The 54429-nt window shown below is 70.8% G+C and carries 52 protein-coding genes, 2 tRNA genes, 1 pseudogene and 1 riboswitch (2 of these 56 running past the window's edge); of the genes and pseudogenes, 21 read left to right on the forward strand and 34 right to left on the reverse strand.

Going from position 1 to position 54429, the window contains the following annotated elements:
• Nucleotides 1-98: the 3' end of a bifunctional enoyl-CoA hydratase/phosphate acetyltransferase gene (locus tag RBXJA2T_RS18205; protein ID WP_009858899.1), read on the forward strand. 1324 nt of this gene lie to the left of the window's left edge; only the last 98 of its 1422 coding nucleotides appear in the window; the start codon falls outside the window, past its left edge; its stop codon occupies nt 96-98.
• 72 nt (nt 99-170) lie between these two features.
• Complete coding sequence (katG, locus tag RBXJA2T_RS18210) at nt 171-2381, forward strand: catalase/peroxidase HPI (RefSeq protein ID WP_009858900.1); 2211 nt, start codon at nt 171-173, stop codon at nt 2379-2381.
• 58 nt (nt 2382-2439) lie between these two features.
• Here katG and RBXJA2T_RS18215 read toward each other — a convergent pair whose 3' ends face one another.
• The 5 genes from RBXJA2T_RS18215 to RBXJA2T_RS18235 form a co-directional block, all read right to left on the reverse strand.
• The gene (locus RBXJA2T_RS18215) at nt 2440-3381 is read right to left on the reverse strand and encodes a bestrophin family protein (RefSeq protein ID WP_009858901.1); all 942 of its coding nucleotides are present in this window, start codon (nt 3379-3381) and stop codon (nt 2440-2442) included.
• 56 nt (nt 3382-3437) lie between these two features.
• Nucleotides 3438-3529: transfer RNA gene (locus RBXJA2T_RS18220), tRNA-Ser, on the reverse strand.
• A gap of 43 nt (nt 3530-3572) precedes the next feature.
• On the reverse strand, nt 3573-4865 hold the full coding sequence (gene serS / locus RBXJA2T_RS18225) for a serine--tRNA ligase (protein WP_009858902.1): 1293 nt from the start codon (nt 4863-4865) through the stop codon (nt 3573-3575).
• A gap of 77 nt (nt 4866-4942) precedes the next feature.
• On the reverse strand, nt 4943-5914 hold the full coding sequence (ispH, locus tag RBXJA2T_RS18230) for a 4-hydroxy-3-methylbut-2-enyl diphosphate reductase (RefSeq protein ID WP_009858903.1): 972 nt from the start codon (nt 5912-5914) through the stop codon (nt 4943-4945).
• Nucleotides 5914-6357, reverse strand: coding sequence for an FKBP-type peptidyl-prolyl cis-trans isomerase (locus RBXJA2T_RS18235; protein WP_009858904.1), 444 nt, complete (start codon nt 6355-6357; stop codon nt 5914-5916). The genes ispH and RBXJA2T_RS18235 overlap by 1 nt, the downstream gene beginning before the upstream one ends.
• A 53-nt stretch (nt 6358-6410) precedes the next feature.
• Between RBXJA2T_RS18235 and radC the strand changes: the two genes are divergently transcribed.
• Together radC and RBXJA2T_RS18245 are read left to right on the forward strand one after the other, a co-directional pair.
• Entirely contained in the window at nt 6411-7088 is a 678-nt protein-coding gene (gene radC, locus RBXJA2T_RS18240; RefSeq protein ID WP_009858905.1) for a RadC family protein, read from the forward strand.
• Nucleotides 7085-7714 carry a Smr/MutS family protein gene (locus RBXJA2T_RS18245; protein ID WP_009858906.1) on the forward strand — a complete coding sequence of 210 codons (630 nt, stop codon included), beginning with the start codon at nt 7085-7087 and terminating at the stop codon, nt 7712-7714. The genes radC and RBXJA2T_RS18245 overlap by 4 nt, the downstream gene beginning before the upstream one ends.
• Nucleotides 7715-7902: 188 nt before the next feature.
• On the opposite strand, the gene RBXJA2T_RS18250 is transcribed toward RBXJA2T_RS18245, so the two are convergent.
• The 3 genes from RBXJA2T_RS18250 to RBXJA2T_RS18260 are packed head-to-tail and all read right to left on the reverse strand — an operon-like array spanning nt 7903 to nt 9865.
• Nucleotides 7903-8301: a group II truncated hemoglobin gene (locus tag RBXJA2T_RS18250; RefSeq protein WP_009858907.1), complete on the reverse strand. Its 399-nt coding sequence runs from the start codon at nt 8299-8301 to the stop codon at nt 7903-7905.
• Nucleotides 8298-9134 carry a MinD/ParA family protein gene (locus RBXJA2T_RS18255; RefSeq protein ID WP_009858908.1) on the reverse strand — a complete coding sequence of 279 codons (837 nt, stop codon included), beginning with the start codon at nt 9132-9134 and terminating at the stop codon, nt 8298-8300. Before RBXJA2T_RS18255 ends, RBXJA2T_RS18250 begins: the two co-directional genes overlap by 4 nt.
• Nucleotides 9131-9865 carry a GGDEF domain-containing protein gene (locus RBXJA2T_RS18260; RefSeq protein WP_029718640.1) on the reverse strand — a complete coding sequence of 245 codons (735 nt, stop codon included), beginning with the start codon at nt 9863-9865 and terminating at the stop codon, nt 9131-9133. The genes RBXJA2T_RS18255 and RBXJA2T_RS18260 overlap by 4 nt, the downstream gene beginning before the upstream one ends.
• A 185-nt stretch (nt 9866-10050) precedes the next feature.
• Between RBXJA2T_RS18260 and RBXJA2T_RS18265 the strand changes: the two are divergent.
• The 4 genes and pseudogenes from RBXJA2T_RS18265 to RBXJA2T_RS18280 all read left to right on the forward strand — a co-directional run bounded on the left by RBXJA2T_RS18265 (nt 10051) and on the right by RBXJA2T_RS18280 (nt 13648).
• A pseudogene (locus RBXJA2T_RS18265) lies at nt 10051-10891 on the forward strand (CheR family methyltransferase).
• A 56-nt stretch (nt 10892-10947) separates the two neighbouring features.
• The gene (cheD, locus tag RBXJA2T_RS18270; protein ID WP_009858911.1) at nt 10948-11616 is read left to right on the forward strand and encodes a chemoreceptor glutamine deamidase CheD; all 669 of its coding nucleotides are present in this window, start codon (nt 10948-10950) and stop codon (nt 11614-11616) included.
• Nucleotides 11617-11648: 32 nt separating this feature from the next.
• Nucleotides 11649-12737, forward strand: a complete 1089-nt coding sequence (locus RBXJA2T_RS18275; protein ID WP_009858912.1) for a protein-glutamate methylesterase/protein-glutamine glutaminase — start codon at nt 11649-11651, stop codon at nt 12735-12737.
• 137 nt (nt 12738-12874) lie between these two features.
• Nucleotides 12875-13648: a sulfite exporter TauE/SafE family protein gene (locus RBXJA2T_RS18280; RefSeq protein ID WP_009858913.1), complete on the forward strand. Its 774-nt coding sequence runs from the start codon at nt 12875-12877 to the stop codon at nt 13646-13648.
• A 9-nt stretch (nt 13649-13657) separates the two neighbouring features.
• Here RBXJA2T_RS18280 and hemW read toward each other — a convergent pair whose 3' ends face one another.
• The 5 genes from hemW to RBXJA2T_RS18305 all read right to left on the reverse strand — a co-directional run bounded on the left by hemW (nt 13658) and on the right by RBXJA2T_RS18305 (nt 18252).
• On the reverse strand, nt 13658-14875 hold the full coding sequence (hemW, locus tag RBXJA2T_RS18285) for a radical SAM family heme chaperone HemW (RefSeq protein ID WP_009858914.1): 1218 nt from the start codon (nt 14873-14875) through the stop codon (nt 13658-13660).
• Nucleotides 14868-15506 carry a non-canonical purine NTP pyrophosphatase gene (locus RBXJA2T_RS18290; RefSeq protein ID WP_009858915.1) on the reverse strand — a complete coding sequence of 213 codons (639 nt, stop codon included), beginning with the start codon at nt 15504-15506 and terminating at the stop codon, nt 14868-14870. The genes hemW and RBXJA2T_RS18290 overlap by 8 nt, the downstream gene beginning before the upstream one ends.
• 13 nt (nt 15507-15519) lie before the next feature.
• Nucleotides 15520-16245 carry a ribonuclease PH gene (rph, locus tag RBXJA2T_RS18295; protein WP_009858916.1) on the reverse strand — a complete coding sequence of 242 codons (726 nt, stop codon included), beginning with the start codon at nt 16243-16245 and terminating at the stop codon, nt 15520-15522.
• Between the two features lie 123 nt (nt 16246-16368).
• Nucleotides 16369-17277, reverse strand: a complete 909-nt coding sequence (locus RBXJA2T_RS18300) for a PP2C family protein-serine/threonine phosphatase (RefSeq protein ID WP_009858917.1) — start codon at nt 17275-17277, stop codon at nt 16369-16371.
• Nucleotides 17278-17283: 6 nt separating this feature from the next.
• On the reverse strand, nt 17284-18252 hold the full coding sequence (locus RBXJA2T_RS18305; RefSeq protein ID WP_029718643.1) for a serine/threonine protein kinase: 969 nt from the start codon (nt 18250-18252) through the stop codon (nt 17284-17286).
• A gap of 31 nt (nt 18253-18283) precedes the next feature.
• On the opposite strand from RBXJA2T_RS18305, the gene RBXJA2T_RS18310 reads away from it, so the two are divergent.
• On the forward strand, nt 18284-19183 hold the full coding sequence (locus tag RBXJA2T_RS18310; protein ID WP_081467656.1) for a YicC/YloC family endoribonuclease: 900 nt from the start codon (nt 18284-18286) through the stop codon (nt 19181-19183).
• A 20-nt stretch (nt 19184-19203) separates the two neighbouring features.
• Here RBXJA2T_RS18310 and RBXJA2T_RS18315 read toward each other — a convergent pair whose 3' ends face one another.
• The 6 genes from RBXJA2T_RS18315 to thiC all read right to left on the reverse strand — a co-directional run bounded on the left by RBXJA2T_RS18315 (nt 19204) and on the right by thiC (nt 27610).
• Entirely contained in the window at nt 19204-19881 is a 678-nt protein-coding gene (locus RBXJA2T_RS18315) for an SGNH/GDSL hydrolase family protein (RefSeq protein ID WP_009858920.1), read from the reverse strand.
• Nucleotides 19882-19982: 101 nt separating this feature from the next.
• Complete coding sequence (gene dld / locus RBXJA2T_RS18320; RefSeq protein WP_009858921.1) at nt 19983-21728, reverse strand: D-lactate dehydrogenase; 1746 nt, start codon at nt 21726-21728, stop codon at nt 19983-19985.
• Nucleotides 21725-22861 carry an FMN-dependent L-lactate dehydrogenase LldD gene (lldD, locus tag RBXJA2T_RS18325; RefSeq protein ID WP_009858922.1) on the reverse strand — a complete coding sequence of 379 codons (1137 nt, stop codon included), beginning with the start codon at nt 22859-22861 and terminating at the stop codon, nt 21725-21727. Before lldD ends, dld begins: the two co-directional genes overlap by 4 nt.
• Nucleotides 22858-23649, reverse strand: coding sequence for a transcriptional regulator LldR (gene lldR / locus RBXJA2T_RS18330; protein ID WP_009858923.1), 792 nt, complete (start codon nt 23647-23649; stop codon nt 22858-22860). The genes lldD and lldR overlap by 4 nt, the downstream gene beginning before the upstream one ends.
• 16 nt (nt 23650-23665) lie before the next feature.
• Complete coding sequence (lldP, locus tag RBXJA2T_RS18335; RefSeq protein ID WP_009858924.1) at nt 23666-25336, reverse strand: L-lactate permease; 1671 nt, start codon at nt 25334-25336, stop codon at nt 23666-23668.
• Nucleotides 25337-25699: 363 nt separating this feature from the next.
• Complete coding sequence (gene thiC, locus RBXJA2T_RS18340) at nt 25700-27610, reverse strand: phosphomethylpyrimidine synthase ThiC (RefSeq protein ID WP_009858925.1); 1911 nt, start codon at nt 27608-27610, stop codon at nt 25700-25702.
• 91 nt (nt 27611-27701) lie between these two features.
• Nucleotides 27702-27810: riboswitch (TPP riboswitch) on the reverse strand.
• Between the two features lie 139 nt (nt 27811-27949).
• Here thiC and RBXJA2T_RS18345 point away from each other — a divergent pair.
• The gene (locus RBXJA2T_RS18345; RefSeq protein WP_009858926.1) at nt 27950-28474 is read left to right on the forward strand and encodes a hypothetical protein; all 525 of its coding nucleotides are present in this window, start codon (nt 27950-27952) and stop codon (nt 28472-28474) included.
• Between the two features lie 282 nt (nt 28475-28756).
• Here the strand turns inward: RBXJA2T_RS18345 and exaC are convergent, their stop codons facing one another.
• Nucleotides 28757-30277, reverse strand: a complete 1521-nt coding sequence (gene exaC, locus RBXJA2T_RS18350) for an acetaldehyde dehydrogenase ExaC (RefSeq protein ID WP_009858927.1) — start codon at nt 30275-30277, stop codon at nt 28757-28759.
• A gap of 306 nt (nt 30278-30583) precedes the next feature.
• Between exaC and RBXJA2T_RS18355 the strand changes: the two genes are divergently transcribed.
• The 4 genes from RBXJA2T_RS18355 (at nt 30584) to RBXJA2T_RS18370 (ending at nt 35787) form a co-directional block, all read left to right on the forward strand.
• On the forward strand, nt 30584-32500 hold the full coding sequence (locus tag RBXJA2T_RS18355) for a sigma-54-dependent Fis family transcriptional regulator (protein WP_009858928.1): 1917 nt from the start codon (nt 30584-30586) through the stop codon (nt 32498-32500).
• A gap of 44 nt (nt 32501-32544) precedes the next feature.
• Nucleotides 32545-33165, forward strand: coding sequence for a guanylate kinase (gmk, locus tag RBXJA2T_RS18360; RefSeq protein ID WP_009858929.1), 621 nt, complete (start codon nt 32545-32547; stop codon nt 33163-33165).
• 34 nt (nt 33166-33199) lie between these two features.
• The gene (gene rpoZ / locus RBXJA2T_RS18365; RefSeq protein WP_009858930.1) at nt 33200-33403 is read left to right on the forward strand and encodes a DNA-directed RNA polymerase subunit omega; all 204 of its coding nucleotides are present in this window, start codon (nt 33200-33202) and stop codon (nt 33401-33403) included.
• A gap of 98 nt (nt 33404-33501) precedes the next feature.
• A complete protein-coding gene (locus RBXJA2T_RS18370) occupies nt 33502-35787 on the forward strand; it encodes a RelA/SpoT family protein (protein ID WP_009858931.1) in 2286 nt (761 codons plus the stop codon).
• Here RBXJA2T_RS18370 and greB read toward each other — a convergent pair.
• Together greB and RBXJA2T_RS18380 are read right to left on the reverse strand one after the other, a co-directional pair.
• Nucleotides 35778-36359 carry a transcription elongation factor GreB gene (greB, locus tag RBXJA2T_RS18375; RefSeq protein WP_009858932.1) on the reverse strand — a complete coding sequence of 194 codons (582 nt, stop codon included), beginning with the start codon at nt 36357-36359 and terminating at the stop codon, nt 35778-35780. The two genes, RBXJA2T_RS18370 and greB, sit on opposite strands and share 10 nt — an antisense overlap.
• 31 nt (nt 36360-36390) lie before the next feature.
• Nucleotides 36391-36927 carry a VUT family protein gene (locus RBXJA2T_RS18380; protein ID WP_009858933.1) on the reverse strand — a complete coding sequence of 179 codons (537 nt, stop codon included), beginning with the start codon at nt 36925-36927 and terminating at the stop codon, nt 36391-36393.
• A gap of 106 nt (nt 36928-37033) precedes the next feature.
• On the opposite strand from RBXJA2T_RS18380, the gene RBXJA2T_RS18385 reads away from it, so the two are divergent.
• The 3 genes from RBXJA2T_RS18385 to RBXJA2T_RS18395 all read left to right on the forward strand — a co-directional run bounded on the left by RBXJA2T_RS18385 (nt 37034) and on the right by RBXJA2T_RS18395 (nt 39317).
• Complete coding sequence (locus tag RBXJA2T_RS18385; RefSeq protein ID WP_009858934.1) at nt 37034-37858, forward strand: caspase family protein; 825 nt, start codon at nt 37034-37036, stop codon at nt 37856-37858.
• A gap of 67 nt (nt 37859-37925) precedes the next feature.
• On the forward strand, nt 37926-38549 hold the full coding sequence (locus RBXJA2T_RS18390) for a DUF2238 domain-containing protein (RefSeq protein ID WP_009858935.1): 624 nt from the start codon (nt 37926-37928) through the stop codon (nt 38547-38549).
• Between the two features lie 192 nt (nt 38550-38741).
• Complete coding sequence (locus RBXJA2T_RS18395; protein WP_009858936.1) at nt 38742-39317, forward strand: HupE/UreJ family protein; 576 nt, start codon at nt 38742-38744, stop codon at nt 39315-39317.
• Nucleotides 39318-39366: 49 nt separating this feature from the next.
• Here the strand turns inward: RBXJA2T_RS18395 and RBXJA2T_RS18400 are convergent, their stop codons facing one another.
• From RBXJA2T_RS18400 to RBXJA2T_RS18445, 10 genes are all read right to left on the reverse strand, one after another.
• The gene (locus RBXJA2T_RS18400) at nt 39367-40101 is read right to left on the reverse strand and encodes an HAD-IA family hydrolase (protein WP_009858937.1); all 735 of its coding nucleotides are present in this window, start codon (nt 40099-40101) and stop codon (nt 39367-39369) included.
• 20 nt (nt 40102-40121) lie between these two features.
• Entirely contained in the window at nt 40122-41135 is a 1014-nt protein-coding gene (fba, locus tag RBXJA2T_RS18405) for a class II fructose-bisphosphate aldolase (RefSeq protein ID WP_009858938.1), read from the reverse strand.
• 74 nt (nt 41136-41209) lie between these two features.
• On the reverse strand, nt 41210-41875 hold the full coding sequence (locus RBXJA2T_RS18410; RefSeq protein ID WP_009858939.1) for an HAD-IA family hydrolase: 666 nt from the start codon (nt 41873-41875) through the stop codon (nt 41210-41212).
• Between the two features lie 23 nt (nt 41876-41898).
• Entirely contained in the window at nt 41899-43902 is a 2004-nt protein-coding gene (tkt, locus tag RBXJA2T_RS18415) for a transketolase (protein ID WP_009858940.1), read from the reverse strand.
• On the reverse strand, nt 43902-44786 hold the full coding sequence (locus RBXJA2T_RS18420) for a phosphoribulokinase (RefSeq protein WP_009858941.1): 885 nt from the start codon (nt 44784-44786) through the stop codon (nt 43902-43904). Before RBXJA2T_RS18420 ends, tkt begins: the two co-directional genes overlap by 1 nt.
• Before the next feature lie 14 nt (nt 44787-44800).
• On the reverse strand, nt 44801-45895 hold the full coding sequence (locus tag RBXJA2T_RS18425) for a class 1 fructose-bisphosphatase (protein WP_009858942.1): 1095 nt from the start codon (nt 45893-45895) through the stop codon (nt 44801-44803).
• A gap of 34 nt (nt 45896-45929) precedes the next feature.
• Entirely contained in the window at nt 45930-46883 is a 954-nt protein-coding gene (gene cbbX / locus RBXJA2T_RS18430; RefSeq protein ID WP_009858943.1) for a CbbX protein, read from the reverse strand.
• Nucleotides 46883-47560: a ribulose-phosphate 3-epimerase gene (gene rpe / locus RBXJA2T_RS18435; protein WP_009858944.1), complete on the reverse strand. Its 678-nt coding sequence runs from the start codon at nt 47558-47560 to the stop codon at nt 46883-46885. The genes cbbX and rpe overlap by 1 nt, the downstream gene beginning before the upstream one ends.
• Nucleotides 47561-47770: 210 nt before the next feature.
• Nucleotides 47771-48205 carry a ribulose bisphosphate carboxylase small subunit gene (locus RBXJA2T_RS18440; RefSeq protein WP_009858945.1) on the reverse strand — a complete coding sequence of 145 codons (435 nt, stop codon included), beginning with the start codon at nt 48203-48205 and terminating at the stop codon, nt 47771-47773.
• Nucleotides 48206-48230: 25 nt separating this feature from the next.
• A complete protein-coding gene (locus tag RBXJA2T_RS18445; RefSeq protein ID WP_009858946.1) occupies nt 48231-49712 on the reverse strand; it encodes a form I ribulose bisphosphate carboxylase large subunit in 1482 nt (493 codons plus the stop codon).
• Between the two features lie 96 nt (nt 49713-49808).
• Here RBXJA2T_RS18445 and RBXJA2T_RS18450 point away from each other — a divergent pair, with 96 nt between their 5' ends.
• Nucleotides 49809-50732, forward strand: a complete 924-nt coding sequence (locus tag RBXJA2T_RS18450; protein WP_009858947.1) for a LysR family transcriptional regulator — start codon at nt 49809-49811, stop codon at nt 50730-50732.
• A gap of 55 nt (nt 50733-50787) precedes the next feature.
• On the opposite strand, the gene yihG is transcribed toward RBXJA2T_RS18450, so the two are convergent.
• Both yihG and RBXJA2T_RS18460 read right to left on the reverse strand, forming a co-directional pair.
• Nucleotides 50788-51672 (reverse strand): 1-acylglycerol-3-phosphate O-acyltransferase, YihG family, encoded by an 885-nt coding sequence (yihG, locus tag RBXJA2T_RS18455; RefSeq protein WP_009858948.1) that lies wholly within the window; start codon nt 51670-51672, stop codon nt 50788-50790.
• Between the two features lie 104 nt (nt 51673-51776).
• The gene (locus RBXJA2T_RS18460; RefSeq protein ID WP_029719069.1) at nt 51777-52337 is read right to left on the reverse strand and encodes an isochorismatase family protein; all 561 of its coding nucleotides are present in this window, start codon (nt 52335-52337) and stop codon (nt 51777-51779) included.
• Between the two features lie 98 nt (nt 52338-52435).
• Here RBXJA2T_RS18460 and RBXJA2T_RS18465 point away from each other — a divergent pair, with 98 nt between their 5' ends.
• The 3 genes from RBXJA2T_RS18465 to RBXJA2T_RS18475 form a co-directional block, all read left to right on the forward strand.
• The gene (locus tag RBXJA2T_RS18465) at nt 52436-53245 is read left to right on the forward strand and encodes an SDR family NAD(P)-dependent oxidoreductase (protein WP_009858950.1); all 810 of its coding nucleotides are present in this window, start codon (nt 52436-52438) and stop codon (nt 53243-53245) included.
• A gap of 101 nt (nt 53246-53346) precedes the next feature.
• Nucleotides 53347-53423, forward strand: a tRNA-Asp gene (locus tag RBXJA2T_RS18470).
• 142 nt (nt 53424-53565) lie between these two features.
• On the forward strand, nt 53566-54429 hold the 5' end (the start) of the coding sequence (locus RBXJA2T_RS18475) for a heavy metal translocating P-type ATPase (RefSeq protein WP_009858951.1). Its footprint extends 1551 nt past the window's final position; only the first 864 of its 2415 coding nucleotides appear in the window; it begins with the start codon at nt 53566-53568; its stop codon lies off the right edge, out of view.

The raw sequence follows: 54429 nt of genomic DNA on the forward strand, positions 1-54429 counted from the left end.
GCCGCGCCGACGGCGCCACCGCGCGGCTGGCGTCAGCGGCGCTGGCGGTGCTGGTGGCGCAGTCCGGCGCCCGGGCGTCGATCGACAAGATAGCCTAATGCAATCACATTGGCTCGCGCGATTGACTAAATTGATGCTCGTCGTTCAGACCTGACTCGAGGAGATTGCCGATGTCCACCGAAGCCCGCTGCCCCTTCCACGCCGAACACGGCGCCCGTGTCACGGCCCAGATGCGGTCCAACACCGACTGGTGGCCGAAGCGGCTGAACCTGAAGATCCTGCACCAGCACTCGGCCAAGTCCGACCCGATGGGCGCCGGCTTCGACTACGCGGCCGAGTTCCGCAAGCTCGACTACGCCGCCGTCAAACACGACCTGCGCGTGCTGATGACCGACTCGCAGGACTGGTGGCCGGCCGACTGGGGCCACTACGGCGGCCTGATGATCCGCATGGCCTGGCACAGCGCCGGCACCTACCGCACCGCCGACGGCCGTGGCGGCGGCGGGCGCGGCAACCAGCGCTTCGCGCCGCTGAACAGCTGGCCCGACAACGGCAACCTGGACAAGGCGCGCCGCCTGCTCTGGCCGATCAAGAAGAAGTACGGCAACCAGCTGAGCTGGGCCGACCTGATGATCCTGGCCGGCAACGTCGCGCTGGAGTCGATGGGCTTCAAGACCTTCGGCTTCGGCGGCGGCCGCCCGGACATCTGGGAGCCCGAGGAAGACGTCAACTGGGGCGCCGAGGCCGAGTGGCTGGCCACCAGCGACAAGCCCAACAGCCGCTACAGCGGCGAGCGTGAGCTCGCCAACCCGCTGGCCGCGGTGCAGATGGGCCTGATCTACGTGAACCCCGAAGGCCCGGACGGCAAGCCCGACCCGGTGGCCTCGGGCCGCGACGTGCGCGAGACCTTCGCCCGCATGGCGATGAACGACGAGGAGACCGTCGCGCTCGTGGCCGGCGGCCACACCTTCGGCAAGGCGCACGGCGCCGGCGACGCCGCGCTGGTCGGCCCCGAACCCGAGGCCGCGTCGATCGAGCAGATGGGCCTGGGCTGGCAGAACGCCTTCGGCAGCGGCAAGGGCGTGCACACCACGACCAGCGGCATCGAAGGCGCCTGGAAGCCCCACCCGACACGCTGGGACATGGGCTACTTCGACATGCTCTTCGGCTACGAGTGGGAGCTGGTCAAGAGCCCGGCCGGCGCCTGGCAGTGGCTCGCCAAGGACGTGAAGCCCGAGCACCTGATCCCCGACGCCCACGACCCCAGCCGCAAGCACCGGCCGATGATGACGACGGCCGACCTGTCGCTGCGTTTCGACCCGGTCTACGAGCCGATCTCGCGCCGCTTCCACCAGAACCCGGAACTCTTCGCCGACGCCTTCGCCCGCGCCTGGTTCAAGCTGACGCACCGCGACATGGGGCCGCGCTCGCGTTACCTGGGCCCGGAGGTGCCGGCCGAAAACCTGATCTGGCAGGACCCGGTGCCCGCGGTCGACCACGCGCTGGTCGACGCCGCCGACATCGAACAGCTCAAGGCCGAGGTGCTGGCCTCGGGGCTGACGGTCGCCGAGCTGGTGAAGACCGCCTGGGCCTCGGCCTCGACCTTCCGCGGTTCGGACAAACGCGGCGGCGCCAACGGCGCGCGCATCCGTCTGGCGCCGCAGAAGGACTGGGACGTCAACGAACCGGCCGAGCTGGCGCGGGTGCTGGCGGTGCTGGACGGCGTGCGCGAGCGTTTCAACGCCGCGCAGACCGGCGGCAAGCGCATCTCGGCGGCCGACCTGATCGTGCTCGCCGGCAGTGCCGCCGTCGAGGAAGCCGCGCGCCGCGCCGGACATCCGGTGACGGTGGCCTTCGCCCCGGGCCGCACCGACGCCCGCCAGGAGCAGACCGACGTCGAGTCCTTCGCGGTGCTCGAGCCGCGCGCCGACGGCTTCCGCAACTACCAGCGTGCCGACAGCCAGGCACCGGCCGAGGAGCTTCTGCTCGACCGCGCCCAGCTGCTGACGCTGACGGCGCCGGAGATGACGGTGCTCGTCGGCGGCCTGCGGGTGCTCGGTGCCAACACCGGCCGCAGCACGCACGGCCAGCTGACCGAGCGCCCGGGCACGCTGTCGACCGACTTCTTCGTCAACCTGCTCGACATGGGCACGAAGTGGGGCCCGGCGGCCGAGGCCGGCGTCTACGAAGGCCGCGACCGCGCCAGCGGCGCGCTGAAGTGGACGGCGACACGCGCCGACCTGGTCTTCGGCTCGAACTCCGAGCTGCGCGCGCTGCTGGAGGTCTACGCCAGCGACGACAACGCCGGCAAGTTCGTGCAGGACTTCGCCGCGGCGTGGACCAAGGTGATGAACCTCGACCGCTTCGACCTCGCCGCCTGAGCGGCGGCTGGAACCGGCTGACGACGACGGGCCCCGCGGGGCCCGTTTTTCATGGCGCTCAGCGCAGCCAGAAGTCCACCGGCTGCAGCGGCGGCGGGATGCCCTCGTCGCCCAGGCTCTCGCGCAGGCCGATCTCGATCGTGCGGCAGATCGCGTCCAGCGGCAGGTCGTTGTAGCCGTGTCCGAACGGGTTCTCGATCTCGTCGCCGACGGCGTCCAGGCCGAAGAAGGTGTAGGCGACAAAGGCCACGACCAGCGGCGTGACGAAGCCCAGCGCGTCGATCAGGCCGAAGGGCAGCAGGAAACAGTACAGGTAGGCCGTGCGGTGCAGCAGCAGCGAGTAGGCGAACGGGATCGGCGTGCCCTTGATGCGCTCGCAGCCGGCGAAGGCGGCGGCGAACGCGGCCAGCGTCTGGTCCATCTCGCAGGCGACGATGGAGTCGAGCGCGCCCTCGTCCAGGCCGCGGCGCAGGTCGTCGCCCAAACGCTGCAGCAGGTATTCGGGGCCGTTGGACGCGGCCTGCAGCCCGGCCCATTCGGCCGGCGTCAGGAAACGCGCGAGTTCAGGCTCTGGCTTCGTGTCGCGCAGATGGTGGCGCAGCGCGTGCGCCAGCGCGACGGTGCGCCAGACGATGCGCACACGCAGGTCGTCCAGCCCCAGCGAAGCCTGCGCCGGCACCGCGCCGCGCACCAGGCAGCGCGCCTGGCGCGCCAGGCTGCGGCTGCGGTGCACGACGTCGCCCCAGAGCTTGCGCGCCTCCCAGTAGCGGTCGTAGGCGGCGCTGTTGCGAAAGCCGAGGAAGATCGCCAGCGCGATGCCGATCAGCGAGAACGGGATCGTCGTGACGGTGATCTTGTGGTGCAGCAGTTCGCCGTGCAGCAGCGTGACGACGACGGCCGTCAGCGTCGTGCCGGCCAGCGGCACCAGGATGCGGTGCAGGATCGAGCCGCGCAGCACGAAGAACAGGCGCGGGCCGACCGGGCGTTCGCGGAGGATCATGTGGACGGGCCCGAAAAGAAAAATCCCTCACGGCCGGGGGCGGTGAGGGACTGTTCTGGCGGAAAGGGAGGGATTCGAACCCTCGTCACGGGAGGACCCGTGAACCGGATTTCGAGTCCGGCGCATTCGACCACTCTGCCACCTTTCCTGGTATTCGCGTGGTCTCGCTGGGGTCAGCGAAGCCGCGCATTCTAGCGCAGGATTTCGGCGCCGCCTAGATACGGCCGCAAGGCCGCCGGCACGCGGATCGAACCGTCGGCCTGCTGGTGGTTCTCCAGCACCGCGACGAGCGCGCGGCCGACCGCCAGACCCGAGCCGTTGAGCGTGTGCACGAACTCGGTCTTGCCTTGGGCGTTGCGGAAACGCGCCTGCATGCGCCGCGCCTGGAAGGCCTCGCAGTTGCTGCACGAGCTGATCTCGCGGTAGGTGCCCTGCGCCGGCAGCCAGACCTCCAGGTCGTAGGTCTTGGCCGAACCGAAGCCCATGTCGCCACTGCACAGCGTGATCACGCGGTACGGCAGCTCCAGCTTCTGCAGGATGGCCTCGGCATGGCCGACCATCTGCTCGAGCGCCGCGTCGCTGTCTTCGGGACGCACGATCTGCACCATCTCGACCTTGTCGAACTGGTGCTGGCGGATCATGCCGCGCGTGTCGCGCCCGGCGCTGCCGGCTTCCGAGCGGAAGCAGGGGCTGTGCGCCGTCAGCTTGATCGGCAGCGCCGCGGCGTCGAGGATCTGTTCGCGCACGGTGTTCGTCAGCGGGATCTCCGACGTGGAGATCAGGTACTGCTCGCGCTGCTCCTCGTCGCCGCCACGCAGCACCCAGAACATGTCCTCCTTGAACTTCGGCAGCTGGCCGGTGCCTTCGAGCACCTCGCGGTTGACGATGTACGGCGTCCAGCACTCGGTGTAGCCGTGCTCCTGGGTCTGCGTGTCCAGCATGAACTGGGCGAGCGCACGATGCAGGCGTGCGGCCGGGCCGCGCAGGAAGGTGAAACGCGCACCGGCGAGCCTGGCGCCGGTGTCGAAGTCCAGGCCCAGCGGCTGGCCGACGTCGACGTGGTCCTTGGGCGTGAACTCGAACGTGCGCGGCGTGCCCCAGCGGCGCAGCTCGACGTTGCCGCTCTCGTCGGCGCCGACCGGCACGCTGTCCTGCGGCAGGTTCGGGATCGACATCAGCATCTGCTGCAGCTCGGCCTGGATCGCCTCCAGCCGTTCGGCGCCGGCCTTCTGCTCGTCGCCGATGCCGCCGACCTCGGCCATCAGCGCCGAGGCGTCCTCGCCGCGGCCCTTGGCCTGGCCGATCTGCTTGGACAGCTGGTTGCGCCGCGCCTGCAGGTCCTCGGTGCGGGTCTGGATGCGCTTGCGTTCGGCCTCGAGCGCGGTGAAGCGCTCGACGTCGAGGAAGGGTTGCGGCGCGCGGCGCTTTTCGAGACGGGCGACGACGCTCGCGAGGTCGCGGCGCAGCAGGGTGATGTCGAGCATGGGTCCTCCGGAGAGGGTGATTCTAGAAAGGCGAACGGCGCCCTCGTGGCGCCGTCGTCGGGGATGGCGCGGGAATCTCAGTCAGACGCGGACGGCGCGTCGAGCCCGGCCATGCTGCGGTCGCCCAGGCCGCGCGGCAGCGGGAAGCGCACCGACTCCTTGACGCCGTCCATGTTGCGCACGCTGAGCACGCCCAGCTCGCGCAGCCGGGCGATGACCTGCTGCACGAGGATGTCCGGCGCCGAGGCCCCGGCGGTCAGGCCGACGCGGCTGCGGCCCTCGAGCCAGGCCGCCTGCAGGTCGGCGGCGCTGTCGACCATGTGCGCCGGCGTGCCCAGGCGCTCGGCCAGCTCGCGCAGGCGGTTGCTGTTGCTGCTGGTCGGGCTGCCGACGACGATGACGACGTCGACCGCCGGCGCGATCAGCTTGACGGCGTCCTGGCGGTTCTGCGTCGCGTAGCAGATGTCCTGCTTCTTGGGCTCGCGCACGTGCGGGAAGCGCGCCTTCACCGCGGCCAGGATCTCGGCGGCGTCGTCCACCGACAGCGTGGTCTGGGTGACGACGGCGAGCTTGTCGCCGCGCGGCTGCACGCGCGGCACGTCCTCGGCGTCCTCGACGAGGTAGATGCCCTCGGAGAGCTGGCCCATCGTGCCCTCGACCTCGGGGTGCCCCTTGTGGCCGATCATGATGAACTCGTAGCCCTCGCGCGCCAGCTTGGCGACCTCGACGTGGACCTTGGTCACCAGCGGGCAGGTGGCGTCGAAGACCTTGAAGCCGCGGCGGTCGGCCTCCTCGCGCACCGCCTGGCTGACGCCGTGGGCGCTGAAGACCAGCGTCGCGCCGGGCGGCACCTCGGCGAGCTCCTCGATGAAGATCGCGCCCTTGGCCCGCAGGTCATTGACGACGTAGGTGTTGTGCACGATCTCGTGGCGCACGTAGATCGGCGCGCCGAACCTGGCGAGCGCACGCTCGACGATCTCGATCGCGCGGTCGACGCCGGCGCAGAAGCCGCGCGGTTCGGCCAGGACCAGTTCCTCGATCGCCGCCATCACAGCACTCCCAGGATGCGCACCTCGAAGTGCACGGACTGGCCGGCCAACGGGTGGTTGAAATCGAACAGCAGCCAGTCCTCGCCGACCTCGCGCACCATGCCGGCGTAGCTGCCCAGGCCGTCGGGGGTCGGGAACTGGACGACGTCACCGACGGTGTAGACGGTGTCCTCGTCGCCGAGCTCGCGCATCAGCGACATCTTCACGCGCTGCATCAGCTGCGGGTTGCGTTCGCCGAAGGCGGCGCCCGGCGGCAGCTCGAAACGCGCCTCGGCGCCGTCGTCCAGGCCGATCAGCGCCTGCTCCAGGCCCGGCGACAGGTCGCCCGCGCCGATCGTCAGCGTCGCCGGCGTGCCGCCGAAGGTGTTGACGATGTCGCCGCCGTCGGGCCCGGCAAGCCGGTAGTGCAGGGTCAGGAAGGAGCCGGACTGGACGGTGGTCACTGGGGGTACGTCGCTGACGATAGACTGGTTGCGGCCATTGTAAGAGCCGCCCCATGCCCCTCCTGAAGGACCTGCCCGCCGACCAGCGCCCGCGCGAGAAGCTGCTCCAGCGCGGCCCGGGCGCGCTCGCCGACGGCGAGCTGCTGGCGCTGCTGCTGCGCACCGGGCTGCCCGGTGAGGGCGTGTTCGAGCTCGCGCAGCGTGTGCTCGCGGCCTGCGGCGGCGCCGGCGGGCTGCTGGCCGCGACGCCGGCCACGCTGGGCCGGGTCAAGGGCCTGGGGCCGGCCAAGCAGGCCGAGCTGCTGGCGGTGATGGAGCTGGCGCGCCGCGCGCTGGCCGCCAAGGTGCGCGCCGCGCCGGTGTTCGACTCGCCGGACAAGGTCAAGGACTACGTCGCGCTGCAGCTGGCCGGCCGGGAGCACGAGGTCTTCGCGGTGCTGTTCCTCGACAGCCAGCACCGCCTGATCGTGATGGAGGAGATGTTCCACGGCACGCTGACCCAGACCAGCGTCTACCCGCGCGAAGTGGCGCGCCGGGCGCTGGCGCTCAACGCCGGCGCGGTGATCCTGGCGCACAACCACCCGTCGGGCGTCGCCGAACCGTCGCGCGCCGACGAGTTCCTGACGCAGACGCTGCGCCAGGCGCTGCAGCTGCTGGACGTGCGCGTGCTCGACCACCTCGTCGTCGGCCGCGGCCAGGTGGTGTCGATGGCCGAGCGGGGGCTGGTGTGAAGGTCTCCAGCCTGAAGGAACTGCAGGCGCTGCGCGAGGCCATCGCCCGGCGCGAGCGCGAAGCCGCCGAACGCGCCGAGCGCGAACGCCGCGAGGCCGCCGAGGCCGAGGCCCAGCGGCGCGCCTTCGCCCATGCCGTCGGCCCGGTGCATGCGCTGCGGCCGCACGGCCGCGCCCACGTGCACCGCGCCCGCCCGGCGCCGCTGCCGCGCCAGCGCGAGGCCGACGAGCGCGAGGCGCTGCGCGCGACGCTGTCCGACGAGGTCGACGTCGAGTCGCTGCTGCTGACCGACGACGGCCTGTCCTTCCGCCGCTTCGGCGTCGGCCCCGACGTCGTCACCAAACTCCGCCGCGGCCACTGGTCGATCCAGGCCGAGGTCGACCTGCACGGCCTGCGCCGCGACGAAGCCCGCGACGCGCTGGTGCGCTTCGTGCGCGAGGCGCTGCAGCGCGGCCAGCGCTGCGTGCGCGTCGTGCACGGCAAGGGCCACGGCTCGCCGGGGCGCAAGCCGGTGCTGAAGGTCAAGGCGCAGCGCTGGCTGGCGCAGTGCGAGGAGGTCATCGCCTTCGCCCAGGCCACCGGGCCGCAGGGCGGCGCCGGGGCGCTGATCGTGCTGCTGGGGTGAGCACGGACAGCCGGCCCCTCGGGCCAGCCCGCAGCGGCGGGGTCAGGTCACGCAGCGACGGGGTCAGGTCTCGAAAGACCTGACCCCGGGCGTCGGGGGGCATCGCCTGGGGAGCGGGGTCAGCGGGGGAACGGGGTCAGGTCTCGAGAGACCTGACCCCGGGCGTCCCTGACCCCGGGCGTCCCGCTTCACCCGCCCTGGTTGCGCATCCAGTCGGCGGTGCCGAACAGCGACTCGGTCAGCCGGTCGGCCAGTGCGGGTTCGAGGCCGCAGTCGCCCAGCGCCTGGATCATGCAGGCCATCCACTGGTCGCGTTCGGCGATGCCGATCGCGTACGGCAGGTGGCGCGCACGCAGCCGCGGGTGGCCGAAACGCTGGACATAGTGATCCGGCCCGCCAAGCCAGCCGCAGAGGAACCAGAACAGCTTGTCGCGCGAGCCGTCCAGGCTTTGGGGGTGCATCGCCCGCAGCGCCGCGTAGGCCGGCTCCAGCTCCATCAGGTCGTAGAAGCGGTCGACCAGCGTGCGAACGCCGGCTTCGCCGCCCAGGCGCACGAACGGCGTCGGCGCGGCTTCGGCGGCGCTCACCGCGCGCCGTCGACGAGGGACAGCAGCCGAGTCGCGACGCCGACCATGGCGATCGCCGCCGGCGTCCCGGGCAGGCTTTCCAGCAGCAGCTGGCGGCGCAGCACGGCTTCGCGCACCGCGGGATCGGCAGGCAGCTCGCCGAGCAGGTCCAGGCGCACCGGCCCGTCCAGCGACGGCGCGACGTAGCGGTCGACGACGGCCTGCAGCTGCTGGCGAACGGCACGCCCCTCGCCGGGACGTCGTGCCTGGTTGACCAGCGTCTGGATCAGGCGCCGGCCCTGGGTCGTCGCCAGGACCTTGATCGTCGCGTAGGCGTCGGTCAGCGAGGTCGGCTCGGGCGTGGCGACGACGATCGCGTCGTCGGCCAGCGACACCGTGTAGAGCACGACGTCGGAGATGCCGGCGCCGGTGTCGAGGATGACGTGGTCGAAGCGCGGCGCGACCTCGGAGATCACGCGCTGCAGCTGGTCACGCACCTCGGGCGTCATGCGCGAGTACTCGACCATGCCCGAGCCGGCGAGCAGCACCGTGAAGCCGCCCGGCGCCGGCAGCAGCGCGTCCTCGAGCGAGCACTTGCCGGTGAAGACGTCGTGCAGCGTCAGCTTGGGATACAGGTTGAGCACGACGTCCAGGTTGGCCAGCCCCAGGTCGGCGTCGAGCACGAGCACGCGGCGGCCCTGGCGCGCCAGCGCGGCGGCCAGGTTGGCGGCGACGAAGGTCTTGCCGACGCCGCCCTTGCCGCTGGTGATCGCGCTGATGCGCGCACGCGGCCGCGCGGCGCGGGAGGCGTCGTCTCGGGTGGGCACGGCGGCCGGCGGGGTACCGTCGGTCATAGGAAGTCCTGGAAGCTCGTGGAGTCGAACAGCAGCCGCTTCTCGTCGTGGCTGACGTGCGAGTCGGCGGTCGGTTCGAGCAGCACGCGGTTGCGGCCGGCGGCCTTGGCGGCGTAGAGCTGCAGGTCGGCGCGTTCGAGCCACAGCGCCGGTGTGGAACGCACCCACTGCGGTGCGAAGGCACCGCCGACGCTGACGCTCACCGACAGCGCGCGGCCGTTGCCGACAGACACGCTCATGCGCTCGACCTTCTGGCGGATGCGCTCGGCGACGGTCAGGCCGAAGGTGTGCGGGCAGTTGGGCAGGATGATCGCGAACTCCTCGCCGCCGACACGCGCGACGAGGTCCATCGGCCGCACGCTGTCGGCCAGCACGGCGGCGACGGCGCGGATCACCTCGTCGCCGGCGGCATGGCCGTGGCGGTCGTTGACGAGCTTGAAGTGGTCGATGTCGGCCACCAGCATCAGTGCCGGCTCGCCGCTGCGGGCGACACGGTCGATCTCGCGCTCCAGCGCGAGCTGGAAGGCGCGACGGTTGGCCAGGCCGGTGAGCGCGTCACGGCTGGACAGGTCGACCAGGGCGTCGATGAGGCGCTGCATCCACTGCACGCTGCCGGGCTCGCCCGTGGGCTCGGGCAGGCCCGAATGGGCGAGCAGTTGCAGCGCCTCGTTCAGGCGAAGCGTCACGGGCGGATCGGCTGGGGGGTGACGGGGACAGTCCAAGGGTGTCATTCCCGGCAGCGACGACGCCACTCCCCGGGAAAGCACCAGTCTAGCCGGGGCCGCGAACGGCCGCAAAAGAGATCTGAGCGGAAAACGCCGCACAACTCCGGACCACGGCCGCGCCGCACACCGCGACACTGTCGACCGGAACCAACATCCCAGGCCGCGCCGCACGCGCGGCGCGAATGCCTGCCATGAACGCCGCCCTTCCCGTGCTGGCCGCTGTCGCCGACCAGGAGTTCACGCTCTCGGCGGCCGATTTCGAACGCATCCGCCAGCTGATCTACCAGCGCGCCGGCATCAGCCTGCACGCCGGCAAGCAGGCGATGGTCTACAGCCGTCTGTCGCGCCGCCTGCGAGACCGGCTACCGAGACTTCTCGAGCTACCTGCAGGCGCTCGAACGCGGCGGCTCCGACCACGAGTGGCAGGAGTTCGTGAACTGCCTGACCACCAACCTGACGGCCTTCTTCCGCGAGGAACACCACTTCCACGCCCTCGTCGAGGACCTGCGCGCGCGCGCCTCCAAGCCGATCCGCATCTGGTGCAACGCCGCGTCCACCGGCGAGGAGCCGTATTCGCTGGCGATGACCGTCGTCGAGACGCTGGGCACCTCGGCGCAGGCGAAGATCCTGTGCAGCGACATCGACACCAAGGTGCTGGCCACGGCCAGCCGCGGCGTCTACACCGCCGACGCCCGCGGCCTGTCGCCCGAGCGCCTGAAGCGCCACTTCATGCGCGGCACGGCCAAGAACGAGGGCTTCATCCGCGTCAAGCCCGAGCTGTCGCGGCTGGTCGAGTTCCGCACGTTCAACCTGATGAGCACGAGCTGGTCGGCACTGGGCGACCCGTTCGACATCGTGTTCTGCCGCAACGTGATGATCTATTTCGACAACCCGACCCAGCGCAAGGTGCTGGAGCGCACGCACGCGGCGATGAAGCCCGGCGGCCTGCTCTACGTCGGCCACTCGGAGAACTTCACCGACTCGCGCGACCTGTTCAGATTGCGCGGAAAGACGATCTACGAGCGTGTCTGAGGCCGCCGACACGGTCCCGGCTCAAGAACGGATCCGAAACGGACGATAAGACGGCCATGTCAATCGCCTCCCTGTCCGCGGCGCCCGCCGCGCGTGCGCCCGCCGGGCCCTCGCGCCTGGAGCGTCTGAAGAGCGCATCGCGCCGCCCGGGCGAGGCCTCGTTCTTCTTCTACGACTCGCACTTCCGCAACGAGGCGGTCAAGGTGCTGCCCGGCGAGTTCTTCGTGCACGACGAGGACATCCTCATCATGACGACGCTGGGCTCGTGCATCGCCGCGTGCCTGTGGGACCGCGAGAAGAAACTCGGCGGCATGAACCACTTCATGCTGCCCGACGCCGGCGGCTCGGCCGACTGCGGCCGCTACGGCTCGTTCGCGATGGAACTGCTGATCAACGAGATGATCAAGCGCGGCGCCACGCGCTCGACGATGGAGGCCAAGGTCTTCGGCGGCGGCGCGGTCATCAGCGGCATGAACAGCATCAACGTCGGCGAGCGCAACACGACCTTCGTCATGGACTACCTGCGCACCGAGCGCATCACGGTGGTCAGCAAGGACGTGCTCGACATCTACCCGCGCAAGGTGTGTTTCCTGCCGCACAGCGGCAAGGCGATGGTCAAGAAGCTCGCTTCGGCCAACACCGAGGCGCTGGTGGCCCAGGAACGCGCGGCGGCGTCGCAGCGAGTGCCCGCCGGCAGCAGCGGCGGCAGCATCGACCTGTTCTGAACACGGCGACAAGCACGCAGGAGACCGTCAGGATGAGCAAGACCCGCGTCGTCGTCGTCGACGATTCAGCCCTCGTGCGCGGCCTTCTGGCCGAGATCATCAACCGCCAGCCGGACATGACCTGTGTCGGCGCCGCCGCCGACCCGCTGGTGGCGCGCGAGATGATCCGCAACCTGAACCCCGACGTCATCACGCTGGACGTCGAGATGCCGCGCATGGACGGCATCGACTTCCTGTCGCGGCTGATGCGGCTGCGGCCGATGCCGGTGGTGATGGTCTCGACGCTGACCGAACGCGGCGCCGAGGTGACGATGAAGGCGCTGGAACTCGGCGCCGTCGACTTCGTCTCCAAGCCCAAGATCGGCGTCGCCGACGGCCTGCGCCAGCTCGGCGACGACATCACCGAGAAGATCCGCACCGCCGCCAAGGCGCGTGTGCACCGCCTGGCTGCGGCGCCGGCGCCGGCCGCCGCCACCCCCGGCGCCGCCCGCCCGGCGACGGTGAGCCCGCTGGGCCGGCTGTCGACCGAGAAGATCATCTTCATCGGCGCCTCCACCGGCGGCACCGAGGCCACGCGGGAGGTCATCACCCAGCTGCCGCCGGACGCGCCGGCGGTGATGATCACCCAGCACATGCCGCCGGGCTTCACGAAGAGCTATGCCGCGCGGCTGAACGGGCTGGCGCGCATCCGCGTGGCCGAGGCGGTGGACGGCGAGCGTGTGCTGCCCGGCCACGCCTACATCGCCCCGGGCGGCCTGCACCTGTCGGTGGAGCGCTCGGGCGCCAACTACATCGCCCGCGTGCGCGACGGCGACCCGGTCAACCGCCACAAGCCCTCGGTCGAGGTGCTGTTCCAGTCGGCGGCGCGGGTCGTCGGCCCGAACGCGCTGGGCGTGATGCTGACCGGCATGGGCGCCGACGGCGCGCGCGCGATGCGAGAGATGCGCGACGCCGGCAGCTGGAACGTCGCCCAGGACGAGGCGAGCTGCGTCGTCTTCGGCATGCCGCGCGAAGCCATCGCCCACGGCGCGGCGCACGAGGTGCTGCCGCTGCAGCGCATCGCCACGGCGCTGATCGAGCGCCTGCGCAGCACCGCCGGCCTGGCGACGACCCGCGTCTGAACCACGCGGCCCCGGGCCGCAGGCCGGCCCGGAGCTTGCTCCCCCGTCGGGAGGGGCCGACGGCAGCGGGTCTTCATGCCTGCCGGTAGGATCGACGCGGGCAAAGTCTGCAAGGAACTTATTTGGACGCGTGGTGGGTGAACGCCATCGCCGGCTTCGGTGTCGGCACCGTCGTCGGCATCACCGGCGTCGGCGGCGGGGCGCTGATGACGCCGATCCTCGTGCTGCTGTTCGGCGTGGCGCCGGCGTCGGCGATCGGCACCGACCTCTGGTTCGCGGCCATCACCAAGTCGGTCGGCGGCTTCGTGCACCACTCGCGCGGCACCGTCGACCGCGAGGTGCTCAAGCTGCTGTGCCTGGGCAGCCTGCCGGCCTCGCTGGCAACGCTGGCCTGGCTGCACCTGAGCAACGCCTCGCAGCTCAAGAGCGGGCTGCTGATGAGCGCGTTGGGCGCCGTGCTGCTGCTCACCGCGGTGGCGATGGTCTTCAAGAAGCGCGTGCAGGCCGTGGGCCTGAAGCTGCGCACCGTCTCGCCGGTCGACTTCAAGCGCTGGCAGCCGGCGCTGACCGTCGTCGCCGGCGCCGTGCTCGGCCTGCTGGTGACGCTGACCTCGATCGGCGCCGGGGCGCTGGGCGCGGTGATGCTGGTCTACCTGTACCCGTTCCGGATGACGCCGTCGCGGCTGGTGGGCACCGACATCGTGCACGCGATCCCGCTGACCATCGTCGCCGGCACCGGCCACCTGCTGCTGGGCAACGTCGACCTCGTGCTGCTGAGCACGCTGCTGATCGGCTCGATCCCCGGGATCATCATCGGCTCGCACCTGAGCACGCGCATGCCCGAGGGCCTGCTGCGGCCGGCGATCGCGGCGCTGCTCGTCGTCGCCGGGCTCAAGCTGCTGCACGTCTGAGCCGGCGGCTCAGGACGGCGCCAGGAACAGCTGCTGCAGGTCCGAGAGGAAGTCGAAACCGCGCACCGTCGGCACGAGGCGGGTGCCCTGGCGCTCCAGCAGGCCGCGCGCCAGCGCCTGCGTCAGGCCCGGCTCCAGCGCCGTCGGCGACAGGCCGGTGCGCTCGGCGAACAGGCCCGGCTCGAAACCCTCGCGCAGACGCAGCGCGTTGAGCATGAACTCGAACGGCAGCTCGGCGGCGCCGACCTCGTGCTCGTTGGACACCGCGTGGCCGGCCAGCGCCTGCTCGACATAGGCCTGCGGCTCGCGCCAGCGCACCTGGCGCACGACACGTTCGGCGAACGACAGCTTGCCGTGCGCGCCGGCGCCCAGGCCGAGGTAGTCGCCGAAGTGCCAGTAGTTCTGGTTGTGCACGCAGCGGTGGCCCGGCCGCGCGAAAGCCGAGACCTCGTAGCGCGCCAAGCCGCTGGCGGCGGTGCGTTCGGCGATCAGGTCGAGCATGTCGCTGGCCAGGTCGTCGTCGGGCAGGCCTTCGGGCGGGCGGGTGGCGAAGCGTGTGTTCGGCTCCAGGCTCAGGTGGTAGATCGACAGATGCGGCGGCGCGAAGGACAGCGCCGTGTCGAGGTCGCGCGCCAGCGCCGCCAGGTCCTGGCCCGGCAGCGCGTACATCAGGTCGAGGTTGAAGGTGTCGAAGGCACGCGCCGCTTCTTCGAGCGCGGCACGCGCCTGGGCACCGTCGTGCACACGGCCGATGGCGGCCAGCGCGGCGTCGTCGAAGCTCTGCACGCCGACCGACAGCCGCGTCACGCCGGCGGCGCGAAAGGCGGCGAAACGTTCGCGCTCGAAGGTGCCGGGGTTGGCTTCCAGCGTGATCTCGCAGCCGGGCTCCAGCGGCAGGCGCGCACGCACCGCGGCCAGCAGCCGGTCGACCATGGCCGGCTCCAGCAGGCTGGGCGTGCCGCCACCGATGAAGACGCTGATCACCGGCCGGCCCCAGACGAGCGGCAGCGCGGCTTCGAGGTCAGCGATCAGCGCGGCCACGTACCGCGACTGCAGCGCCGCGTCGGGCCGGCCGCCGCCCAGCTCGTGCGAGTTGAAGTCGCAGTACGGACACTTGCGCAGGCACCAGGGCACGTGCAGGTACAGCGACAGCGGCGGCAGCGCGTCCAGGCGCACGGCGCCGGGTTTCAGCCAGCGCAGCGTCGCTTCGGCGCGGGGCTCAGCCAAGGTGCCAGGCTGTCTGGAGCAGCGAGATCATTTGCGCCGCCGCGCGGGCCCGGTGGCTGTGCGCGTTCTTCGTCGCCGCGTCGAGTTCGGCGACCGTCGCGCCGAGTTCGGGCACGTGGACCAGCGGGTCGTAGCCGAAGCCGCCGCTGCCGCGGCGCTCGGCCAGCAGCTCGGCGTTCCAGCGCCCGGCGGCGACCAGCGGCTCGGGGTCGTCGGCATGGCGCAGCGCGACGATGACGCTGACGAAAGCCACGCGGCGGTCGGCGACGCCGGCCATGCGTTCGAGCAGCAGCGCATTGTTGGCCGCGTCCTGCGCAGCGCGGCGCGCCTCGCGGTCGGCCAGCGCGGCCGCCTCGGCCGGCAGCGGCGCGTAGTGCGCCGAGATCACGCCCGGCGCGCCGCCGAGCGCGTCGACGCACAGCCCCGAGTCGTCGGCGATGGCCGCGCCGCCGACGGCACGCGCGGCGTGGCGCGCCTTGGCCAGCGCGTTCTCGACGAAGGTGTGGTGCGGCTCGTCGGCCTCGGTGACACCGAGTTCGCCTTGCGGCACCAGCTCGATGGGCAGCGTGCCGAAGAGCGCGCGCAGCTCCTTCAGCTTCTTCGCGTTGTTCGACGCCAGCACGAGGCGCATCGCGATGCTCCCGTCAGGCCGCCAGCGCCGCGCGCTGCGCGGCTGCCAGCTCGCCGATGCCCTTGCCGGCCAGCGCCAGCAGCGCGTCCATCTCGGCGCGCGTGAACGGCACGCCTTCGGCCGTGCCCTGGATCTCGACGAAACCGCCGGAGCCGGTCATGACGACGTTCATGTCGGTGTCGCAGGCCGAGTCCTCGATGTATTCGAGGTCCAGCAGCGGCGTGCCCTGCACGATGCCGACCGAGATCGCGGCGACCTGGTCGCGGATCGGCGAGGCGGCGATCTTGCCCTGGGCGAGCAGCCAGTTCACCGCGTCCTGCGCGGCGACGAAGGCGCCGGTGATCGCCGCGGTGCGCGTGCCGCCGTCGGCCTGCAGCACGTCGCAGTCGATCAGGATGCTGCGTTCGCCGAGGGCGCCGAGGTCGAACACCGTGCGCAGCGAACGGCCGATCAGGCGCTGGATCTCCTGCGTGCGCCCGCTCTGCTTGCCGCGCGCGGCCTCGCGGTCGCCGCGCGTGTGCGTGGCGCGCGGCAGCATGCCGTACTCGGCCGTCACCCAGCCTTCGCCGCTGCCGCGCTTGTGCGGCGGCACCTTCTCCTCGACCGACGCGGTACAGAGGACCTGCGTGTCGCCGAAGCAGACCAGGACCGAGCCTTCGGCGTGCTTGGTGTAGTGGCGGGTGATCGTGACGGGCCGCAGCGCATCGTGCGCACGGCCGCTGGAGCGGACGAAGGTCATGGCGGGAGGATCGAAAACGAAGCCGACATTGTCGCCGCCCCGCCCCACCCTCCACGCTCACCGAACTGGAGCCCCTGCTGCAGGGGCCGGAGAGCCCGACGGACAGCGCCAGCCATCCGGCGCTCACCGCTTCTGCGATGAGCGCCGGATCGCCTCGTTGATCTCGCGTATCGAGCGTTCGATCTCCGCCTCGTCCAGTTCGTCGGCCGGCTCGCCCGCCATGCTGGCCTGGATCGTCGACGCGAAGACCTGCTCGCCGAGCGACAACGTGGAGACGCCGACCGCGTTGTCGCCGTCCTCGGCGCATTCCCACTCGACGGCGATCGCGGTGACGTTGTCGCTGCGCGCGCCGCCCAGTCGCAGCGCCTGCTCGACGAGTTCGGGTACCGCGTCGGAGATCGGACGCTGCGCCAGTTGCTCGGTGATGACGGCGTCGCTGAGGTGGCCCCACAGGCCGTCGGAGCACAGCAGGATGCGGTCGCCGGACTGCAGCACCAGCGGCCCGGCGGTGTCGACCACCGGCTTGCCGGGGCTGCCCAGGCAGGTGAACAGCACGTTGCGGTTCATGCGCTCGCCCATCGGCACGACCTGGGCCAGCGTGTCCTGCAGCTCCGAGTAGGAATGGTCGCGCGTGCGCGCGATCAGCTTGTCGCCACGCACCAGGTACAGGCGCGAGTCGCCGCAGTGCGCCCAGAACGCCTGGTTGCCCTGCAGCACGCAGGCGACGACCGTGGTGCGCGGCGTGTCGCCGAGCGCACGATCGCCGGCATAACGCAGCAACTGGTGGTGCGCGGCGAGGATCGCGTCGTGCAGCGTGCGCATCGGCTCGCGCAGCGAGGGCCGCGCCTCGCGCTGGAAGATCGCCGCCAGCGTCTGCAGCGCCAGCTGCGCCGCGACCTCGCCTTCCGGGTGCCCGCCCATGCCGTCGGCCAGCGCGAAGAGCCCGGCGTCGCGCGTGTAGCAGTAGCCCATGCGGTCTTCGTTCTTCTCGCGGCCGCCTTTGCGGCTGACCTGGTAGACGGCGAAGCGCATCGGGCGTCAGGCCTTCTGGCCGGTCTTGATCGTCTCGATCTGCAGCTTGAGCCGCTCGCTGAAGCTCAGCTTGGTGTAGCGGCGCTCGGTCTCGCGCGCCAGTTCCTTCTGCAGCGCGAACACGCTCTGCGGGCGCGACAGCGGGTCCAGCGACATGCACCACTCGGTGACCTCGATGAGGTTGTCCGAGTAGACGTTGCGCAGCCGCGAGAGCGACAGCGCCAGGCGGTCCTTCTCCAGGCGCTGCGGCGCGTCGTTGGGCGGGTAGCCCTGCATGCAGGCGTAGATGCAGGCGCCGATGGCGTAGATGTCGGTCCACGGGCCCAGCGAGCCGTCGCGGCGGTACATCTCCGGCGCGGCGAAACCCGGCGTGTACATCGGCCGGATGAAGTTGCCTTCCTTGGACAGCACCTCGCGCGCGGCGCCGAAGTCCAGCAGCACCGCCTTGTTGTCGTTGGTGATGAAGACGTTGGCCGGCTTGATGTCCAGGTGCAGCATCTTGTGCTGGTGCACGATGCGCAGGCCGCGCAGGATCTCGTCGAACAGGCTGCGGATCGTGCTCTCGCGGAACACCTTGTCGCGCTTGAGGTCGCGCGCGGTGACGATGAAGTCCTGCAGCGTGTCGCCCTGCAGGTAGTTCATCACCATGTAGACGGTCTCGTTCTCGCGGAAGAAGTTCAGCACCGAGACGACGCTCGGGTGGCTGATCTGCGCGAGCGAGCGGCCTTCTTCGAAGAAGCTCTTGAGGCCCAGGCGGTACAGCGGCTGCTTGTCGGGCTTGACGCGAGGCGTCAGCTCGCCGGCCGAACGCTCGGCCAGCGACGACGGCAGGTACTCCTTGATCGCGACGAGCTGGCGGTCCTGGCCCTCGGCCAGATAGACGACGCCGAAGCCCCCGGCCGCGAGCTTCTTGACGATCTGGTAGCCCCCGACCACGGTGCCCGAAGGCAGCGGAGCAGGTTTGGGCTTTGACATAATCGCCGGGCTTTTCGAAGGGTGGGATCCGATGGCGGTTTATAGGATGACGGGGTATGCCAACGCCGCTTCGGCCCCGGCCGGAGACGGTGGCGCGGCGTCCTCCGTTTCAGTGGAGGCGCGCTCGGTCAACGGCCGTTTTCTGGACCTGTCGTTCAGGATGCCGGACGACCTTCGGGGCCTGGAACCTGCGCTGCGCGACCTGCTCGGCACGGCCTTCCGGCGCGGCAAGATCGAGATGCGCATCTCGGCGCAGCGCGACAGCGATTCGGCCTGGCCCAACCCCAACCCGGAGCAGCTGAACCGGCTGCTGCGCCTGGAAAGCTCGGTGCAGGGCTGGATGCCGCAGGCGCGTGGCTTGTCGGTCAACGAGGTGCTGCAGTGGTGCCGCAACGGCGCCGGCGGCGAGCGCCTGGACGAGGCGGCGCTGGAAGCCGCGCGCCAGTGCATCGAAGGCCTGAAGGACGCCCGTGCCCGCGAAGGCAAGCGCCTGGTGGCGATGCTGATGGACCGCCTGGGCAAGCTGCGCGAACTGGCCGACAAGGCCGAGCCGCTGGTGCCACAGGTGGTGCAGCGCCAGCAGCAACGGTTCCTGGAGCGCTGGAACGAAGCGTTGGCCGGGGCCAACGCCGGCAACAGCGTGCCGGCCGCGACGCTGCAGGAGCGCGCAATGGCCGAAGCCGCCGCGTTCGCGATCCGCATCGACGTCGCCGAGGAGCTGACCCGGCTGCGCTCGCACCTCGACGAGATCGAACGCCTGCTGAAGAAGGGCGGCGAACTCGGCAAGCGCCTGGACTTCCTGATCCAGGAACTGCAGCGCGAAGCGAACACGCTGGGATCGAAATCGCCGGCGATCGAGCTGACCGCGATCTCGGTGGAGATGAAGGTGCTCGTGGAGCAGATGCGCGAGCAGGTGCAAAACATCGAGTAAGCCGCAGCCGCGGCCGCCCGCTACAACCCCGCCTGCTGGCGCAACTCTTCCCGCCAAAGCCGGTACCCCTCGTCGCTGGGATGCAGCCCGTCCTCGGCGTTCAGCCGCTTCGGCTGCTGGGCGAACGGGTCGTCGCGGCGCTCCTTGAAAAGGTCGACATAGGCAGCGTCGTGCCGTGTCGCCGCGCTGCGCACGATGCGGTGCAGCTCGCGCGAGCGCAGGGTCATCCACCAGGACCACGGCGGGAAGAAGAACGGCGCGTTGCCGACGTTGCCCGAGGGCATGACGATGATGCGCGGCGCCAGCACGCGGGCCCGACCCAGCGCCTCGTCGACCGACGAGCGCAAGCTCTCGGCGCCGGTCAGACGCACGACGTCGTTGCCGCCGGCCAGCAGCAGCACCGTATCGAAGCGCTCGCTGCCGCCGAGCTGCTCGACGACGTCGCCGAACTTCGCGCCGTCCCGCGCCCGGTTGACGATCAACCAGTCGGCATGTTCCGCGGCGATCAGCCCCGCCAGCGACGCCCGCGGCGAACTTGCCCCGGTACCCACGGCGGTGCTGTCGCCGACGATCAGCAGACGATGCGCAGGCGCCTCGGGCGAGGCCTGGAACGGCTCGCTCGCGCGGGCGAGTTCGGCCGAGGACTGGATGCGCGACGCGGCGCAGCCGGCTCCAAGCAGCAGGCCCAGTGCCGCCACGGCCAGCGCGACACGCAGCGGGCGTGGCGAGGTGTGAGGTGGGCGGGGGGATCGCATGCGCCCGCCACCCAGGCATTCGGCGTGCCCGGGGGCGGAGCGCCCTACTCCACCGCCTCCGAATAAGCCTTCGGCCACACCGGCGCCGGCCGGTCGCAGCACTCCTGCCAGCCGCGCCCGCGCGGCGTGTGGCCGATGCCGGGGTTGAAGGTGTTGGTCGGGTCCAGCCGGCGGTAGTGGTCCACCAGCGCCGGCTTTGCGACGTAGAGGTGGCCGACGTTGTGCTCGGCGGGGTACTCGGCGCGGCGCGCGTCCAGCAGCTCCCACATGCGGTGCTCCATCGCCACCGGGTCGACGCCCGGCTTGACGATGTAGTCCTGGTGGAAGACGTGGCAGAAGAAGTGGCCGTAGTAGAGCTTGTGCACGATGTCGCGCTCCAGCTCGTCGGGCAGTTGCTCCACCCAGGCGCGGTCGTTGCGGCGCAGCGCGACATCCAGCGCGACGATGTCGCCGACGCGGCCACGGTGCGCCTCGCGGTAGCGGATCGCCGCACCGGCGATCGCGAAGCGGTGCAGGAAGGCCTTGCGCCCTTCCTCGGCGTCGCACTCGAACCAGCCGCCGGTGGCGCTGGCCTCGAACTGGCGCGCCAGGTACTCGCGCGTCGCCTCGGCCTGGTCGTTGGACACGCGGATCAGCAGGTGATGCTCGTAGCGGTCGCGCCACTCGCGCATGCGGGCCGGCAGATGGCTGGGCATGCGGTCGGTGATCGCCTGCACGACACGGTCGGTCACGCCGCGCAGCCCGAAGCGCTCGAAGAAGCCGTCGATGCGGCTCTTCAGCGCGAAGGCCTTGGGCACGCGCGCGGTGCCGAAGCGGTCGATCAGCAGGAAGGTGTCCTTGCCGTAACGCTCGCCGATGTCGAAGGCCGTGCGGTGGATGTATTCGCCGGCGATCGGCAGCCGCGGCAGCGCGGTCAGCAGGTGGCGGCGCACGGAGGTCAACTCGTCGGGCTCGTTGGTGCCGACGTAGAAGACGGTGCTGGCCTCCTTCGGGAAGGTGTCCAGCCGCACCGCGAACAGGCACAGCTTGCCGGCCGAACCCGAGGCCTCGAACAGCCGCGACGGGTCGGCGTTGAAACGTGCCGGCGTGTCGGCGTCGACGGCGCGCACGTGCTCGGCATAACGCGGGTCCGACGCAGCACGGCCGCTGTCGCGGGCGATGTCGGCCTCGCCGTATTCGCCACGCTCCAGCCGCGTCAGGATCTCTTCGGGCGTGTCGCCGAGCGCGATGCCCAGGTGGTTGACGAGCTCGACGCGGCCGTCGTCGGCCACGCGCGCGTACAGCGCCAGCTCGGTGTAGGCCGGGCCGCGGCGCACCAGCGCGCCGCCGGAGTTGTTGCAGATGCCGCCCAGCACCGACGCGCCGATGCACGACGAGCCGATCACCGAATGCGGCTCGCGGCCCAGCGGCGCCAGCTGGCGCTCGAGCTGGTCCAGCGTCGCGCCGGGCAGGCAGACGACCTGCTCGCCGCCGGCGATGACCTGCACGCCGGCGATGCGCATCGTGTTGACGAGCACGATCTCGCGGTCGTAGCCGGCGCCGTCGGGCGTCGAGCCGCCGGTGAGGCCGGTGTTGGCGGCCTGCATGATGACGATGCGGCCGGCCGCCACCGCGGCCTGCAGCACACGCCACAGCTCCAGCAGGCTGCCGGGCCGCACGACGGCCAGCACCGGGCCTTCGCCGGTGCGGTGGCCTTTGCGGAAGCGGCGCGTGGCCTGGTCGTCGGTCAGCACGTGCGGCGCGCCGACGGCGGCGCGCAGCTGCGCCAGCAGGGCTTCGCGGGAGCTCATTCGCGCACCAGCAGGTCGGGGCCGATGTCGGCGACACGCGCGACGCTGGTCAGCGTCATCGCCACGCGCATCTCTTTTTCCATCAGCGCCAGCAGGTGGCGCACGCCGGCTTCGCCGGCGGCGGCCAGGGCGTAGATGTAGGCGCGGCCGATCATCGTCGCGTCGGCGCCCAGCGCCAGCATGCGCACCACGTCCAGGCCGTTGCGCACGCCCGAGTCGGCGACGATCTTGATCTGGCCCTTCACCGCGTCGGCGATCGCCGGCAGCGCACGCGCCGAGGACAGCACGCCGTCGAGCTGCCGCCCGCCGTGGTTGGAGACGATGATGCCGTCGGCGCCGAAACGCACCGCGTCCTTGGCGTCCTCGGGGTCGAGGATGCCCTTGATCAGCATCGGCCCGCGCCAGAACTCGCGGATCCACTCCAGGTCCTTCCACGAGATCGACGGGTCGAAGTTGGCGCCCAGGTAGCCCATGTAGTCCTGCAGCCCGACCTGCTGGCCGCGGTAGGTGGAGATGTTGCCCAGGTCGTGCGGCTTGCCCATCAGGCCCACGTCCCAGGCCCAGCGCGGGTGCGTCAGGCCCTGCCAGTAGCGGCGCAGCGGCGCGTTCGGCCCGCTCATGCCCGAGTGCATGTCGCGGTAGCGTGCGCCGGGCACCGGCATGTCGACGGTGAACACCAGCGCCGAGCAGCCGGCGGCCTGGGCGCGCTCGAGCGCGTTGCGCATGAAGCCGCGGTCCTTCAGCACGTAGAGCTGGAACCACATCGGGCGCTGGATCTTCGGCGCCACCTCCTCGATCGCGCAGACCGAGACGCTGGACATCGTGAACGGGATGCCCTGGGCTTCGGCGGCGCGGGCCGCCTGCACCTCGCCGCGGCGCGCGTACATGCCGGTGAGGCCGACCGGGGCCAGCGTCACGGGGATGGAGAGCTTCTCGCCGAAGAGCTCGATGCTGGTGTCCAGCTGGCTCATGTCCTTGAGCACCCGCTGGCGCAGCGCGACGCCGGCGAGGTCGTCGACGTTGCGGCGCAGCGTCTGCTCGGCGTAGGCGCCGCCGTCGATGTAGTGGAACAGGAAGGGCGGCAGCCGCCGGCGGGCGGCTTCGCGGTAGTCCGCGGTGGAGGAAATGATCATGGCAAGTGAAGATCGTGGGGCGGCAGCAGCGGCGGCGCCGCGTCGGGCGGCAGGCGCAGCAGCCGCTCGCGGCGGGCGTGGTCCTCGGCTTCGCGCTGGATCGTCTGGCGCACGTGCTCGAGGTGGTCGACCATGCTGGCGCGCGCACGCGGCGCGTCGCCGTCGACGATGGCCTGCATCACCGCCTGGTGTTCGGCGGTCAGCCGGCGCAGCGTCTCGGGCGCGCTGAAGCGGAACATGTCCTCGCGGTTGCGCGTCACCGTCGACAGCACGACGGTGAACAGGCCGTGCATCACCTGCTTCAAGACCAGGTTGTGCGAGGCCTCGGCGATGGCGAGGTGGAACTGGGCGTCGGAGCGCGCGGCCTGCTCGGCGTGGCCGCTCTGCTGGTGCTCGATCATCACGTCGAAGGCCCGGCGGATGCGGTCCTTGTCGGCGGTGGTGGCACGCTGCGCCGCGAGCTCGGCGGTGGCCGTCTCCAGCGCGTGGCGCGTCTCGATGACGTCGAAGCGGTAGCCGGGGTCGGTGTCGAGCAGGTTCACCAGCGGCGCCACGGCCTCCTGCAGCCACTCGGCCTGGGCCGTGGACTGCAGGTAGGTGCCGTCGCCCTGGCGCGCCGCCAGCACGCCCTGGCTGACGAGCTTCTGGATCGCCTCGCGCAGCGAGCTGCGCGAGACCCCCAGCTCGGCGGCCAGCGCACGTTCGGCCGGCAGGCGCTGGCCGGGTTGCAGGCCTCGCGCCTGCACCAGCGCCAGCAGCTTCTCGACGACGTGATCGACCAGTCGCATCGGGGTGTCCGGGAGTTCAGTGACCCGGAATCATCCACGGCAGCAGGTAGGCCTGGACCGTCGTCATCGCGCCGATGATCGCGGCGAACACCAGGCTGTGCTTGACGGTGAAGCGGAACAGGTCCGACTCGCGCCCGGCCAGGCCGACGGCGGCGCAGGCGATGGCGATCGACTGCGGCGAGATCATCTTGCCGGTGACGCCGCCGGTGGTGTTGGCCGCCACCGTCAGCACCTCGGGCAGGCCCAGCTGCTGCGCGGTGGTCGCCTGCAGCGCCGCGAACAGGGCGTTGGCCGAGGTGTCCGAGCCGGTCAGGAAGACGCCGATCCAGCCCAGGAAGGGCGAGAAGAACGTGAACGCGCTGCCGGTGTGCGCCAGCGCCAGCGCCAGCGTCGCCGACAGGCCCGAGTAGTTGGCGATGAAAGCGAACGCCAGCACCATGCCGATCGAGTAGATCGGCGTCGCCAGCTCCTTCAGCGTCTCGCCCAGCGTGGCCGCGGCCTTGGCCGGCGACAGGCGCGAGAACAGGATGGTCAGCAGCGCGGCCAGCAGGATCGCGGTGCCGGTGGCCGACAGCCAGTTGAAGTTGTAGACCGCGCCGTACGGGGTGGCCGCGGTCACCACCGGCGGCATCTTCTCGACCAGCTTGTCCAGCAGCGGCACCGGCAGGCTGATGACGGTGGAGGCCAGCGGCCCGCCGGCGGCGAACAGCGCCTTGAACGGCTTGACGCTCCACACCGTCACCATCGCGGTGAGGATGATGAACGGCGACCAGGCCATCATCACCTTGCCCAGCGACAGCGTTTGCGCGGCCTTGGGCGCCGCGGCCGGCTGGCCGGCGGCGTCGTCCTGCTCGAAGCGGAAGATGCGCTTGGGCTGCCAGACCTTCAGGAAGGCCGTCAGCGCGACCATCGAGACGATCGCCGAGGTGATGTCCGGCAGCTCGGGGCCGACGTAGTTGGCGGTCAGGAACTGCACGACGGCGAACGAGCCGCCGCCGACCAGCACCGCCGGCCAGGTCTCCTTGACACCGCGCCAGCCGTCCATGATGGCCATCAGCCAGAACAGCACGATCATCGTCATGAACGGCAGCTGGCGGCCGGCCATCTGGCCGATCGCGAAGGCGTCGACGCCCGACACCTGGCCGGCGACGATGATCGGGATGCCCATCGCGCCGAAAGCCACCGGCGCGGTGTTGGCGATCAGGCACAGGCCGGCGGCGTACAGCGGCTTGAAGCCCAGGCCGACCAGCAGCGCCGCGGTGATCGCCACCGGCGCGCCGAAGCCCGCCGCGCCTTCGAGGAAGGCGCCGAAGCAGAAGCCCACCAGGATCAGCTGCAGCCGCTGGTCGGGCGTCACCGACAGGATCGACGAGCGGATGACGTCGAAGTGCCCCGTCTTCACCGAGATCTTGTAGAGGAAGACCGCGGCCACGATGATCCAGGCGATCGGCCACAGCCCGTAGAAGAAGCCGTAGACCGCCGACGCCAGCGCGGCGCTGACCGGCATGTCGTAGAACAGCAGCGCGACACCGAGCGCCAGCCCGACGGTGATCGTGCCGGCCTGGTAGCCCTTCAGGCGCAGCTTCGTCAGCGCGAGGAAGAAGAAGATGATCGGGATCAGCGCGACGAGCGCCGAGACCCAGACGTTGCCGGCGGGGTCGTAGTTCTGTTGCCAGATGGGTTGCATGGCCGTGTGACGTGCGGTCAGGGGTAACGGGAAAGGACCGCGAGCGGCCCGGAGCGGTTTCAGTCGCCGCTGGCGGCCCCGCCACCAGGGCGCCGGGGCCGCCAGGAGGCTCGCAGCACGGGTCTCGCGACCGTCACGCCGGCTGGCTCTTCGAGGCTGACTTCAACACTTCACGACCACGCCTTCGACCGAGATCGAGCCCGGATTGGTCCGACCAGTTGACGAAAGGCAGTGTGAAGCGGAGCGGATTCTGCGGATTTTCCCGAGCGGATGACTCAGGGTATTCCTGTACCCGACCGGTAACCACGGGGTGAATCGCCGGATTCGACATCACTCTGCCGCCAATTGGTCCGACCACTTTACTCAGGCCGGATCACCGGGAAGCGGCCCGTCGCGACGTGTTGCCAGCGGCACGTAGAACCCGCCGCCGGCGGCCCTGAACTCGGTGCTCTTGTCGGCCAGGCCGCGCTGCACCGCCTCGTCTTCGCCGATGCCCCGGGCCTGCGCGTACTCGCGCAGCTCGCGCGTGATCTTCATGCTGCAGAAGCGCGGCCCGCACATCGAGCAGAAGTGCGCCTCCTTGGACGAGTCCTTGGGCAGCGTCTCGTCGTGGAAGGCCTCGGCGGTCTGCGGGTCCAGGCCGAGCGCGAACTGGTCGCGCCAGCGGAACTCGAAGCGCGCCTTGCTCATCGCGTCGTCGTGCGCGCGTGCGCCGGGGTGGCCCTTGGCGATGTCGGCGGCGTGCGCGGCGATGCGGTAGGCGACGATGCCCTGGCGCACGTCGTCGCGGTCGGGCAGGCCCAGGTGCTCCTTGGGCGTCACGTAGCAGAGCATCGCGGTGCCCATCCAGCCGATCATCGCCGCGCCGATCGCGCTGGCGATGTGGTCGTAGCCCGGCGCGATGTCCACCGTCAGCGGCCCCAGCGTGTAGAACGGCGCCTCGTGGCAGTGGCGCAGCTGCTCGTCCATGTTGGCCTGCACCAGGTGCATCGGCACGTGGCCCGGGCCTTCGATCATCGTCTGCACCTCGTGCCGCCAGGCGACCTGCGTCAGCTCGCCCAGCGTGCGCAGCTCGGCGAACTGGGCCTCGTCGTTGGCGTCGGCCGCCGAGCCCGGGCGCAGGCCGTCGCCGAGCGAGAAGGCCACGTCGTAGGCCTTCATGATTTCGCAGATCTCCTCGAAGTGCGTGTAGAGGAAGTTCTCCTGGTGATGGGCGACGCACCACTTGGCGAGGATCGAGCCGCCGCGCGAGACGATGCCGGTGCGCCGCCCGGCAGTCAGCGGCACGAAGGGCAGGCGCAGCCCGGCGTGCAAGGTGAAGTAGTCGACGCCCTGCTCCGCCTGCTCGATCAGCGTGTCGCGCAGCAGCGGCCAGCTCAGGTCCTCGGCGACGCCGCCCACCTTCTCCAGCGCCTGGTAGATCGGCACCGTGCCCACCGGCACCGGCGAGTTGCGCACGATCCAGTCGCGCGTGGTGTGGATGTGGCGGCCGGTCGACAGGTCCATCACCGTGTCGGCGCCCCAGCGGATCGCCCAGACCAGCTTCTCGACCTCCTCCTCGATCGAGGACGTCACCGGCGAGTTGCCGATGTTGGCGTTGACCTTCACGCGGAAGTTGCGGCCGATGATCATCGGCTCGAGCTCGGGGTGGTTGACATTGGCCGGGATCACCGCGCGGCCGCGCGCCACCTCGTCGCGCACGAACTCGGGCGTGATCGTCTCGGGGATGCAGGCGCCCCGCGGGTTGCCGCGCAACCGGGCTTCGCGCGCGGCGTCGCCGAGGTACTCGCGCATCCACTCGCGGCGGCCGTTCTCGCGCAGCGCGACGTACTCCATCTCCGGCGTGACGATGCCGCGGCGCGCGTAGTGCATCTGCGTCACGCTGGCCCCGGCCGCGGCGCGGCGCGGCCGCCGCTGCAAGGCGGCCGCCTCGCGGCGCAGCTCGTCCAGGCGGGCATCGGCGGCGTCGCCGTGGCGGCCACCGTCGTCCTGCGCAGCGGGCGGGCGGCCGTCGTAGGCCACGGTGTCGGCACGTTCGTCCAGCCAGGCGCCGCGCACCGAAGGCAGGCCGCGGCGCACGTCGAGCGCCACCGCCGGGTCGGTGTAGGGGCCCGAGGTGTCGTAGAGCGTGACGCTCTCGCCGTTGCTCAGCGTGATCTCGCGCATCGGCACGCGCACCGCCGGCGAGGCGCCGGGCACGTAAACCTTGCGGGACTGGGGGAAGGGTTCGCGGCTCAGGGACAGCCGCTGCTGCAGGTCGCCGGGGGCGTTCATCGGGCAATCTCCGTATCGGTTGGATGAATGCCCCGCCATCGGCGCCGACTGAACGGCGCGCACGCCCGCCCTGAAGGGACGGACGCACGCGCCTCGGCGCTGCAGCTCTTCTTACGCTGGTGCTAACCAGATCAAGTTCGCGGTTCCGGCGGTCAGGTCCGCCATCTCAGCACGCCATACGTGCACCCCGGAGCGGGAGCGAGTGTAGTCGGGCCGGCGGCCGCCAGCGCGCGCCGCACGGCCCTGCGGCGGCAGTCGCGCCGCGCGATCACGGCGCCGCGGCAAGGGCATCGAACGCCTGGACACGGACCCGCGCACGACACACGGAACAATTGCCGCATGACGCCACGCCAGCCCTGCCCGCCGTCGCACCGCCGCGGCCTCGCTGCCGCCGCCGCGCTGGCCACGGTGTTCGCCGTCACCGGCTGCCAGACGACGCCGCCGACACCCGAGCCGCCCCGCGGCCGCAGCCTGCCGTCGATGCCGCCGACACCGGCGCTGGTCGTCGAGCGCCAGTGGCTGCAGAGCTGGTTCGACGGCACGCCGGTCGTCATCACCCAGAAAGGCAGCGGGCCGGTCGCGGTGGAGGTGCCGCTGGCGTTCTCGTTCGACGCCGGCAAACGCAGCGTCAAGCCGCCGCTGGCGGCGGTGCTCGACAAGCTGGCCGAGTCGCTGCGCCGCCAGCCGCAGATGACGCTCGCGCTCGCCGCTCCGGGTGACGCCGGCGGCGACACGGCGCTGGCGGCGCAGCGGGCCGCCGCCGTGCGCAGCTACCTGCTCGGCCGCGGCGCCGGCTCGGCGCAGCTCGGCGCGCCGCAGGTGGCGGGTGCACGCGCCGTCCAGCTGCGGCTCGAACTGCGCTGAACAGCACGAAAAGGCCGCGCAATAAAGCGCGCGGCCGGCCTGTCTGAGGGCCTTGGGTACCTTGGGGTCAGGTCTCTCAAGACCTGACCCCCGCAGCCGCATGACCCCCGCAGCCGCACGCAGCCGCAGCAGTCGCGTCGGACCTTGGGGTCAGGTCTCTCGAGACCTGACCCCCGCAGCCGCGGCCGTCGCGTCAGAAGAAGCCCAGCGCGGGGACCTTGGGGTCAGGGACCTTGGGGTCAGGTCTCTCGAGACCTGACCCCCGCAGCCGCAGCCGTCGCGTCAGAAGAAGCCCAGCGCGTGCGGCGAGTAGCTCACCAGCAGGTTCTTCGTCTGCTGGTAGTGGTCGAGCATCATCTTGTGCGTCTCGCGCCCGATGCCCGACTCCTTGTAGCCGCCGAAGGTCGCGTGCGCCGGGTAGGCGTGGTAGCAGTTGGTCCAGACGCGGCCGGCCTTGATCGCGCGGCCGGCGCGGTAGGCGGCGGTGCCGTCGCGGCTCCAGACGCCGGCGCCCAGGCCATAAGGCGTGTCGTTGGCGATGTCCAGCGCCTCCTGCTCGGTCTTGAAGGTCGTCACCGCCAGCACCGGGCCGAAGATCTCCTCGCGGAACACGCGCATGCCGTTGTGGCCCTTGAACAGCGTCGGCTGGATGTAGTAGCCGCCCGACAGTTCGCCGCCGAGGTCGGCCCGGCCGCCGCCGATCAGGCACTCGGCGCCTTCCTGGCGGCCGATCTCGAGGTAGCCGAGGATCTTGTCCATCTGCATCGCCGAGGCCTGCGCGCCCATCATCGTCTCGGTGTCCAGCGGGCTGCCCTGCTTGATCTGCTTCACGCGCTCCAGCGCCCGCGCCATGAACTTGTCGTAGATCTTCTCGTGGATCAGCGCACGCGACGGGCAGGTGCAGACCTCGCCCTGGTTGAACGCGAACAGCACCAGGCCTTCGATCGCCTTGTTGAAGAACTCGTCGTCGGCGGCGGCCACGTCCTCGAAGAAGATGTTCGGGCTCTTGCCGCCGAGCTCCAGCGTCGCCGGGATCAGGTTGCCGGCCGCCGCCTGGGCGATGACGCGGCCGGTGGCGGTGCTGCCGGTGAAGGCGATCTTGGCGATGCGCTTGCTCGACGCCAGCGGCATGCCGGCTTCGCGGCCGAAGCCGTTGACGATGTTCAGAACGCCCGGCGGCAGCAGGTCGGCGATCAGCTCGGCGAAGACCATGATGCTGACCGGCGTCGACTCGGCGGGCTTCAGCACCACGCAGTTGCCCGCGCCCAGCGCCGGCGCCAGCTTCCAGGCCGCCATCAGCAGCGGGAAGTTCCACGGGATGATTTGGCCGACGACGCCCAGCGGCTCGTGGAAGTGGTAGGCGATGGTGTGCTCGTCGATCTCGCTGATCGCGCCTTCCTGCGAGCGCAGGCAGCCGGCGAAGTAGCGGAAGTGGTCGACGGCCAGCGGCACGTCGGCGGCCAGCGTCTCGCGCATCGGCTTGCCGTTGTCCACCGTCTCGGCATAGGCCAGCAGCTCGAGGTTCTGCTCGATGCGGTCGGCGATCCTCAGCAGGATGTTCGAGCGGTCGGCCGCCGGCGTGCGGCCCCAGGCGTCGGCTGCGGCGTGCGCGGCGTCGAGCGCACGCTCGATGTCGGCGGCGCCCGAACGCGCGGCGCGCGTGTAGGGCTTGCCGGTGATCGGCGTCACGACGTCGAAGTACTGGCCCTCGACCGGCGGCACGAACTTGCCGCCGATGAAGTTGTCGTACTGGGCCTTGAACTGGACCTTGGCGCCCGGCGTGTTGGGCAGTGCGTAAAGCATCTGTTGTCTCCTTGGGGTCTTGGGGCGTCGTCCGGTACGAAGCCTTGCACCGGATCGCGCGGGGGCCGCAACAGCAGAGGGCGTGCCAGCCGCGTTCGGCGCCGGAACCGCCGGCTTTCGGCAAAACACGGCGTGTTTCGCGTCAAAACCGGCGTCGGCCGCGCATCGTGGCGGGACAGCTGTCCCGTCTCGTGACAGTCCGTGCCGGCCTCCGGGTCGATCCGCATCGCGGCGGCGAAGGCTTGCGCTAGGCTGGGCCGGCCCCGACACGAGAGCCCGCCAGAGGCTCGCGCTGGAGACGAGACGATGCCCAGTTCCCTGCTCGCCGCGCGCACGCCGCCGGCCCGGCTGCGCGAAGCGCGGCGCCGCTTCTTCGACACCGGCGAGCTCGCCGACGACGCCTTCGAGCCCGCGCTGACACGCAGCTGGCGCCGCAGCCGCGACTTCGGCCTGGCGCCCAGCGGGCGTTTCGCCGGCGCGCCGCACGCGTCGTCGGCGCAGCTGGCGCGTGCGCTGGACCGGCAGCACGAGTTCGTCGCCCACGCGCGTCCGGTGATGGAGTTCCTGTTCGACCAGACGCGCGACACCGACAGCATGGTCATCCTCGCCGACGCCCAGGGCATGCTGCTGCATGCCCTGGGTGACGCCGGCTTCGTCGACCGCGCCCAGCGTGTCGCGCTGCGCCCGGGCGCGAGCTGGCACGAACAATGGCGCGGCACCAACGCCGTCGGCACGGCGATCGCCGAAGGCGCGCCGGTCGTCGTGCACGGCAGCGAGCACTACCTGGAGCGCAACGCCTTCCTGACCTGCACCGCAGCGCCGATCGCCGATCCGGCCGGCCGGCTGCTGGGCGTGCTCGACATCTCCGGCGACCACCGCGGCTACCACCGCCACACGCTGGCGCTGGTGCGCTCGGCGGCGCGCATCATCGAGCACCGCCTGTTCGACACCCGCCACGCCGCCGGCCTGCGCCTGCGGCTGCACGCCCAGCCCGAGGGCCTGGGCACGGTCACCGAAGGGCTGCTCGCCGTGTCCGAGGACGGCTGGATCGTCGGCGCCAACGGCGTCGCGATGGCGATGCTGGGGCTGACGCCGGGATCGGTCGGCGCGCTGACGCTGGAACGTGTGCTGCCGCTGGACATCGCCACGCTGGCCGCCTGGAGCCGCGGCAGCGCCGCGCATGCCGTGCGTCGCGACGACGGCAGCGTGCTGTGGCTGCGGGTCGAAGGCGGCCGCAGCCTGGGCGTGCGGCCGGTCGCCCCGGCGGCGCCGGCGGTGGCCGACGCGCTGGCGCGGCTGGACACCGGCGACCACGCGATGCAGGCCGCGATCGGCCGCGCCCGGCGTGTGCTCGACAAGCCGATCTCGCTGCTGCTGCAAGGCGAGTCGGGCGTCGGCAAGGAGCTGTTCGCACGCGCCGTGCACCGCAGCAGCGCACGCCGCGACGCGCCCTTCGTCGCCGTCAACTGCGCCGCGCTGCCCGAGACGCTGATCGAGGCCGAGCTCTTCGGCTACCGCCCCGGCGCCTTCACCGGCGCGGCGCGCGACGGCGCCCCCGGGCGCATCCGCGAGGCCCACGGCGGCACGCTGTTCCTCGACGAGATCGGCGACATGCCGGCGGCGCTGCAGACGCGGCTGCTGCGCGTGCTGCAGGAGCGCGAGGTCGTGCCGCTGGGCGGCGGGCGGCCGCAGGCGGTGGACTTCCGCCTGATCTGCGCCACCCACCGCAACCTGCGCGAGGCGATCGACGCCGGCCGCTTCCGCGAGGACCTGTACTACCGCCTCAACGGCCTGGCGCTGCAGTTGCCGCCGCTGCGCCAGCGCGGCGATCAGGCGGCGCTGGTGGCCGGCATGCTGCGCGAACTGCTGCCGGCACGCGACGTGCGGCTGGCACCCGAGGTCGCGCAAGCCTTCGCGCGCCACCGCTGGCCGGGCAACCTGCGCCAGCTGCACAACGCGCTGGCCACCGCCTGCGCGCTGCTCGACGAACACGAGGACGAGATCGGCTGGGGCCACCTGAGCGACGACCTCGCGGAGGACCTGCGCCAGCGCCCGGCCGCGCCGGCGCCGGTGGCCGACGCGGTCGACCTGCGCTCGCAGTCCGAGCGCACCGTGCGCCAGGTGATCGAGACCTGCGCCGGCAACCTGTCGGAGGCCGCGCGCCGGCTGGGCATCAGCCGCAACACGCTGTACCGCAAGATGCGCGAGCTGCGGCTGCGCTGAGCGCCGCGGCGGGCCGCGCCGGGCGCCGCCGGTAGAATCCGGCGATGGAAACGCCCGGCAATCTCTTCGTCGTCGCCGCGCCCAGTGGCGCCGGCAAATCCAGCCTCGTCAAGGCCCTGCTCGAGCTCGACTCGCACCTGTCGGTGTCGATCTCGCACACCACGCGCAAGCCGCGCGGCCAGGAGCAGAACGGGCGCGAGTACTGGTTCGTCGACGAACCCGAGTTCCGCTCGATGATCGAGCGCGGCGACTTCTTCGAGTGGGCGCAGGTCCACGGCAACCTCTACGGCACCTCGCGCAAGGCGATCGAGGAGCGGCTGATGCGCGGCGAGGACGTCGTGCTCGAGATCGACTACCAGGGCGCGCTGCAGATCAAGAAGCTCTTCGCCTACGCGGTGCTGATCTTCATCCTGCCGCCGAGCTGGGACGAGCTGCGCCAGCGCCTGCTGCGCCGCGGCGAGGACGGCGCCGAGGTCATCGAGGTGCGCATGCAGAACGCGCGCGAGGAGGTGGCCCAGGCCCGCCACTTCGACTTCGTTATAATCAACCAGTTGTTCGAGACGGCGCTCTTCGACCTCAAGACGGTCGTGCACTCGCAGCGCCTCAAGTACGTGACGCAGTGCCGCAACCGTTCCCAGGTCTTCGCCGCACTCGACCTGCTCTGATCGAACCCCTCTCTCTCCACGGAAAGCTCCGCACATGGCCCGCATCACCGTCGAAGACTGCCTGCACAAGATCCCGAACCGCTTCCAGCTGGTGCTGGCGGCGACGTACCGCGCGCGCATGCTGAGCCAGGGCCACGCCCCGAAGATCGAGACCAAGAACAAGCCCGGCGTGACCGCGCTGCGCGAGATCGCCGCCGGCGAAGTCGGCCTGGAGATGCTGCGCAAGGTTCCGGTCTGACCGCCACCGGCCATCCCTGACGGGCGCCCTCGAGGCGCCCGTCGTCGTTTGCGGCCCCTCGCCGTCCGTGCCCGACATTCCACGCTAGATTACGCAGCATGGGGATCCGCTCTCTGGCTGCCGAGCTGCTGCCTGCCGCGCTGCAGGGGCGTTCGCGCGCGTCCGAACCGCCCGAGCAGACACCCGCCGAGGCGGCCTCGTTCGCGGGCCTGACCGAGAAGCTCGGCTACCTGTCCAAGGGCGACATCAAGCTCGTCCGCGAGGCCTACAAGTTCGCCGACGAGGCCCACCTGGGCCAGTTCCGCGCCAGCGGCCTGCCCTACATCACGCATCCGCTGGCCGTCGCCGGGCTGTGCGCCGACTGGCGTCTGGACGTGCAGGCCGTGATGGCCGCACTGCTGCACGACACGATCGAGGACCAGGGCGTCACGAAGACCGAGCTGATCGAGCGTTTCGGCGCCCCGACGGCCGACCTCGTCGACGGCCTCACCAAGCTCGACAAGCTGCAGTTCAGCACGCGCGAGGAGAGCCAGGCCGAGTCCTTCCGCAAGATGCTGCTGGCGATGGCGCGCGACGTGCGCGTCATCCTCGTCAAGCTCGCCGACCGTCTGCACAACATGCGCACGATGGAGTCGATGGCGGCGAACAAACGTTCGCGCATCGCCCGCGAGACGCTGGAGATCTACGCCCCGATCGCCCACCGCCTGGGCCTGAACCAGACCTACCGCGAGCTGCAGGAGCTGTCCTTCCAGTACCTGCACCCCTGGCGCCACGGCGCGCTGGCCAAGGCGATCAAGCGTGCACGCGGCTACCGCCGCGACATCGTCGAGCGTGTGCAGCGCGACGTCGAACGGGCCTTCGGCGCGCAGAAGATGAAGGTCGAGGTCACCGGGCGCGAGAAGACGGTGTTCTCGATCTACCGCAAGATGCGCGAGAAGCACGCCGGCTTCGCCCAGGTCAACGACATCTTCGGCTTTCGCATCGTCGTCGCGACGCTGCCCGAGTGTTATCTGGCGATCGGCGTGCTGCACCAGCTGTACAAGCCGGTGCCGGGGCGCTTCAAGGACTACATCGCGATCCCCAAGGCCAACGGCTACCAGTCGCTGCACACGACGCTGGTCAGCCCGCTGGGCACGGCGGTCGAGTTCCAGGTGCGCACCGACGAGATGCACGCCGTGGCCGAACGCGGCATCGCCGCGCACTGGATCTACAAGACCAGCGGCAAGGGCGACTCGCAGGAGGCGCAGCGCCTGGGCGCGCTGTGGCTGCAGAGCCTGATCGACATCCAGGACGAGACGCGCGACTCGGCGGAGTTCCTCGAGCACGTCAAGATCGACCTCTACCCCGACGCGGTCTACGTCTTCACGCCGCGCAGCAAGATCCTGGCGCTGCCGCGCGGCGCGACGCCGGTGGACTTCGCCTACGCGATCCACTCCGACGTCGGCGACCACGTCGTCGCCGCCAAGGTCAACGGCGAGCCGGTGGCGCTGCACACCGAACTGCGCAGCGGCGACGTCGTCGAGGTCATCACCGCGCCGGGCGCGCGCCCCAGCCCGGGCTGGCTGCACATGGTGCGCACCGGGCGTGCACGCTCGAAGATCCGCCACTACCTGAAGAACCTGGAGTCCGAGGAGTCGCAGGCGCTGGGCGAGAAGCTGCTCGGCCAGGCGCTGCGCGCCGAAGGCCTGCAGGCACCGTCTTCGGACCCGGCCGATGCCGACGCGGCCGCCATCTGGCAGCAGCTGACGCGCTGGAGCGGCAACCGCAGCCGCGACGAGCTGCTCAACGACATCGGCCTGGGCAAGAAGATCGCGACCATCGTCGCCAAGCGCCTGGCCGGGCTGCTGGCCGAACGCGGCATCCGCCCCGACGCGGTGATGCTGACGATGGGCCGCTACGCCAGCGACGACAGCTCGCCGACGCAGGGCGTGGTCTTCGTCGACGGCAGCGAAGGCGCGTCGGTGCAGATGGCGCACTGCTGCCGCCCGATCCCCGGCGACCAGATCGCCGGCTACCTGGGCCGCGGCGAAGGCCTGGTCGTGCACACCAGCGAGTGCCAGGTCGGCCGCCGGCTGTTCGAGCGCGACAGCGAACGCTGGATGCGCGTCGAGTGGGCCGAGGAGCCGACCCGGGCCTTCCCGACGACCGTCGTCGCGCTGGTCCACAACGGCAAGGGCGTGCTGGCGCAGATCGCCTCGGCGGTGGCCGCGGCCGAAGCCGACATCACCCACCTCGACATGGACCAGGAGCCGGCCGCCGAGACCACCGAGCTGCGCCTGCTGGTCAGCGTGCGCGACCGCGTGCACCTCGCCGAGGTGCTGCGCACGCTGCGCCGCGCGCCGGCGGTGCTGCGCGTCTGGCGCGACAAGCCCGGTCAGGCCTGAGGCGTCGCACCCGGCGGCGCCGGGTAACGCACCTCGACGACCTCGATCGTCTCCAGGCCGCCCGGCGTCATCAGCTGCACCTCGTCGCCTTCGCGCGACTTCAAGAGCGCGCGGGCGATCGGCGCCACCCAGCTGACCTCGCCCTTCAGGTTGTCGGCCTCGTCGATGCCCTTGATCGTGATCGTGCGCTCCTCGCCCTTGGCATTGGCGTAGGTGACGGTGGCGCCGAAGAAGACCTGGTCGCTGCCGTGGTGCGCCGACGGGTCGGCGACCTCGGCGATGTCCAGGCGCTTGGTCAGGAAGCGGATGCGGCGGTCGATCTCGCGCAGCCGCTTCTTGCCGTAGAGGTAGTCGCCGTTCTCGCTGCGGTCGCCGTTCTTGGCGGCCCAGGAGACGGTCTCGACGATCTTCGGCCGCTCGACGTCGAGCAGCGTCATCAGCTCCTCGCGCAGCATGCGCCAGCCCTGCGGCGTCATGTAGTTGCGCGTGCCGGCCGGCAGCGGCGGCAGGCCGGGGAGATCGTCGTCGCCGTCGTCGGCGGCGTCGGTTTCCTTCGTGAAGGCCTTGTTCATCGGCTCGTCGGCCGGCGTCGTGCCGGCAGGGTCAGCGCACCGGCACCCAGGCTTGCAGGCGCGGCAGCATCGCGCGGTACGGCGCGAGCAGCAGCGCGGCCATCAGCCACTTGACGCCGAGGTCGCCGGCGGCGAGCTGCATCCAGGGCACGTCGGTGCCGGCGAAGGCGAGGAAGAAGAACACCGAGGTGTCGACGACCGAGGCGACGACCGAGCCGATCAGCGGCGCCTTCCACCAGCTCTGCTGGCGCCAGCGGTTGAACACCGCGATGTCCATCAGCTGCGAGAAGATGAAGGCGCAGCCCGAGGCCACGGCGATGCGCCACGGCGCCAGCACCGCCGACACCGCGACCGCGATCGCGAAGCCGATCCAGGCCACGCGACGCGCCTCGGTGACGCCGACCGCGCGGTTGGTCAGGTCGCAGACCAGGAACACCAGCGGATAGCTGAACGCGCCCCAGGTCAGCCAGTCGCCGATCGGGTACTGCACGAGCACGTTGGACAGCACGATGACGAAAGCCATCGCGGCGATGGGCTTCGACAGGGAAACGAGCGGGAGACGGTTCATGGGCGGAAACCTCGGGTCAGCCCGTTATTGTCGCCGCTAGGGATGGGCCGCGCGTGTGGCCGCTCGCTAGCCTGCCCTTCTTTCGGTGTGAACGATGGAGGGATCCATGGCCCAGCGCGCGCTGTGCGTCGGCATCAACCAGTTCCGGCGCTACCCACAATTCCAGCTCAACGGCTGCGTCAACGACGCCCGCGACATGGCGGCGCTGCTGACCGGCACGCTGGGCTGGCGCCCGCGCGAGGTCACGCTGCTGCTGGACAAGCAGGCGACGAAGGCGGCGATCCTCGCCCGGCTGCACAAGATGGCCGACCAGGCACGGGCCGGCAAGCTCGACCGCATCGTCTTCTCGTGGTCCTCGCACGGCACCCAGATCGCCGACACCAGCGGCGACGAGCCCGACGGCGTCGACGAGGCGTTCGTGCCCTACGACGTGGCCGAGAAGGACGGAGACTGGGACCCGGCGCACATCATCACCGACGACGAGCTGCACGACCTGTTCGCCATGCTGCCGCCGGCCGTCGAGCTGGAGGTCTTCCTCGACACCTGTCACAGCGGCACCGGGCTGCGCGGCGCCGAGTTCTCGCTGCACGCGCCGCGGCCGCGTTTCGTCGCGCCGCCCAGCCGCCAGGGCACGCTGCGCCAGCGCGCCGCCACCGGCTTCGTGCTCGGCCGCGACGCCGAGCAGCCCGGAGAACACCACGTGCTGTGGACCGGCTGCAAGGCCAACCAGACCAGTGCCGACGCGTACTTCGACGGCCGCTACAACGGCGCCTTCACCTACCACTTCGTGAAGGCGACGAAGGACGGCGCCGGCCAGCGCAGCCGTGACGCGGTACTGCAGGCGATGCGCCAGGCGATGAAGGGCAAGTTCAGCCAGGTGCCGCAGCTCGAGACGCGGGCGAGCAACCGCGCCGCCGCGCTGGCGCACTGAGCCCGGCCGGGTGTCGCACGCCAGGGCACATGCCCGCAGCCCCGGCGAGCCGCTAGAGTCGGCGGCCATGCCCGACCGCCGCACCCCCGCCCTCGCCGTCGCCGCCCTCGTGCTGATCGCCCTGCTCGCCTGGTCGGGCTGGCAGCCCTACGAACGCGAGACCTGGGTGCTGGAGACGGTGCCGGTGATGATCGTGCTGCCGCTGCTGGCCGCCACCTACCGGCGCCATCCGCTGACGACGCTGCTCTACACGCTGGTCTTCGTGCACTGCGCGGTGCTGATGCTCGGCGGCGCCTACACCTACGCGCGGGTGCCGCTGGGCTTCCAGCTCCAGGACTGGCTGCAGCTGTCGCGCAACCCGTACGACAAGATCGGCCACTTCATGCAGGGTTTCGTGCCGGCCGTCGCGGCACGCGAGATCCTGCTGCGCGGCGGCTTCGTGCGCGGCCGGCGCATGCTGGCCTTTCTCGTCGTCTGCATCGTGCTGGCGATCAGCGCCAGCTACGAGCTGATCGAATGGGGCGTCGCACTGGCCATCGGCCAGGACGCCGACGCCTTCCTCGGCACCCAGGGCGACCCGTGGGACACGCAGTCGGACATGTTCATGGCGCTGATCGGCGCCATCACCGCGCTGCTGTCGCTGTCACGCCTGCACGATGCGCAGATCGCGCGCCTGGGCCCCGCGCGCTGAACATCCGCGATGCGGTGGCCGGCCGAGGCACACGCCCCCCGGCGCAAGACCCACGGTCGAAATCTTGCTTACGCTGACGGCGCACGACCGCCCCCGCCGCGACTGCACAGCGCAGCCCCCGGCAGAGGCGACCGAGACAGCATTCCCCGTCAAGGCCCGGTCAGGGCCGAACCGATTCCAGAAGGACATTCGATGAAGCGCACGCCCACCCTCCTGGCCGCCGTCGCCGCCATGGCCGCCGCCCCGGCCATGGCCCACACCGGCCACGGCACGACCAGCCTGTTCGCCGGCCTGGTGCATCCGCTGGGGCTGGACCACCTGCTGGCGATGGTCGCCGTCGGCCTGTGGTCGGCCGCCGCGTTGACCGGCAGGCGCCGCCTGGCCGGCCCGGCGCTGTTCATGCTGGCACTGCTGGCCGGCGCCGTGGCCGGTGCCGCGGGCTGGGGCCATGCGCTGGTCGAGCCGGCGATCGCGGCGAGCGTCGCCGTGCTGGGCCTGATGCTGGCCTTCGCGCGGCGCCTGCCGGCGGCCGCCGGGCTGGCGCTGGTGGCCGTTGCCGGCTCGCTGCACGGCCTGGCGCACGGCGCCGAACTGCCCGACGCCGGTGGTTTTGCCGGCTACGCGCTGGGTTTCCTGGCCGCCACCGCGATGCTGCACGCGGCAGGCCTGGCGGCCGCGCCGCGGCTGCTGGCGCTGCCGGCCGTGGTCTGGCGCACGCTGTCCGGCGGTGTCGCGCTCGCCGGGCTGATGCTGCTCGCGCGGGCCTGAACGGCCCGGCCGACGGGCTTGCCGCGGCCGACGTCCGGCCGCGCGCTCGTCAGGCCGCCGCGGCGCTACCCTGCACGGCCTGGGCGTGCCAGTCGCGCAGCTGCTGCAGGCGCACGCCTTCGAGGCTGGGCAGGTCGCCGACGGTGCCGGGAATCGTCGCCGTGCCGGTGTAGCGGCTGCGCACCAGCAGCACCGGCACGCCGGCGGCCACCGCGGCCTCGACGCCCATGCGCGAGTCCTCGATCGCCAGGCACTCGTGCGGCGCCAGGCGCATGCGCTCCAGCACCCAGCGGTAGATGTCCGGCGCCGGCTTCTTCTTCGGCACCGCGTCGCCGGCGCCGACGACCTCGAACAGCCGGTGCCCGCGGCCGCCCAGCGTGACGTCGATCAGCTGGGTGACGTTGGCCGGCGTCGTCGTCGTGGCGATCGCCTGGCGCAGGCCGGCGGCCTGGGCGTCGTCGAGCAGGCGCGCCACGCCGGGGCGAAAGCCCACCGCGCGGCGGGTCAGCAGGTCGACGTAGATCGCGGTCTTGCGCTCGTGCAGCCGGGCCATGCGCGCCGGCGCGTCGGGCGCGGCGGCGGCCGTCGGGTCCACGCGCTGCAGCCAGGCCATCAGCCGCTCCTTGCCGCCGGTGACCTTCAGCAGGTCGCCGTAGAGCTCGCTGTCCCAGCGCCAGCGCAGGCCGGCTTCCTTGAACGCCAGGTTGAAGGCAACCCGGTGCCCCTGGTCCTCGGTTTCGGCCAGCGTGCCGTCGACGTCCCAGAGCAGGGCCTTCAAGGTCATGGTCGGTTCCTCAAGTCGCGTCAGCCGCGCCCACGACCCAACCGGGAGGCCTGCCCGGCGCAGCCGAAGGCCTCGAAGCGGTCCCGGCAGATGTCGCGCGCGGCCGCGGTTGCAGCCTTCAAAAACGCTCGAGGATCGAACTCTTCCGGCTTTTCCGCCATGACTTTTCTCATGGCCCCGGTCATCGCGAGGCGGATGTCGGTGTCGATGTTGATCTTGCGCACACCATGGCGAATGCCGCGCACGATTTCTTCGACCGGCACGCCGTAGGTCTCGCGGATGCTGCCGCCGTGCTGGCGGATGATCTGCAGCCACTCCTGCGGCACGCTGGAGCTGCCGTGCATCACGAGATGGGTGTTCGGGATCTTCGCGTGGATCGCGGCGATGCGGTCGATGGCCAGGATGTCGCCGGTGGGCTGGCGGGTGAACTTGTAGGCGCCGTGGCTGGTGCCGATGGCGATCGCCAGCGCGTCGACGCCGGTGCGCGCGACGAAGTCGGCGGCCTGCTCGGGGTCGGTCAGCAGCTGGGCGTGGTCGAGCGTGCCTTCGGCGCCGACGCCGTCTTCCTCGCCGGCGGTGCCGGTCTCCAGCGAACCCAGGCAGCCGAGCTCGCCTTCGACGCTGACGCCGACCGCACGCGCGATCTCGACGACGCGGCACGTGACCTCGACGTTGTAGTCGTAGGAGGCCGGCGTCTTCTGGTCCTCGCGCAGCGAGCCGTCCATCATCACGCTGGTGAAGCCCGAGCGGATGGCCTGCACGCAGACCGCCGGCGAGGCGCCGTGGTCCTGGTGCAGGCAGATCGGCGTCGCCGGGTACTGCTCGACGGCGGCCTCGACCAGCTTGCGCAGAAAGGGTTCGCCGGCGTATTTGCGCGCTCCGGCGCTCGCCTGCAGGATCACCGGCGCGTCGCAGGCCTGGGCGGCCTGCAGGATCGCCTGGATCTGCTCCATGTTGTTGACGTTGAAGGCCGGCACGCCGTAGTCGTGTTCGGCGGCATGGTCGAGCAGCGGGCGCAGCGCGATGAGGGGCATGGCAACTCCTGCGTCACGGACGGCCGTGACGTTGTCGGGCAATGGAAACGGCGCCGCGGCCGGCGCCGGACGGATCAGTGGATCGGGCGCCGGGCCTCGCCGCCGTGAAGCGAACGCGGATCGAACTCGGCCAGCGAGCCGACGAAGGCGTCGGGACGGTCGTCACCGGCGAACTCGCCGGCCGGGTAGCCGTGGCGCACGATCCAGGCGCGCAACCCGGCGGCGCGGGCGGTGCGCACGTCGGTGACCGAGTCGCCGAGCAGCGCGGCCTCCTCGGGGCCGACGTCCAGCGCCGCCAGCGCGTGGCCGGCGACCGCCGGGTCGGGCTTGCGCACCGGCAGCGAGTCGCCGGCGACGAGCAGCTCGACCAGATCGGCGATGTCGTGGCGCGCCAGCAGGCGGTGCGCGAAGACCTGCTCCTTGTTGGTCAGCACCGCCAGCCGCACGCCGTCGTCGGCCAGGCGCTGCAGCAGCTCGCGAGCGCCGGGGAACAGCGTGCTGTGCTGGCCGCAGACCTCGCCGTAGACCTGCGAGAAGTGCTGCCAGACAGCCTCCGGCACCGGGCCGCCGAAGGCCTTCTGCACGAGAGCCCGCGCGCCGTCGCCGATCCAGCCGCGCACCGTCTCGTCGTCCACCGGCTCGCGCTGCCAGGCGCGCAGCGTGGCGTTGAGCGCCAGCGCCAGCTCGGGCGCGGTGTCGACGAGGGTGCCGTCGAGGTCGATCAGCAGGGCGCGCAGCATCGTGCTCTCCTTCGCGAGGAGGGTCAGCCGAGGAGGCCGCGCACGGCCTCGGCGACACGCTCGGCGGTGATGCCGAAGTGTTGGTACAGCGCCGGTGCCGGCGCCGACTCGCCGAACGTGGCGATGCCGACGACCGCACCGCGGCGGCCGACGTACTTGCGCCAGAAGTCCGGGTGCGCGGCTTCGACGGCGACCGTCGGCAGCTCCGGCGGCAGCACGGCGTCGACGTAGGCCGCGTCCTGGCGGTCGAAGACGCTCGTGCTCGGCATCGAGACCACACGCACCGGGATGCCCTCGGCCGCCAGCGCCGCCTGCGCCTGCAAGGCCAGGTGCAGCTCGGAGCCGGTGCCGATGATCACCGCGCGCGCGCCTTCGGCGTCGGCCAGCACGTAGCCGCCGCGCGCGATGTCGTCCAGGCGGCTGGCATCGGCCAGCGGCGGCAGGTTCTGGCGCGACAGCGCCAGCGCCGTCGGGCCGTCGCGGCGCTCCAGCGCGGTGGCCCAGGCGACGGCGGTCTCGGCGGTGTCGGCCGGGCGCCAGACGTCCAGGTTCGGGATCAGGCGCAGCGACGGCACGTGCTCGACGCTCTGGTGCGTCGGGCCGTCTTCGCCCAGGCCGATCGAGTCGTGCGTGAAGACGTGGATCACACGCTGCTTCATCAACGCGGCCATGCGCACCGCGTTGCGGCTGTAGTCGCTGAAGGTCAGGAAGGTGCCGCCGTAGGGGATGAAGGCGCCGTGCAGCGCCATGCCGTTGAGCGCGGCGGCCATGCCGAACTCGCGCACGCCCCAGCTGAGGTGGTTGCCGGCGCGGTCGCGGCCGGCGACGACGCAGCCCTTGAAGTTGGTCAGGTTGGAGCCGGTCAGGTCGGCCGAGCCGCCGAAGATCTCGGGCAGCAGCGGCGCCAGCGCGTCCAGCGCGAGCTGGCTGGCCTTGCGCGTGGCGACGGTGCCGGCCGAGGCGGCGAGCTTCGCGACCGCTTCGGCGGCACGTTCGGCGTAACCCTCGGGCAGCACGCCGGCCATGCGGCGCTCGAACTCGGCGGCCTCGGCCGGGTACTCGGCACGGTAGGCGGCCAGGCGCTGGTTCCAGTCGGCGTGCGCGGCGGCACCGCGTTCACGCTGGTCCCAGGCGGCACGCAGCTCGTCGGGGATCTCGAACGGGCCCCAGGGCCAGTCCAGCGCCTGGCGCATCGCCGCGACCTCGGCGGCGCCCAGCGGCGCGCCGTGCACGTCGTGGCCGCCGGCCTTGTTCGGCGAACCCTTGCCGATCGTCGTCTTGCAGACGATCAGCGTCGGCTTGCCGTCGGCGGCGTCGCCCTGGGCACGCGCCTCGGCCATCGCGGCGTCGAGCGCGGCGGCATCGTGGCCGTCGATCGGGCCGATGACGTGCCAGCCGTAGGCGCGGAAACGCGCCGGCGTGTCGTCGGTGAACCAGCCGTCGACGTGGCCGTCGATCGAGATGCCGTTGTCGTCGTACAGCGCGACCAGCTTGGACAGGCGCAGCGTGCCGGCCAGCGAGCAGGCTTCGTGGCTGATGCCTTCCATCAGGCAGCCGTCGCCGTGGAAGACCCAGGTGCGGTGGTCGACGAGCGTGTGGCCGGGGCGGTTGAATTCGGCGGCCAGCAGCTTCTCGGCCAGCGCCATGCCGACGGCGTTGGCCAGGCCCTGGCCCAGCGGCCCGGTCGTCGTCTCGACGCCCGGCGTGATGCCGACCTCGGGGTGGCCGGCAGTCTTGCTGTGCAGTTGGCGGAAGCGCTTGAGCTCGTCCAGCGGCAGCTCGTAGCCCGTGAGGTGCAGCAGGCCGTAGATCAGCATCGACGCGTGGCCGTTGCTGAGCACGAAGCGGTCGCGGTCGGCCCAGTGCGGCGCCGCCGGGTCGTGGCGCAGGTGGCGTGTCCACAGCACGGTGGCCATCTCGGCCATGCCCATCGGCGCGCCGGGGTGGCCGCTCTTGGCGGCCTCGACGGCGTCGACGGCCAGCACACGCAGCGCGTCGGCCAGGCGGGTGGTGGTGGGCGCCGTCATCACAGGGCCCCCAGCGCGCGGCGGCGCCGTTCCATCATGCGCCAGATGAACGGCGTGAAGATCAGCTGCATCGCCAGCTCCATCTTGCCGCCGGGCACGACGATGGTGTTCGCACGCGACATCCACGAATCGTTGATCATGTTCAGCAGGTAGGGGAAGTCGATGCCCTTCGGGTTGGCGAAGCGGATCACGCACAGGCTCTCGTCGGGCTGCGGGATGTCGCGTGCGACGAAGGGGTTGGAGGTGTCGACGACCGGCACACGCTGGAAGTTCACGTGGGTGTGCGTGAACTGCGGGACGATGTAGTGCACGTAGTCCGGCATGCGGCGCAGGATGGTGTCGGTCACCGCCTCGGTGGAATAGCCGCGCACGTTCTTGTCGCGGTAGAGCTTCTGGATCCACTCCAGGTTGATCACCGGGACGACGCCGATCAGCAGGTCGGGGTAGCGCGCGATGTCGACCTCGGGCGTCACGACGGCGCCGTGCAGGCCTTCGTAGAACATCAGGTCGGTGCCGGGCTCGATCTGCTCCCAGGGCGTGAAGGTGCCGGGCTCCTGGCCGTAGGGCGCGGCCTCGACCGGGTCGTGCAGGTACTTGCGGCTGCGGCCGGTGCCGGTCTCGCCGTAGCTGCGGAACAGCTGCTCGAGGTCGCTGAAGAGGTTGTTCTCGGGGCCGAAGTGGCTGAAGTGCTTGTTGCCGACTTTCTCGGCTTCCAGCATCTTGAGCCGCATCTCGTTGCGGTCGTAGCGGTGGAAGCTGTCGCCTTCGATGATCGCGGCCTTGATGTTCTCGCGGCGGAAGATGTTGGCGAAGGTGCGCGTCACCGAGGTGGTGCCGGCACCCGACGATCCGGTGATCGAGATGATGGGGTGGCGTTCGGACATGGTCGTCTTTCTCTTCAGTCTCGGAACAGGCTGCGTTCGGCGAACAGCGGGTTGCAGGGTTCGCGTTCGGCGGGTTCGTGGTGGTAGCGCTCGATGCGCTCCACCTCGTTCCTGGAGCCGAACACCAGGCCGATGCGCTGGTGCAGCGAACTCGGCTTGACGCCCAGCACCGGCTGGCGGCCGGTGGAGGCGCGCCCGCCGGCCTGCTCCATGACGAAGCCGATCGGGTTGGCTTCGTACAGCAGGCGCAGACGGCCGGGCTTGGCCGGGTCCTTGGTGTCGCGCGGGTACATGAAGACGCCGCCACGCATCAGGATGCGGTGCGCCTCGGCGACCATGCTGGCGATCCAGCGCATGTTGAAGTCGCGCCCGCGCGGGCCGGTCTTGCCGGCCAGGCACTCGTCGACGTAGCGCTTGACCGGCGGCTCCCAGAAGCGGCTGTTGGAGGTGTTGATCGCGAACTCGCTGGTGTCGGCCGGCACCCGGATGTTCGGGTGCGTGAGCACGAACTCGCCGAGGTTGTGGTTCAGCGTGAAGCCGGCGACGCCGTTGCCGACCGTCAGCACCAGCATCGTCACCGGGCCGTAGATCGCGTAGCCGGCGGCCACCTGCTCGGTGCCGGGCTGCAGGAAGTCGTCGACGGTGACGTCGCGGCCCGAGTCGATGACCGCCTGCGGCGCGCGCAGGATCGAGAAGATGCTGCCGACCGAGACGTTGACGTCGATGTTGCTGGAACCGTCCAGCGGATCGAAAGTGAGCAGGTACTTGCCGCGAGGGAAGGCGGCCGGGATCTGCTGCGGCGTCTCCATCTCCTCGGACGCCATGCCCGCGAGATGCCCGTTCCACTCGTTCATGCGGATGAAGATCTCGTTGGACAGCACGTCCAGCGGCTTCTGCACCTCGCCCTGCACGTTGACGTCGCCCCCGACGGCGGTCACCTGGGGCGTCAGCGAATCGCCGAGCACGCCGAAGGAGACGATGCGCGCGATGGCCTTGCAGGCCAGCGAGACGTCGAGGATCAGCGCGTTGAGGTCGCCGCTGGCACCGGGGAAACGGCGGCGTTCCTCGATCAGGTAGCGGGTCAGCGTCCAGCGTTGGGACAAGGGCATGGTGGGCTTTCCGACGGGAGAGATGAAAGCGGGTCTAGCGCTCGGCGGTCTGGAACAGGCGGCTGGCGAGAATGTCCTCGGGGGCCAGCGTCGTCAGGTCGGCCTCGGTGAGCGCACGGTCGCGCTCGGCGAAGAGGCGCGAGGCCTGGCGCAGCCGCATGCGGTCGAGCGCGTTGCGCACGCTGCGCGCGTTGGCGAAGTTGGGCTGCGCCAGGCGCAGCTCCAGGTACTCGGCGAAGGCTTCGCGCGTGCCGGGGCCGAAGCGGTAGTTCATGCCGGCGGTCATGCGGTCGGCGATCTGCAGCAGTTCCTCGCCCGAATAGTCCGGGAAGTCGAGGTGGTGCGCGATGCGCGAGCTCATGCCGGGGTTGGACTTGAAGAAGGTGTCCATGCGGTCCTTGTAGCCGGCGAGGATCACGACGAGGTCGTCGCGCTGGTTCTCCATCACCTGCAGCAGGATCTCGATGGCCTCCTGGCCGTAGTCGCGCTCGTTCTCGGGGCGGTACAGGTAGTAGGCCTCGTCGATGAACAGCACGCCGCCCATCGCCTTCTTCAGCACTTCCTTGGTCTTGGGCGCGGTGTGGCCGATGTACTGGCCGACGAGGTCGTCTCGCGTCACGGCGACGAGGTGGCCCTTTCGCACGTAACCCAGGCGGTGGAGGATCTCGGCCATGCGCAGCGCCACCGTCGTCTTGCCGGTGCCGGGGTTGCCGGTGAAGCACATGTGCAGGCTGGGCATCTGCGCCGCGAGACCCAGGTTCAGCCGCAGCTTGTCGATGACCAGCAGCGCGGCGATGTCGCGGATGCGCTGCTTGACCGGCGCCAGGCCGACGAGGTCGTGCTCGAGCTCGTCCATCACCGCCTCGACCTGGCTTTGCGCCAGCACCTCGCCGACGGTGCGCGGCACCGGCCTGGCCTCGTCCTGCGCCGGCGTGGCGGCCGGTGCGGGGATCGCGGCGCCGGGAATGGAGTACAGCGGCGCGCCCATCAGACGAGCTCCTCGGCGCCGCGGCGCGCCAGCTCGGCGCGCATCGCCGCGATGACCGCCGCGTAGTCCGGCTGGCCGAAGATCGCGCTGCCGGCCACGAAGGTGTCGGCACCGGCATCGGCCACGCGCCGGATGTTGTCGACCTTGATGCCACCGTCGACTTCCAGCCGGATGTCGCGGCCGCTGGCGTCGATGGTCCTGCGCGCCTTCTCGATCTTGCGCAGCGCGCTGTCGATGAACGACTGCCCGCCGAAGCCCGGGTTGACGCTCATGATCAGCACCAGGTCGACCTTGTCGATCACCCACTCCAGCACGTCCAGCGGCTCGGCGGGGTTGAACACGAGGCCGGCCTGGCAGCCCTCGGCCTTGATCAGCTGCAGCGTGCGGTCGACGTGCGTGCTGGCGTCGGGGTGGAAGCTCACGAGATCCGCGCCGGCCTTGGCGAAGGCCGTGGCCAGCGCGTCCACCGGCTGCACCATCAGGTGCACGTCGATCGGCGCTTCGGTGTGCTTCCTCAGCGCCTGGCAGACCATCGGGCCGAAGGTCAGGTTCGGGACGTAATGGTTGTCCATCACGTCGAAGTGGATCCAGTCGGCGCCGGCGGCGACCACCGCTCGCACCTCCTCGCCCAGACGGGCGAAATCGGCCGACAGGATCGAGGGTGCGATGCGGTACATGCGGGAGTCCAGGCTGGATGCTGCGTAGTGGTCGGGCTGCCTCGGCGCTTCAAGCTGCCGCCGCGGACGGGCTTTGCCCGGCCGCTGGCGGCGCCCCCTGGGGGGCTTCGGCCGGACGGTGACGGTCCTGTGGACCGTCACCGCCTGCCGAAGGGCCGGGCCACTGGCCCGGCGCGGCCCGCAGGGCGCGGCGAAGCCGCTACGGGGGGGTCAATATCGTTGCGCTTCGGGCTTGTCGGTCGCGTAGCTGTGCACGGTGTAGCGCATCGAGCGGCCGTTGATCTCCTGGCGCACGACGCCGAAGCCGGGCTCCGTCGACGGCCGGTTCACGATGAAGCTCATCGCGATCGACTCGACGCCACGGGTGGAGTCGAAGGCCATCAGGCGGATGTAGTGGCTGGGGAAGGTCTTGCGGCAGTTGTTCAGCTCCATCAGCACGCCGGCGGCATCCTGCAGGTCGAACATCGGCATGCCGTACATCTCCCAGTACGTGTTGCGCGGATGCGGGTCGTCGCTGTACTCGACGCTCCAGGCGTAGCCCTTCTTCAGGCCGTACTCGATCTGCAGCGTGATCTCCTCGTCGGTCAGATCCGGGAGGAAGCTGAACTGGCCTTGCGTGAGCCGGCCGGTGGGGTTGGTCATCATGGTGCGGGTGCTCCTTCGGGCGGCGTCAGGCGGAGGTGGCGGGCGTCACGGCGTAGTCGGACTGGTCGGTGCTCGCGTAGTTGAACGACACGTCCTTCCAGGTGTCCAGCGCCTGCTTCAGCGGGGTGCAGAACTGGGCCGCCTTCTGCAGGATCTCCGGGCCCTCGTTCTTGATGTCCTTGCCTTCGTTGCGCGCCTTCACCATCGCTTCCAGCGCGACGCGGTTGGCGACCGCACCGGCCTGGATGCCCGCCGGGTGGCCGATCGTGCCGCCGCCGAACTGCAGGATCACGTCGTCGCCGAACAGGTCGATCAGCTGGTGCATCTGGCCGGCGTGGATGCCGCCCGAGGCCACCGGCATCACCTTGCGCAGGTCGGCCCAGTCCTGGTCGAAGAACAGGCCGCGCGGCAGGTCCTGCTTGGTGTAGCTGTCGCGGCAGACGTTGTAGTAGCCCTGCACGGTCAGCGGGTCGCCCTCGAGCTTGCCGACGGCGGTGCCGGTGTGCAGGTGGTCGCAGCCGGCCAGGCGCAGCCACTTGGCGATGACGCGGAAGCTCACGCCGTGGTTCTTCTGGCGGGTGTAGGTGCCGTGGCCGGCGCGGTGCATGTGAACGATCATGTCGTTCTTGCGCGCCCAGTTGGCGATGCTCTGGATCGCCGTCCAGCCGATCACCAGGTCGACCATCACGACGACCGAGCCCAGTTCCTTGGCGAACTCGGCACGCTCGTACATGTCCTCCATCGTCGCGGCGGTGATGTTCAGGTAGCTGCCCTTGACCTCGCCGGTGGCGGCGCTGGCCTTGTTCACGCCGTCCATCACGTAGAGGAAGCGGTCACGCCAGTGCATGAAGGGCTGCGAGTTGATGTTCTCGTCGTCCTTCATGAAGTCCAGGCCGCCCTTCAGGCCTTCGTAGATCACGCGGCCGTAGTTGCGCCCCGACAGGCCGAGCTTGGGCTTGGTCGTCGCACCCAGCAGCGGGCGGCCGAACTTGTCCAGGCGCTCGCGCTCGACGACCAGGCCGGTCGGCGGGCCCTTGAAGGTCTTCACGTAGGCGACCGGGATGTGGATGTCCTCCAGGCGCGCGGCCTTCAGCGGCTTGAAGCTGAAGACGTTGCCGATCAGGCTCGCGGTCATGTTCGCGATCGAGCCTTCTTCGAACAGGATCAGGTCGTAGGCCACCCAGGCGAAGAACTCGCCGGGCCGGCCCGGCACCGGCTCGACCTTGTAGGCCTTGGCGCGGTAGCTGTCGCAGGCGGTCAGGCGGTCGGTCCAGACCACGGTCCAGGTCGCGGTGCTGGATTCGCCGGCCACCGCGGCGGCGGCCTCGATCGGGTCCACGCCTTCCTGCGGCGTGATGCGGAACAGGCAGACGACATCGGTGGGCTTGGGCACGTAGTCGCTGTCCCAGTAACCCATCTGACGGTACTTCAGCACGCCGGCGCTGTAGCGCTGCTTCTTGTCGAGGATCTGGTCCCCGGTGGCGCCGGGTTCGTGGGGCTTGTTCATGCGGTGTTCTCCAAGCGGGGTGTACGCAGACTCTACGAAGGCCGACGAATAAAGAACAGTTAGACTTTCCAAACTGTTCCTTTAGTGAAACCTTAAGTGAACGTCACCTTCCGCCAGCTCCGGGTTTTTGTCGAGGTCGCCCGCCAGGGCAGCGTGCAGGGTGCGGCCGAGGTGTTGCACCTGACGCCGCCGGCGGTGTCGCTGCAGATCAAGGAGATCGAGTCCCAGGTCGGCCACAAGCTGTTCGAGCGCACGCACCGCCGCATGTCGCTGTCGACCGCGGGCGAGTACTTCCTGGTCTACGCACGCCGGCTGCTGGGCACGCTGAAGGAGGCCGAGGACGCGATGGCGCGTTTCGCCCGGCTGGAAAGCGGCCGGCTGACGATCGGCATGGTCAGCAGCGCCAAGTACTTCCTGCCGCAGCTGCTGGCCAAGTTCCACACCGAGCACCCGGCGATCGACGTGCGCCTGCGCCTGGGCAACCGCGAGGCGCTGGTGGCGATGATGGCGGCCAACGAGGTCGACCTCAGCGTGATGGGCCGCCCGCCGGTGGACTTCCCGAGCCGTGCCGAGCCCTTCGCCAAACATCCGCACGTGCTCGTCACCGCGCCGGACCACCGCTTCGCGCACGCCGAGAGCGTGCCGGCCGCGGCGCTGGCCCACGAGCCCTTCATCGTGCGCGAGCCGGCCTCGGGCACCCGCACCGCGCTGCAGGAGTACCTGGACCAGTACCGCCTGAAGCCGACCTTCGTGATGGAGATGCCCAGCAACGAGGCGATCAAGCAGGCGGTGATGGCCGGCATGGGCGTCAGCCTGCTGTCGCTGCACACCATCGGGCTGGAATGGTCGGCCGGGCTGATCGCCGCGCCGCACGTCGAGGGCCTGCCGCTGATGCGGCGCTGGAACATCGTCAACACGGCGGCCAAGCAGCTGTCGCCGGCGGCCGAGGCCTTCCGCTACTTCGTGCTCGACCGGGGCGAGGCCCATCTCGCGGCGATGTTCAACCGCGCCGACCCCTAGCCTGCGGCGCGGCGGCGCAACCGGGGCCCTCGGCGACGCCTCGCCGGCCGGGCGGTCAGGCCGTCCGGGGCGTCTGGGGCTGGGCCAGCAGCTCGTCGATCAGCAGGTCCTTCTCAGCCCATTGCTGTTCGACCCAGGCCGTGAGGCGGCGGCGGTAGCTGCGGTCGAGCATGTGGTCGGCGCGTTCGACGAGCTCCTTCGGGATCTCGAGCTCGCGCACCCGGACGAAGACCTCGCCGACACGCCCGCACAGCAGATCCCAGAAGGTCGGCGCGCCGTTGCGGTAGACGATGGTCACGTCCAGCAAGGCCTGGAACTGCTCGCCCATCGTCGCCAGCGCAACGCCCAGGCTGCCGATCTTGGGCTTCAGCAGGTGGCGGTACGGGCTGCCCTGCTCGGCGTGTTTGGCAGGGGTGAAGCGCGTGCCCTCGAAGAAGCTGATGACCGAGGTCGGGATGCGCTTGAACTTCTCGCAGGCTTCACGCGCCGACTTCAGGTCGGACTCGCGCGAGTTGCGGCCCTTGCCGCGCTTGAGGAACGGGAAGTCCAGCGCCCACCAGGCCAGGCCGATGACCGGCACCCAGATCAGCTCGGCCTTCAGGAAGAACTTCAGGAACGGGATGCGGCCGTGGAAGACGCGCTGCAGCACCAGGATGTCGACCCAGCTCTGGTGGTTGCACGACACCAGGTACCAGCCGCGGCGGTCCAGCCCGTCGACGCCCTGCACGTCCCAGCGCGCGCGCGATGACGCGGCGATCCAGGCGTTGTTGTTGCCGACCCAGCGGCTGGCCAGCGCGTTGAGCAGGTGGTCGCAGGCCTGGCGGACCGGGCCGCCGCGGAAGACCAGCTTCAGCAGCGCCGGCGGCATCATCAGCGAGAAGACGGCGACGGTGTTCAGGCCGACGGCCAGGGCGTTGAAGACGCCGCGCAGGGAAGACATCGCTGGGAATACCCCGGGGGGAGAGTGACGGGAATCCACGATTGTCGGGGCAGCGCCCCGCCCGCGCATGACCGTTCTCAAGTCACGGGGCGCGGGGATCGGCTTCAGCCGGCGTCCACACGCTGCCGCAGCAGCGGCAGCACGCGCCGGAACGCCGGGTCGCGGCAGTCGTGCAGCCACTCGAAGGCGACCATCTCGACCGAGACGATCTGGGCGCCGGCCTGGCGCAGCCGGGCCATCGCCAGCGCCTTGTCCTCCGGCGAGCGCGAGCCGCAGGCCGGCTCGACGACGCGCACCTCGAAGCCGGCGCGCAGCAGGCCGAGCGCGGTCTGCAGCAGGCAGACGTGGGCTTCGCACCCGGCGACCACCACCTCGCCGACCGGCCGCGGCAGCGCACGCAGCGCCTCGGCCAGGCCGTCGGCGCAGGCGTCGAAGTGGTTCTTGGCCAGCGTCGTGCCACAGCAGGCGCGGATGCGTTCGTCGTTGGGGCCGAGCTTCTGCGGGTTCTGCTCGGTGCCCAGCACCGGCACGCCGAGTTCGCGGGCGATCTCGCCCAGGCGCGTGGCCCAGGCCAGCACCAGCGCGTGGCCGTGGATCACCGGCATCAGCCGGGCCTGGTAGTCGACGAGCACGAGCGCCGAGCGCGTGCGGTCCATGGCATTCATCCTGTCTCCTGCGGTCACGGATCCTCGCCGGCCGGCAAGCCGGTGCCTCATGATACGAAGCGACACCCCCCGCACCCCGTACACGGAGGCCCGAGCCCATGCGCGACCCTGCCCCGCAACCGGCTGAAACCGCCCTGGTCACCGGCGCGTCTGCCGGCATCGGCGAGGCCCTGGCGCGCCACCTGGCGCGAGAAGGGTTCGCACTCGTGCTCGTCGCCCGCCGCCAGGCGCGGCTCGACGAGCTGGCGGCGGCGCTGCGCGCCGAACACGGCGTGCGCATCGACGCCATCGCGATCGATCTGGCGCAACCCGGCGCCGCGGCCGATCTGGCCACCACGCTGGCGCGCAAACGCCGGCATGTCGATCTGCTGGTCAACAACGCCGGGGTGCTGGAGCACGGCCTGTTCGTCGACACGCCGGCGGCTCGCCATCGCGAGCTGCTGCAGCTCAACGTCGGCGCGCTGACCGAGATGCTGGCGGCCTTCGTGCCGGCGATGGTCGAACGCGGCCACGGCCGCGTGCTCAACGTCGCCTCGACGGCCGCGTTCCAGCCGGTGCCCGGGCTGGCGACCTACGCCGCGACCAAGGCCTACGTGCTGTCGCTGACCGAATCACTGGCCGAGGAACTGCGCGGCAGCGGCGTCAGCGCCACCGCGCTGTGCCCGGGCATCACCGCGACCTCGATGCTGGAGACCGCCGCGGCGCGCAACCCGCGGCTGGCAAAACTGCCGCAGACCCTGGTCGGCGACGCCGATGCGGTCGCCGCCGATGCGGTGCGCGCCTGCCTGGCCGGCGACGTCGTCTGTGTGCCCGGCTGGCTCAACCGGGCGACGGCGATGGCCGCCGGCGCCACGCCGCGGGGCCTGATGCGACGCATCGCCGGCGTGCTCGGCCGGGCGACTTTGTGAGGTGAAAACGTGGATTGCGAAAAAGTGCTTGCAATCTTTCGCAACCGCGCTATAGTAGCGGGCTCGGTCAGCAATCAAACGCAAGTGCGTTGTTGACCACTGGAGTGGTAGTTCAGTTGGTTAGAATACCGGCCTGTCACGCCGGGGGTCGCGGGTTCGAGCCCCGTCCACTCCGCCAACGATTCAACGGGTCAGTTCGCAAGAACTGGCCCGTTTTCTCTTGTGCGCCGCCTTTTCCTTTCGTGCGGCCCTGCGCTTGACCTTGCCATCGTGGCAAGGTCGACGATGGCTCCGGTCCACAATGCCGACCGGAGCCCCCGATGAGCACCGCCACCCCCACCCGAGACGCCGAGCCGCTGACCTTGCAGGTCACCGGCATGAGCTGCGCGTCCTGCGTCGCGCGGGTCGAGCGCACGCTGAAGAAGGTGCCCGGCGTGCACGAGGCCAGCGTCAACCTGGCGACCGAACGCGCCGCGGTGCGTGCCGAACGCGGCGTCGGCGCCCAGGTGCTGGCCGACGCGGTGCGACGCGCGGGTTTCGGCGTCGCCACGGTCGAGACGCGGCTGAAGGTCGAGGGCATGAGCTGCGCATCATGCAGCGGCCGCGTCGAACGTGCGCTGACTCGGCTGCCCGGCGTGCTCTCGGCCAGCGTCAACCTGGCGACCGAGACGGCGACGGTGCAGGCGTTGTCGACCTTGCCGGTGCCGGCGCTGGTGGCCGCGGTCGAGAAAGCCGGCTACGGCGCCCGCCCGGCCGACGAGGCGCGCAAGGCCGCCGCGCCACGCTGGCCCGAGTGGGCGCCGGCGGCCGCCAGCGCAGCACTGACGCTGCCGCTGGTGGCGCCGATGGCCGCCGCGCTGGCCGGGCGCGACGCGATGCTGGCCGGGCTCTGGCAGTTGCTGCTGGCCAGCGTCGTACAGTTCGTCTTCGGCGCGCGCTTCTACCGCGCCGGCTGGAAGGCGCTGCGTGCCGGCACCGGCAATATGGACCTGCTGGTCGCGCTCGGCACCTCGGCGGCCTGGGGGCTGTCGACCTGGCTGCTCGCCACGCACGGCGGCGGCCACGCCATGCCGCACCTGTATTACGAAGCCTCGGCCGCGGTCATCACGCTGGTGCTGCTGGGCAAGTGGCTGGAAGCGCGCGCCAAACGCCAGACCGGCGAGGCGATCCGCGCGTTGCAGGCG

This window comes from Rubrivivax benzoatilyticus JA2 = ATCC BAA-35 (assembly GCF_000190375.1).
Classification (GTDB): Bacteria; Pseudomonadota; Gammaproteobacteria; order Burkholderiales; family Burkholderiaceae_C; genus Rubrivivax; species Rubrivivax benzoatilyticus.

Coding starts and splice junctions, on each gene's coding strand:
- RBXJA2T_RS18300 (WP_009858917.1), bottom strand. CDS start 17,277: ATGCGCTTCGCCGTCTACCAGGTCAGCCGCAAAGGCGGCCGCGAGAAG.
- RBXJA2T_RS18255 (WP_009858908.1), bottom strand. CDS start 9,134: ATGACCGACGGTACCCCGCCGGCCGCCGTGCCCACCCGAGACGACGCC.
- lldD (WP_009858922.1), bottom strand. CDS start 22,861: ATGATCATTTCCTCCACCGCGGACTACCGCGAAGCCGCCCGCCGGCGG.
- RBXJA2T_RS18445 (WP_009858946.1), bottom strand. CDS start 49,712: ATGAACAAGCCCCACGAACCCGGCGCCACCGGGGACCAGATCCTCGAC.
- RBXJA2T_RS18380 (WP_009858933.1), bottom strand. CDS start 36,927: ATGAACCGTCTCCCGCTCGTTTCCCTGTCGAAGCCCATCGCCGCGATG.
- RBXJA2T_RS18260 (WP_029718640.1), bottom strand. CDS start 9,865: ATGACACCCTTGGACTGTCCCCGTCACCCCCCAGCCGATCCGCCCGTG.
- RBXJA2T_RS18400 (WP_009858937.1), bottom strand. CDS start 40,101: ATGACCTTGAAGGCCCTGCTCTGGGACGTCGACGGCACGCTGGCCGAA.
- RBXJA2T_RS18390 (WP_009858935.1), top strand. CDS start 37,926: ATGCCCGACCGCCGCACCCCCGCCCTCGCCGTCGCCGCCCTCGTGCTG.
- RBXJA2T_RS18290 (WP_009858915.1), bottom strand. CDS start 15,506: ATGCGCCTCGTGCTGGCGTCGAACAACGCGAAGAAGCTGAAGGAGCTG.
- RBXJA2T_RS18345 (WP_009858926.1), top strand. CDS start 27,950: ATGACGCCACGCCAGCCCTGCCCGCCGTCGCACCGCCGCGGCCTCGCT.
- RBXJA2T_RS18440 (WP_009858945.1), bottom strand. CDS start 48,205: ATGATGACCAACCCCACCGGCCGGCTCACGCAAGGCCAGTTCAGCTTC.
- gmk (WP_009858929.1), top strand. CDS start 32,545: ATGGAAACGCCCGGCAATCTCTTCGTCGTCGCCGCGCCCAGTGGCGCC.
- RBXJA2T_RS18460 (WP_029719069.1), bottom strand. CDS start 52,337: ATGAATGCCATGGACCGCACGCGCTCGGCGCTCGTGCTCGTCGACTAC.
- RBXJA2T_RS18385 (WP_009858934.1), top strand. CDS start 37,034: ATGGCCCAGCGCGCGCTGTGCGTCGGCATCAACCAGTTCCGGCGCTAC.
- cbbX (WP_009858943.1), bottom strand. CDS start 46,883: ATGGGCGCGCCGCTGTACTCCATTCCCGGCGCCGCGATCCCCGCACCG.
- greB (WP_009858932.1), bottom strand. CDS start 36,359: ATGAACAAGGCCTTCACGAAGGAAACCGACGCCGCCGACGACGGCGAC.
- cheD (WP_009858911.1), top strand. CDS start 10,948: ATGTCAATCGCCTCCCTGTCCGCGGCGCCCGCCGCGCGTGCGCCCGCC.
- rph (WP_009858916.1), bottom strand. CDS start 16,245: ATGACCTTCGTCCGCTCCAGCGGCCGTGCGCACGATGCGCTGCGGCCC.
- rpe (WP_009858944.1), bottom strand. CDS start 47,560: ATGTACCGCATCGCACCCTCGATCCTGTCGGCCGATTTCGCCCGTCTG.
- RBXJA2T_RS18465 (WP_009858950.1), top strand. CDS start 52,436: ATGCGCGACCCTGCCCCGCAACCGGCTGAAACCGCCCTGGTCACCGGC.
- thiC (WP_009858925.1), bottom strand. CDS start 27,610: ATGAACGCCCCCGGCGACCTGCAGCAGCGGCTGTCCCTGAGCCGCGAA.
- fba (WP_009858938.1), bottom strand. CDS start 41,135: ATGCCCCTCATCGCGCTGCGCCCGCTGCTCGACCATGCCGCCGAACAC.
- exaC (WP_009858927.1), bottom strand. CDS start 30,277: ATGCTTTACGCACTGCCCAACACGCCGGGCGCCAAGGTCCAGTTCAAG.
- RBXJA2T_RS18305 (WP_029718643.1), bottom strand. CDS start 18,252: ATGTCAAAGCCCAAACCTGCTCCGCTGCCTTCGGGCACCGTGGTCGGG.
- serS (WP_009858902.1), bottom strand. CDS start 4,865: ATGCTCGACATCACCCTGCTGCGCCGCGACCTCGCGAGCGTCGTCGCC.
- lldP (WP_009858924.1), bottom strand. CDS start 25,336: ATGCAACCCATCTGGCAACAGAACTACGACCCCGCCGGCAACGTCTGG.
- RBXJA2T_RS18395 (WP_009858936.1), top strand. CDS start 38,742: ATGAAGCGCACGCCCACCCTCCTGGCCGCCGTCGCCGCCATGGCCGCC.
- katG (WP_009858900.1), top strand. CDS start 171: ATGTCCACCGAAGCCCGCTGCCCCTTCCACGCCGAACACGGCGCCCGT.
- rpoZ (WP_009858930.1), top strand. CDS start 33,200: ATGGCCCGCATCACCGTCGAAGACTGCCTGCACAAGATCCCGAACCGC.
- RBXJA2T_RS18370 (WP_009858931.1), top strand. CDS start 33,502: ATGGGGATCCGCTCTCTGGCTGCCGAGCTGCTGCCTGCCGCGCTGCAG.
- RBXJA2T_RS18355 (WP_009858928.1), top strand. CDS start 30,584: ATGCCCAGTTCCCTGCTCGCCGCGCGCACGCCGCCGGCCCGGCTGCGC.
- RBXJA2T_RS18275 (WP_009858912.1), top strand. CDS start 11,649: ATGAGCAAGACCCGCGTCGTCGTCGTCGACGATTCAGCCCTCGTGCGC.
- yihG (WP_009858948.1), bottom strand. CDS start 51,672: ATGTCTTCCCTGCGCGGCGTCTTCAACGCCCTGGCCGTCGGCCTGAAC.
- RBXJA2T_RS18425 (WP_009858942.1), bottom strand. CDS start 45,895: ATGCCCTTGTCCCAACGCTGGACGCTGACCCGCTACCTGATCGAGGAA.
- RBXJA2T_RS18420 (WP_009858941.1), bottom strand. CDS start 44,786: ATGTCCGAACGCCACCCCATCATCTCGATCACCGGATCGTCGGGTGCC.
- radC (WP_009858905.1), top strand. CDS start 6,411: ATGCCCCTCCTGAAGGACCTGCCCGCCGACCAGCGCCCGCGCGAGAAG.
- lldR (WP_009858923.1), bottom strand. CDS start 23,649: ATGCGACTGGTCGATCACGTCGTCGAGAAGCTGCTGGCGCTGGTGCAG.
- tkt (WP_009858940.1), bottom strand. CDS start 43,902: ATGACGGCGCCCACCACCACCCGCCTGGCCGACGCGCTGCGTGTGCTG.
- RBXJA2T_RS18310 (WP_081467656.1), top strand. CDS start 18,284: ATGGCGGTTTATAGGATGACGGGGTATGCCAACGCCGCTTCGGCCCCG.
- ispH (WP_009858903.1), bottom strand. CDS start 5,914: ATGGCGGCGATCGAGGAACTGGTCCTGGCCGAACCGCGCGGCTTCTGC.
- RBXJA2T_RS18215 (WP_009858901.1), bottom strand. CDS start 3,381: ATGATCCTCCGCGAACGCCCGGTCGGCCCGCGCCTGTTCTTCGTGCTG.
- RBXJA2T_RS18410 (WP_009858939.1), bottom strand. CDS start 41,875: ATGCTGCGCGCCCTGCTGATCGACCTCGACGGCACCCTCGTCGACACC.
- dld (WP_009858921.1), bottom strand. CDS start 21,728: ATGAGCTCCCGCGAAGCCCTGCTGGCGCAGCTGCGCGCCGCCGTCGGC.